Below are 56,207 nucleotides of genomic sequence, written 5' to 3'. Positions count from 1 at the left end.
GCACACGCAGCGCGGTCTTGCACGCATCCGTTTTAGCTGCTGCGATGATCCCTGCACTGTCGGCGCCAAGTCCGGCGAGAATTCCGGCCAGCACCGCTTCGTCGCCAACGTCGCGGTCGTCCGCGAAATTGGCCAGCATGACCTGTTCGCAGAAATCTTCAAGCCAGCACGTGCCTTCGCCCTGTAGTGCGATGCGCGCGGCAAGCAGCGCATTACGGGGGAATACGGAAGGGCGTTGCCAGCGCAAGCCGTATTTGACGCACTGGCGGCGCATGTCATGCCATACGTAATCGCCTTTCAGCGTCTGCAGCACGAATGGCGACGTCTCCCACCCGAGCGACTTGAAAATCGGGCCGAGCATAAACGGCTTCAGCTCGACACGCAGGTTGGCAGCGGCCGCTGCGCGGCGTATCCGCATCATGCTCAGGTAACTGTAGTTGCTGCCAAAATCGAACCAGAATTCGATGATGTTCATTTAGCGTGGATCCTGTCAGTCGAAGATGATGAGGCAATGGATCTCGATACTCTCACGGCTAACAAGATGCCTGTTTAAGGATGCCTGGTTGAACCTCTAAGAAGAGTTCGTGTCCAAATGTCAGACCTGACCCCGGCTATGCACCGGCTATGCAGGGCGCTTTCCAGCGGGCACTCATCGCACGAAACGTCCACACCAACTTTCTCCCGCAACCGGTGTAGACTGGTCCGCGCTTCAGATCCGAAGCGCTACCGGAGTGCATATGAAAGCAATATGGAATGGTGAAGTGCTGGCGCAATCGAATGATACGGTCGTTGTCGAGGGAAACCATTATTTTCCGCCCGCCTCGTTAAACCGGCAGTTTTTCAGCGATTCGAGTACCACAACCAACTGTCCCTGGAAGGGAACAGCGAGCTACTACAACGTCGAGGTCAACGGCAAGGTCAACAAGGATGCGGCCTGGCTGTATGCCACACCAAAATCCGCCGCGGCAAATATTACCGGCCACGTCGCGTTCTGGAAGGGCGTGGAAGTGACGCCATGAAGCGGTGAGCCTAAGCCCGCCTGACTGACTGACTGACTGCGGCATTCTCGAGACATGATCAGCGGGCCCGAAACGCGTCCCGCTTATCATGCTAGAGTTGGTGATCACATCGGACAACCAGCGCCATGCCCCATATTGCTGTCAACGTCAATAACGTGCGCATCACGACAATCAACCTGGCCTCAACGCGCCTCATGAATGTATCTGTGCATGGGGCGCTCGACAGGGCACTGAAAGCGGCCGTCGATGCGATGGGCGGTAATTATGACGAAGGCAGCTGCGGCCACCTGACCTGGCTGATGGACCATCCCCTACAGCCGGGAGACATCGTGCACGTCCACCTGAACCAGGATGACGCAGAGGGCGATGCCGGCAAGACGTTCGAGGAACTGTTCCCTGACGAGCCGCCATCGACCCAGACCGATTTTTCGATCTCCGACACGATGGCGGCTGAAATTCGCGCCAGGCCACGCCTCCACGCGGCATTCGAGGTGCAGGCATCGACATCGGCCGGGCAACAGGCGACTGCCACCAGCGACGAACGCAATACCGACTTCAGGTTCAGCGTGCTGTGGGATCACTTCCAGCCGGACCAGGCCCGCGTCCACCTCGCAACCTACTGCCTCGATCATGTGCTGGCCCGCATGGCGGGAACGACGCATCTGCAAACGACGATCCGCGCTGGCGAGCGTGCGACGTTCTCACTCGTGGCGTGACAGGCACTGCGCCGTTATCTGGTCCGCGTCCAACCCAGTTTTTTTCGCACGAACGCGGTCAGCAAGTCCGCATTGGCCTGATGCTGTTTGACGCGCGGATGCTGGCCGTAGCCGGTGAACGGGAAGAACAGCGTATCGATGCGCGCGTCGCCTGATCTGCGCAAATTCGCCACCGCCGACCTGACGTAGCCCGGCCACACGGAGCCAAGCCGGGTCGCGTCCATGCTCCCCAGCGCGCAGACGATATACGCTTTCGGATACAGCGCGCGCACGCGGGCAACGAAGGCCTGGTAGGCCGCGATCCGCTGCGCATCCGTCGGCTCCGGCTGCAGCTTGTGATCGCGCCCGATCAGCCAGCTGTCGTTCTGCATCAGGTTGACGACGACGACATCGGGCGTCCAGCGCTTGAAGTCCCAGCGGCTGTCGTTGTCGCCGACGGCATTCAGCTGATCGTAAAAATCCGGCATCGTAAACGGAAACCAGCTGATCATCACGCCGATGCCGCTTTGCGACGTGATGTGCGCTTCGGCGCCGAGCTGCCGCGCGGCGATCGACGCATACGATTGGTAGTTGTTCTTGTCCTTGCCCAGATCGTCCCGCCCGTTGTCGGGCGCTTCATTGCCCATGCCGCTTGTGATCGAATCGCCGAAGAACTCGATCCTGCGCGTCGGCCGTGGGGCCGGCAGCGCCAGCGTCGCCTTGTCATCCAGTTCGATGCCCTTGAAGATGGTGGCGCCCTCCTCGCCTTCGGTGCGTTTGGTCAGCAGAAACCGGTGCGCGCCCGGTGCCAGGCCATTGGCGACCAGATAGGTTTTGCTACCTTTATCGAGCTGCAGGATGACCGGCCGCGCGGTGTCGCCATCGACGAACACATTGAAATAGTTCTTGCCGTGCTGGTCGTCGAGCACGATCGCCAGCGAGGTGCCCGTGAAGTTGCCGGCAATGGCCGTGCCGGGCCAGCTCAGGACCGGCGCCTTCGCATCGGTCATGTCGACACGGCCTGTGTAGGCCAGATTTGGATGATCCGCCGCGATCTGGTTGGCAGCGCCAGCTGGCGCCAGGTGCAGCAAGGCGGCCAGGGCGAGTGAATACGCGAGATTTTTCATGGAAGTCAGTACGAAAAAAGCCGGGCGCGCTGGCACCCGGCTGTTGGTAAGCGCCTTAGTGATTAGTGATTACAGCTTGATGGTCACCGGCTTGCCCTCATAGACCACGGTCTTGTCGGCCGCGTCCAGGTTCTGGGCCGTCGACACGCCCGGCTTGATGACGCGCACCTTGAACTCGCGCTTCATCGGCATGCCCTTGTACTGGCCGGCGCGTTCGCCGATCTGCACGACACCCGTCTTGTCGTCGTAAGCGATGCGGATGCGGCTGGCTTCTCCACGCTCGTAGGCATTGGTCACGCCATCGTCTTCATACAGCGTGGCTTCGCCATTGGCGCCTGCATACACGAACAGCGTGACCGGCGCATCCGGCTTCTCGTCCACGTACTGTGTCACCGGGCCCGCCGTGATGACCGAGCCGGCCTTGACGAACAGCGGCATGCGCTCGCGCGGCGCCTGCACGGTGCGCGTGGCGCCGCCCTTGAAGCGCTCGCCCGTATGGAAGTCATACCAGTCCGCGCCAGCCGGCAGGTACACCTGGCGCGACGTGGCCTTGTACTCGTACACCGGCGCCACCAGGAACGATGGACCGAACATGTACTGGTCCTTGATGTTCTTGACCTTCTCGTCGTGCGGGAAGTCCATCACCAGGCCACGCATCATCGTGCCCGAACCGTAGTGCGTGTCGGCCGCCATCGTGTAAATGTACGGCATCAGGCGATAGCGCAGCTTCAGGTACCACACCATATTGTCACGCATGGTGTCGTCGCCGTTGGCGATATTGTAGATCTCGCGCTTGACCACTTCACCGTGCGAGCGGAACAGCGGCGAGAAGGCGCCAAACTGGAACCAGCGCTGGTTCAGCTCACGCCATTCCTTCATGTCTTCCGGATTCGCTTCGGCGCGCGAGGTGACGCGGTTTTCCTGGGCCGAGCCCACGTCGCCGGTCTGGTAGCGCACTTCCTGCGCATAGCCGCCGATATCGTGGGTCCAGTTCGGGATGCCCGACATCGACATGTTCGTGCCCGATGCGATCTGGTCGAACAGGTTGTTCCAGCGGCCGACCGTATCGCCACTCCATACCGCCACCGAATTGCGCTGGATGCCGGCAAAGCCCGACCGCGACAGGATGAACTGGCGCTTGTCCGGCTGGTCGCGCGCCAGGCCATCGGCCATCGCGCCCGTGCTCACCAGGCTGTACGGATTGAACGTGATTTCGCCGGCGCCATAGACGGTCGGGCCGATCAGCTCCTTGAAGTCTTCCAGGCGGCTGTTGGACAGCACATCGGGTTCGGTATTGTCCATCCACCACGCGTCGAAGCCCAGGTCGACCAGTTTCGTTTTCAGCTGGCGGTAATAGATGTCGCGCGCTTCCTTCGTGTACGGATCGTAGTGGCTGTTCAGGTAACCCTTGCCGACCCAGTCGCGCGAGCCATTCTCGACGTTCTTGGTCCACATATAGCCCTTGGACTCGAGCTCCTTGTAGTTGTCGGTATTGGCGTAGAACTTGCCCCACACCGACAGCATGATGCGTGCGTTCTGCTTGTGCACCGCGTCGACCATGCCTTTCGGGTCCGGGAAGCGCTTCTGGTCGAAGTCGTGCGAACCCCAGCCGTCCTCGGGCCAGTAGAACCAGTCCTGCACGATGTTATCGAGCGGCCAGCCGCGCTTGCGGTACTCGGTGACCGTGTCGAGCAGCTGCTGCTGCGTCTCGTAGCGCTGGCGCGATTGCCAGAAGCCGTACGACCACTTCGGCATCATCGGCTGCTGGCCGGTCAGGTGGCGGTAACCCGCAATCGCGCGGTCCATGTTCTCGCCGCTGATGACGTAGTAGTTGATCGCTTCGGCGATCTCGGACGACAGCGTCAGCGAATGGCGCTCCGGTGCCGGCAACGGATTGTTGTGGGTGATCGCGACCATGCCGCCCGACGGCTTCCACTCCAGGTGCAGCTTGACCGGCTTGTTCTTGGCGAACTTGACTTCAAAGTTGTGGTACCACGGGTTCCAGCCCATGCGCCAGACGTCCATGACCTGCTTGCCGTCGACGGTCAGCGTTGCGTAGTCCGACGAATACAGCTGCATCTTGTGCACGCCCGGCTTGTCGCTGCTCATCGTGCCTTCCCAGACCACGCGCACGTCCTTCAGGTCCTTGTGCGGGCCGAGCTCTTTCGGCCAGTTCTCGTCGAGGTCCTTCAGGTACTGGTAATCGATGTCTTTCTCCTGGCGCGTGAGCGCCAGCTTGCCGCCGATGTAGTAGCGGGCCGTCAGGCCTTCGCTCTTGCCATCGGCACCGCGCAGCACCAGGTCGCGCGACATCAGGTCGTACGGCGTCTGGTCGCCGAAGCGCGAAATCGAGTTGTTGTCCCACAGGACGCCATAGCCCTTGTCGGACACCACGAACGGCACTGCGGCGATCATATTGTGCTGCTGGAGCAGCACGTCTTCGCCGTTGTAGTTCATCTGGTTGTTCTGGTGCTGGCCCAGGCCGTAATACGCATCCTTCGTGCCGTGGTTGAAGCCCTGCTTGATCGCCAGGAACGGCTTGCCGCCTACGTTCACGGGCTGCATCGATTCGGATGCCTGCGCCAGGAAGCGCTTGCCGTTCGCGTCGAAGAAGTCGACCTGGCCATCCTTGAGCGAGACGGTGGCGGCAATCTTGCCGGCCTTGAGCTGGACCGAGTCTTTCCCGGGCGTGACGGTGAAGGCGCAGCTGCTGGCGCATGGCTTGGCGACGGTCATCAGGGATGGCGTGAGCGTCTTGTCGGCCTGGTCGAGCTTGACCACCTGAACGATGTTGTCGCTCATGAGGTTCAGCCGCACCACCTTGGCGCCGCTGTCGGGACGCACTTCGATACCGGTCGCGGTCTGTTGGAAGGTGCCTGCATCGGCCCCGGTTGCCGCCAGCATCACTACTGCGGCCGCCACTTGTGTCATACGCATTTGTCGATCTCCTGTTGTGTACTTGTTATGCTTCGTACTTGTTATGCTTATTACTTGTCATGCTTACTCGGTGTAGGTGCCCAGCCGGACCTTGAGGACGGTCGGCGTGGCCGGCAGGTTCAGGCCGTAATCGGTCTGGTCGCCATTCCAGTTGCGCTCCATGATCCATTTGCCATTCGCGTCGAAGCGCCCTTCTTCGACCCGCGCCAGCATCGACGGCTTGCCGTCGTTGGTGCCACTGCCGGAGAGCTTCACGCGCGCCTGCTGCCCGATGATGACGAATTCGTTGTCACCGATCTGCGCGAAGGCGACGCCGCCACCCGGCTGCTCGGTGCCCGACTGGTACTCGTTCTTGTCCTTCAGGTACTGGCGCTCGCCGAACTGGAATTCGCGGAACGACACGTTCGCCGTCCAGCCCTTCATGGCCACTGTCTGCGCGGCGCGGTCGTCGCCCTCGGCCACGCCGTAGGTACGGCCTTCGAACGCCCAGCGCGCCCACTGGCGCGTCATCGGTGCAAACACGCCATACACTTTGGCGAATGGCTCTACCATTCGCTTGTCGGTGTGCTTCGCGCCCAGCGGATAATTGCTGTAGTCGGCGTAATCCAGGCCGAACGGCGCCACGCCGATCGCGCCCATGCCCAGCGCCTGGTACACATAGCGCGCGTAGCCTGGCGCATTGCCCATCTCCGGGATCATCAGCGCATTGTCGGGCCGCTGGAATGACTTGAGGATCGCGGTGACTTTTTTCGATTCCGGCATGTAGATGTCGGGCGCGGCGAAATCGATGTGCGGTGCTGCCGCTTTATAGATATCGAGCACGTCGTAGGTCGGGCCGCCACTGGCGAAACCGCCGCCATCCTTCCACAGTGCCGCCGGTTTGCCGTCCAGCGCCGGTTCGCGCAGTGCGTTGTTGACGAACATCGGCAAGTCGTAGACCGCGCGGCCGGCCTTGGCGATCGACTCGATGTAGCTGGCAATCGCCCAGGAATGGAAGTACTGGGCGGCGTAGTCGCCATAGACCTGGGTCCAGGTCCCGCTTGTGACGCCCTGGACTTTCGGCGTCTGGCGCGCCACGACGGCGGCCGGCACCGGCTGCGCAAACGCGGCCTGCGCACGCGCGCCGAAGTCGCGCTCGAAGCCGTAGGTGCCCACCTCGTTCTCTACCTGCACCATGATCACTGTGCGGTGTGCGCTGTCGATCTTCTTGATGTGTTCCATCATGCGCACGAAAGCGCGGCGATCCAGCGCCAGCGTCTCTTCGCCGAACGGCGAATGGCTGTAGACGGTCTTGCCGTCCTTGTCCTTCATGCGCGGAAAGCGCGCGTTGTCGAACTTGACCCACTCGGGCAGGTAGCCGGGCCCCGTGTTCTTCCAGGTGCCGAACCAGACGATCACGAGCCGGATCTTGTGTTCGCGCGCCTGTTTGACCAGCGTGTCGAGGAAGCTGAAGTCGAAGCTGCCCTCTTTCGGTTCGATCTGTTCCCACGCGATCGGCATCTCGAGCGTGTTGGCACGCGCGTCCTTCAGCGCGGCCCAGACCTTCGGCAAGGCAGCCGGGTAGTTGCTCGAATTGTGGGCCTGGCCCGCCAGCATCGTGAATGGCGCGCCGTCGACGATCAGCGCGTGGCGGCCGTCCTTGCTCTCGAGGCGCGGCAGCTCGGGCGCGGCCAGTGCGCCGTGCGCCGTCAAGGCCAGGTAAAGCGGTGCGAGATGCGTCAGGCGGCGGGCGATCTGGTTCAGCTTCATGCGGGTTGTCTCCTTCGTGGTGTCGTTTTTTATTTGAACAGCGAGGCAGACACGGTGCGGCTCTGCCCTTGTTTGAGCTCGACTTCGGTCACCCAGGCGCCATAGCGCAGCTTGACCTTGCCGTCGTTCGACGGCGCGCGCACGGTGACGTGCTTGAGCAGCCCCTTGCGCCAGACGATGTCGACCTCGAAGCCGCCGCGCGCGCGCAGGCCCTTCACCGAGCCGGTGGCCCACGCCTTGGGCAGCCCCGGCAAGACCTGGATTTCGCCCGCGTGAGATTGCACGAGCATTTCGGCCATCGCGGCAGTGGCGCCGAAATTGCCGTCAATCTGAAATGGCGGGTGCGCATCGAGCAGGTTCGGATAGGTGCCGCCCGCATTGTTATGTTCGGAGAAGGTGCCGCCCTGCTCGGCAGCGCGGGCGCCCGGCGCAGCCAGCACCCCGCGCAGCATGCGGTGGGCGCGCTCGCCATCGTGCAGCCGGGCCCAGAACGCCATCTTCCATGCCATTGACCAGCCGGTGCCGGCGTCGCCGCGCGCTTCGAGCGTGCGCTTGGCGGCAGCGGCCAGCTCCGGCGTTTTCACGGGACCGATCTGGCGGCCCGGGAACAGCGCGAACAGGTGCGATACGTGGCGGTGCGTGTCATGCGGCGTATCGAGCACGGGGTCGTGTTTCTCATCCAGCCATTCGAGCAGCTGGCCCCAGCTGCCGATGCGGGGGCCTGCCAGGCGGTCGCGCATGTTTGTCAGCTCGGCGCGCAGCTCGGGATCGATGTCCAGGATGCCGGCCGCTTCGACCGTGTTATTAAAAATGTCCCAGACGATCTGCTGGTCGTAAGCGACGCCGTCTTCGACCGGCCCGTGCTCGGGCGACCAGCCTTGCGGCGCCACCAGGCGGCCGTCCGGGAGCACCTTCAGGTAATCCTGCCAGAACGCGGCGGCCTCCTTCATCACCGGATAGGCGGTCTCGCGCAGGAAGCGCTCGTCGCGCGTGAATGCGTAATGTTCCCAGAAGTGCTGGGCGTACCAGGCGTTGCCCGTCTTGTTCCACAGGTAGCCCATCGCGCCGAACGGGTTCGACTCGGTGCGCAGCGTCCAGCCGCGTATTGGCGCGCCATCCTTGCCCTTGAATTCCTGCGCCGTCTGCTGACGCCAGACGGGTGCCAGGCCGTTCACGAAACCGAAGAACGGTTCGGCCAGTTCGGAGAGGTTGGTCACCTCGGCCGGCCAGTAATTCATCTGGACGTTGATGTTGGTGTGGTAGTCAGCGTTCCATGGCGGCGCATAGCTGTTGTTCCACAGACCCTGCAGATTGGCCGGCAGCGAGCCGCGCGAACTGGCGGTGAGCAGGTAGCGCCCATACTGGAAATACTGCGCTTCGAGTTCCGGGTCGCCGCCGTCGCGCGTGTAGGCCAGCAGGCGCGCATCGGTCGGCAGCGCGCGGCGCTCGGCAAGCGTGGGGCCCAGATCGAGGTCAACCCGCTTGAGCAGGCTGCCCAGATCGCGCTCGTGCTCGACGCGCAGTTCGTCGACGGGGCGCGCGGCGGCCGTGCTGACCTGCTGCGTCACGCGCGCCAGTGGGTGGCCGCCTTCGAAGCGGCGCGCCGGATCCATCACGAAGCTGGTGCCGGCGCCCAGCACCAGCGTCACCGAATTCGCATTCGCAAAGCCGACCCGCTGGCCGTCGACGGCCAGCTTGCCGCCGTCATTGAGCACCTGCACCTGGCTTGCATACGACATCACATTCGTGCTCGGCGCCTGGTCCGGCAGCACGAAGCCGGCCAGTGAACCGGCCGCGTACAGGCGATTGCCATTGACCGCCAGGTGGGCGCCGTGGCGGTCGGTCAGCGCAACGCTGCCCGTGTAGCGGCCCGGCTTGTCGGCGGACAGGCGCAGCACGATCACCTGGGCCGGATAACTGGCCCACGCTTCGCGCTTGTAGTTCACGCCATCGTGCGTGTAGGTAACCGTGTGCACGCCGCGCACCAGGTCGAGCGTGCGGCGGTAGTTCGTCACGCCCGTCGCATGGGCCGGCAGGTCGACCAGCACGTCGCCAAATGGCTGGAACGCGCCCATCGTCTTGTCGTCGCCGGTCCAGAGCGTGATGTCGTTGAACTGCAGATGCTCGCGGCCAGGCTGGCCGAACACCATGGCGCCGATGCGGCCATTGCCGATCGGGAGGGCTTCCTTCTCCCAGCCGGTGTCGTTGTCCTGCGCCGGCGCGTCATAGCGCAATACCAGGTCAGGGGCAGCCAGCGCAGCGCCGGCGAAGGTCAGGCCGAGGCCAAGGCTGGTGGCGGCAAGCGCCATGCGCAGCGTGTGATGCAGAGTCATTGGGTAACAGGCTTTCCGTGCACGATGCCGCGTCCGGCAGTGCTCATGTAGACGACGCCGAAGCGGTTCATGTCACCGACGATGAAGTGGCCGTCGCCAGGGCCGCCATACTGGTGCGCGTCATCGTTGATGCGCTGCCAGGTGGCGCCGGTGTCGAGCGAGCGGTAGATGCCGCGCACGCCCTTCACGCTGCCCCAGATGAACACCGTCGGATACGTTTTGCCCGGTGCAGCCTTGCCGAAGCCGACCGCGCCGCAATAGTCGATGTCGAACACCGGCTTGAAGTTGGCGCCACCGTCGATCGAGCGCGCCAGGCCCCCTTGCTTGAGCGGGGCCCACAAATCGCCTTCACGTTCGGGGGCAGCGCGGATCAGGCGCGCGCCGCCCGCCGGCAGGCTGGCGCGCGCCGTGAACGTCGCGCCGCTGTCGCTGCTGGCAACCAGGGCCTTGTCATCATACGCGTAGAACACGTTCGCGCGCACCGGATCGGCCACGGCGCGCATCCGGTTGCCGACCAGGCCAGCCACCGGCGTCCAGGTGGCGCCCGTGTCACCGGAGCGGAACGAGGTCGTCGAGTCCTGCGGCGTGTGCACGAGCGTCGCACCGTCGGCCGAGATCGCAATCTGGCCACGCTTGCCCTGCATCGTCGGCGTCTTTTTCCAGCTGGCGCCGCCGTCGCGCGTGACCAGCATCGCGTCGCCGACGCGCACCAGCGTGCCGGGTCGGCGCGCGGCGGCGTCCAGGCCCGTGGTGGTGCCGATTTCGGGCTTGTGGATACGGCCATGGCGCGCCGGGTCGTCGTGCACGAAGCCGTCGTAGTCGCCGATCGCGGACACCAGCGGCGCGCCCGGCATGCTCACCAGGCCAAGCGGCACCGTCTCTTCCAGGCCCTTGACCGTGAAGGTCCAAGTGGCCGGCACGGCGTCGATGTTCGCGGTCCGGAAGATCCCATTGCCGGACGTGACCCAGACCGCGCGCGGATCGCGCGGATCGAATTCGACCGAGCCGGCCCAGTGGATCGCGTGCCCCTCGAGCCACGGGACGCCGGCGGCGTCGCGCCGGAAGCCGCGCGCGATGACGTCGGTCCAGGTGGCGCCGGCGTCGTTCGATACCAGGATGCGGTCACCTTTGGCGTCGCCCTGGCGGATGAATGTGTTGATGGTCGAGACGACCAGCCGGCGCGGGTTGGTCGGGTCGACGCTGATGCCGGCAAACGGGCGCGTCCAGCCGGCTGGCGTGACGTTCGTCCAGGCGCCGCCCTCCACTGCATAGCGCCAGACCTGGCCGCGTTGCATTGGCTCGAGGCCATGCTGGTCCGGATGCGGGCCGGCGCCGTCGGCGTACGCGATGTACAGGTTGCCGGCGCCATCGAGCGCGGCGCGCTGCGGCATCAGGTCCACCGGTGCGCCGGGAACGGGCTGAAAGCTCGCGCCGGCATCGTCGCTGCGGTACAGGTTGGGACCGATGCTGCCAAAGCGCGAGACGCCGACAAACACGCGGCGCGCGTGACCGTCCTTCACGCTGGCGGGATCGGGCAGCACGATATTCAGGCCGACGTCGTTCGGCGTCGTCATGACTGGCAGCGCGTCGTTTTTCTGCCAGGTGTTGCCCGCGTCGTTGCTGGTGAACAGGCCGTTGCGGCGCGAGCCAAGGTACAGGCGTGTGCGTGGTGCCTGCGTTGATGACTGCATTGATCCTTGCGTCGATCCCGGATCGACAGCGAGCCGTTCGCCGTTTTGCCGGCCGAAGCCATTGCCGTGGGTCTTGAACTGGGTCGTGACATCGACCACATCGAACGTCTTGCCGTAGTCGGTCGAGCGCAGGATGGCGGTGCGGCCGCCGTTCAGGTAAGCGATGCCGGCCAGCAGCCAGATATGACCGGCGTTGTGCGGGTCGACTGCGAGTGCATCGATGCCCAGGAAACCCGTCTGGTCTTCGCCGACCCAGTCGAGCAGCGGATACCAGCGCCCTTGTTCGGCGCTCCAGCGGTAGGCGCCGCCAACGTCGGTACGCGCATAGGCAACATCCGGCTCGCTGCGGCTTGGTACGACGGCGGTCACGAAACCGCCGCCACCGATCGCGACGCTGTCCCACACGTAGGCGGCGGGTGCGGTCGCGGGCACGGCGGCGCCGGACAATGGCGTCGCGGTTCCCGCGTTGGTCGCTGTGGCCGTGGCCGTGGCAGCGGCACCGACGACGATGGCCGCAACCGCGCCCACGAACACGCCAAGCTGGCGCGCGTACGTGGATGGCATGGTGTCTCCTGATTGTTCTTATGTGCCGCCTGTGGGTGACGGCTATTAGCTTGCTGCAAACCATGCTAAACAATACAGACGACGCTGGCAAGCAGAATGTTCGCGCTAACAAATAAATTTCAGGATAAGGATGGCGAAGCCGACCAAGTTCTCCGCACAGGCATGATTGCGTATAACATTGGCGACCTACACGAATTCAACACAGGAGATTGCATGAACATCAGCGGAGAAATGATCATTGGCGGGCGCATCGTGCACGGCGCAGCCGGCAGCGTGCGCGCCTTCAACCCGGGCACGAAGCAGGAATTCGACCCCGCGTTCGGCCTTGCCACGCCGGACGACCTGGCCACTGCCTGCCTGCTTGCCGACGCGGCCGTCGAGCCGTACCAGGCCTTGCCCCTCGAGCAGCGCGCCACGTTTCTCGAAACGATCGCGCAGCGCATCCTCGACCTGGGCCCGGCACTGATCGAGCGCGCCAGCCAGGAAAGCGGCTTGCCGACGGCGCGCCTCGAAGGCGAGCGTGGCCGCACCGTCGGTCAGCTGCGCCTGTTTGCCAGGGTCGTGCGCGACGGTCTGTTCCTGGAGGCGACGCTCGACTCGGCCCTGCCCGAGCGTACTCCGCCACGCGCCGACCTGCGCATGCGCAAAATTCCCGTGGGCCCGGTCGCCGTGTTCGGCGCCAGTAATTTTCCGCTCGCGTTTTCCGTCGCCGGTGGCGACACCGCCTCGGCGCTTGCCGCCGGCTGCCCGGTTGTCGTCAAGGCGCACAATGCGCACCTGGGCACGTCCGAACTGGTTGGCAAGGCGGTCCTGCAGGCGGCGCTCGAGTGCGGCATGCCCGATGGCGTGTTCTCGCTGCTGATCGGTGAAGGCAATGCGATCGGCGGCGACCTCGTGAGCCATACCGCGATCCGCGCCGTTGGCTTTACCGGCTCGCGCGCAGGCGGGCTGGCGCTCGCGCAGATCGCCAGCCGCCGCAAGGAACCGATTCCCGTGTACGCCGAGATGAGCAGCATCAATCCGGTCTACCTGCTGCCGGGCGCCCTGGCCAGTGGCGGCGCCGTGCTGGCAGGCGCGTTCGTCGATTCGCTGACGATGGGCGTGGGCCAGTTCTGCACCAACCCGGGCCTGGTGATCGGCATTGCCGGGCCGCAGCTCGACGCGTTCCGGGCTGCAGCAACGGCAGCGCTGCAGCTGAAGCCGGCGGGCACGATGCTCACGGCGGGCATCCATGCCGCCTATACGGACGCGGTCGGCATCCGCGCCGGCATCGCGGGCGTCACGCTCGTCGCGCACGGCAGCAGCGAAGGCGCGGGCTGCGCGGCGAAAGCGGCGCTGTACGAATGCGACGCCGCCACCTTCCTGGCCAATCCGGCGCTGGAAGAAGAAATCTTCGGCCCGGTTTCGCTATTGATCGCCTGTCGTAACGAGGACGAACTGCTGGCCGTCACGCGCCACCTGGAAGGCCAGCTGACGGCCACCGTGCACGCAGTCGCGAGCGACCATGCGCTGGCTGGCGCCCTGCTGCCGCTGCTGGAACGCAAGGTCGGCCGCATCCTGTTCAACGGTTTCCCGACCGGTGTCGAGGTCGCGCATGCGATGGTGCATGGCGGCCCGTTCCCGGCCACCACCGATCCACGCAGTACCTCGGTGGGCGCGACGGCCATCGAGCGCTTCCTGCGCCCCGTGTGCTACCAGGACGTACCAGCCGACCTGTTGCCCGATGCACTGAAGGACGGCAATCCGCTGCGGCTCGCCCGCCTGGTCAATGGCGAGCTGACGCTGCCTGCGTAAGCACCACGGACGCAGACCAGCGCTGCAGACCAAGACCGCGAACCAACACCGCGGGCCTGGTCTGCTTCGCGCTACAGATGCTGCCGTTCGATATCCTCGGCATCCCCTGACAACCTATGCGCATCGTCCGGGGCGAATGCGAGTTCAACCCGGATCTCGCTGACCAGAATGGCCTTCCCGGTCGGCGGCCGATCGCCATCGACACGCACCCAGGACAATGCGAGCTCGGCGAAATTGACGCGCTCTTGCCGGGCCAGCAGGGATGACACATCGAATTCGATCCGTGGCTTGCCGTGGTGCGCCGCAGCGGCAATCTGGAATGCGCCCAGTGTGCCGATGAGCGACGCCTCACGCTGCGCGTGCGACTCGAACACGGCAGGCATGTCGAGGTACAGCGCATAGAAAAACCCGCCTTTCTTCGCGGCCGCGCCGATGGACAAGTTGTCAAACACCAGCTTGATCATCCCCGGCATCGGGTTTGCATCGGAACGGGAATCCAGCTCACCTCCATCACGGCACAGCGCAACGACCCGTCCGAGTTCGGCCGCGTCGCTTTTCCCCAGCCGCAGCAGGACCGACACCGACTGCTCGTCGAAAGGCACTTGCGCCACGCCACTCACCGACCGCCGTGTACTCGACAGGCGGCGCCCTGCCACCGTCCTGAACGACTGGAACGGCGGCCGCTCCGGTAGCGCAGCACGGGCTGCAGCAGCGGCAGGTACCGGCGGCAGTGTCGTCGGCACTGCGTTGGACGCATAGGTCGTGCCCAGCCAGGCGGGGATTCTGGTCTTGTAGCGCTCGATGCTCAGACCGGTCGCATACACATGGTTGCCCGCCCAGTAGACATCGCTGTTGGTCGACGAATACGGATTCGCTGACTTGGGCATGGTCCGGCCTGCAAGCAGGGACCATGCATGGGTCAAGCGGTCCACACTGGCGTGATGCAGGAAGAAGATGGGGTCGAGCGGCGACTGCATCGTGCTTATGACCCCGCCAATCAGGTCATGGACAGGATTATGGACATCCTCAATGCTCGGCTCGAATGCGTTGCTTTTGCCGCGCTGGAAATTGCGCACAGTTGACGCGAATGGCGCCATGCTCAGTGCACCGTACACGCTCGAACTCTGCCTGGGCACGTACAGCGGATTGCCGGGCGCGGGATCGGTGAACTCCGCTGGCAGCGTCGCGTAGGAATAATAATCCCAATACGGCAGCATCAGACCGGGGTTGCCGGACACACTGCGCAACTGCTGCTCGAAATGATACAGATAGCCGCGGTGCCATGAAATGAAATACGGCACCCCGTGCGGGCAGGTGTTGACATGCACATTGGCCCAGTAGGACAGCGAGCCGGGACTGGCCTGATTGGCGTTGCTGCGCATCGTCGCGATGGCATTGACGAAGGCAGGATACTGATTGGTGGTCTTGAACTGCTTCCATTCGAGCCGGGGACCACTGCTGGCCTGCGCTGCCGCCAGCTCGGGAAAACACTGTGCAACCGTGATCCCGATACCTGTTTTTAAAAACATTCTTCTGGCACCACTGTGGGCTTTCATCGCATCCCCCGACTGAACAAAAAGCTGTACATGTTCAGTCGAGTGTAGGAAAAGACCCGGCCAATGGCACCCGCACGATTGCCCGATTTAACAGCGATCAAAAACGCGCCAAAGCGCGTGGCTCACATCGGACAATTGGTGTGCTGGCAGCGATGAATCCGATGAAGCTTAGCGCGTGTTGCCACGCGTTGCGACATCCAGCCACACGGCCAGCGTCAGGATCAGCCCCTTGACGATCATTTGCCAGTACGCATCCACATCCAGCATCGACATGCCGTTGTCCAGGCTCGCCATCACCAGGGCGCCCACCAGCGCGCCGTGCACGGTGCCCGCGCCGCCGCGCATCGACGTGCCGCCGATGAAGCAGGCGGCGATCACGTCCAGCTCGGCCGACACGCCGGCCGACGGCGAACCGGCCGCCAGGCGCGCCGTGTTGATCAGGCCAGCCAGCGCGCACATCAGGCCCATCAGGCCGAAGATCCACAGCTTCACCTTGCGCACGTCGATGCCGGACAGGCGCGTCGCTTCCATATTGCTGCCCACCGCATAGATGCGACGGCCGAACACGGTCTGGCGCGCAATGTAGCTGAACACGCCCAGCAGCACCAGCAGGATCAGCACCGGCAGCGGAATGCCTTCGTAGCTGTTGAAGGTGGAGATCAGGCCGGCCAGCACGGCACCGGCAATCACCACGCGCAGCGCCGAGCGCCACATCGGGATCACCGGCAGCTTGTGGCGCGCCTGGCTCGCGCGCTGGCGCCAGACCAGCACACAGGTCACCACGAACAAGGCAACGCCCAGGATGCTGCCCCACAATGGCGGCAGGTAGGCCTGGCCCAGCTGTTCCATGCCTGGCGAGACGGGCGCCACGGTGGCGCCGCCGGTCAGCCCCAGCACGACCCCACGGTACGCCAGCATCCCGCCCAGGCCGACAATGAAAGACGGTATGCCCGCGTACGCTGTCAGATAGCCGTTGAGGAACCCGCACAACAGGCCCGCGCCGAGCACGATGAGGATCGACAGCGGCAGCGGCAAGCCGTGCGTGACATCGAGCACGGCGGCCATCCCGCCCAGAAGACCCAGCAGCGAGCCGATGGACAGGTCGATTTCGCCGGCAATGATGACGAACACCATGCCGCAGGCGAGAATGCCGGTCACCGACATCTGGCGCATCAGGTTCGACAGGTTGCGCGCCGAGGTGAAGCCACCATCCGTCTTCCAGCTGAAGAAGGCCCAGATCAGCGCGATTGCCACCAGCAGCGCCAGAATCTTGTACTGCGTGAAAATCCGTTTGAACGTCATCGTGGTCATTGTGTGATTGTGGTTGTCATGCGTGATGGGGAATCGACGGCGCCGCCGCAGCCTGGCCCAGCGCGGCGGCCAGCACCGTTTCCTGGTTCAGGTCCTGGTTGACGAAGTCGCCGTTCAGGCGCCCTTCCTTCATCACCAGCACACGGTCGGACACGCCCAGGACTTCGGCCAGTTCGGACGAGACCATGATGATCGCGATCCCCTGCGCCGCCAGTTCCAGCATCAGTTTGTAGATTTCGAACTTGGCGCCGACGTCCACGCCGCGCGTCGGCTCGTCCAGGATCAGCACTTTCGGGCCGGTCAGCAGCATCTTGGCCAGCACCGCCTTTTGCTGGTTGCCGCCCGAGAGCGACGTGATGGCCAGGGCCGGGGTGGCGGTCTTGAGCGCCAGCCGGCTGATCTGCTCACTGACGGCGCCCGCTTCTTCGTGGTCGTCGATGCGACTGGCGTGCGAAAAGCGCGACAGGACCGACAGCGTGATGTTCTCGCCCACCGACAGGTCGCGCACGATGCCGTGGTGCTTGCGGTCTTCGGGCACCAGCGCGAAGCCGGCGCGGATGGCTTTCAGGGGTTCGGACGTATCGACCTTGCGGCCCTCGAGCCAGACTTCGCCTTCGTGCTTGCCCGGGTACGCGCCAAAGATGGCCGTGACGAGCTCCGTGCGCCCGGCCCCGACGATTCCCGCGATGCCGAGAATTTCGCCGCGCCGTACCTGGAACGACACGTCGTCGACCTTCTTGCGGCCCGGCTGCTCCGGGTCGTAGCAGGTGATGTGGCGCGCCTCCATGACCACCTCGCCCACCGGATGCGGCAGCGACGGATACATCTGGCTCATCTCGCGGCCGCACATCTGGTTGATGATGCGCTCGACGCTCATCGCTTCCATCGGCGTGGTGGCGATGTGCTTGCCGTCGCGGATGACGACGACCGTGTCGCAGATGGCCGCGACTTCTTCGAGCTTGTGCGAGATGTAGACGCAGGCCACGCCCCGGCTTTTCAGGTCGCGGATGATGTCCAGCAGGACCGCGATTTCCGACGCCGTCAGGGACGCCGACGGCTCGTCGAGGATCAACAGGCGCGCATTCTTGTTCAGGGCCTTGCCGATTTCGATCAGCTGCTGGTGCCCGCCGCCGTAATGCTTCACCGGCAGCACCACGTTCACGTCGGGCAGCTTCAGGCCGCGCAGGATGTCCGCCGCCTTCGCGTTCATGGCCGGATAATCCATGCGCCCGCCCGGCAGCGTGATTTCGTTACCGAGAAAGATGTTCTCGGCCACGCTCAGTTCGGGCACGAGCATCAGTTCCTGGTGGATGATGATGATGCCGGCATCCTCGGTCTCGCGCACCGAGCGCGCCCGCAATGGCTGGCCATCGAGCACGATCTCGCCCTCCCAGGTCCCGTGCGGATAGACGGCCGACAGCACCTTCATCAGCGTCGATTTGCCGGCGCCGTTCTCGCCGCACAGGCCGATGCACTCGCCCGGGCGGATCGCCAGGTCGATGCCATCGAGTGCGGGCACCCCGTTGAATCGCTTGGCGATTCCCTTCATTTCAAGCAGATAGCCAGACATCGAAAGACTCGTTTCAAGACGTTGGACCACCGGCCGGCGAGGCTCGCCAGCCGGTGCGCCCGCAGGCGCGGGCGCTGTAGCAGCGTGACGCCGGTTTATTTGCCGGCCAGCTGGCCCTGCGTGTAGAAGCCGTCCTTGACCAGCATGTCGACGTTGGCCTTGTTCAGCAGGATCGGCTTGAGCAGGATGGTGTTGACGGGCTTGAAGCCGTTATTCAGCTGCGCGTTATAGGCCGGCTTTTCGTTGCGCACCAGTTGCACGGCCAGCGTCGCGGCGCTGGTGGCGATATTGCGCAGCGGCTTGTAGACCGTCATCGACTGCGTGCCGGCGATCACGCGGCGCACGGCGGCCAGGTCGGCGTCCTGGCCCGAGACCGGGACCTTGCCGGCCAGCTTCTGCGAGGCCAGCGCCTGGATCGCGCCGCCGGCGGTGGCGTCGTTCGAGGCCACGACGGCGTCGATCTTGTTGCCGTTGGCGGTCAGCGCATTTTCGATGATGGCCATCGCCTCGGACGGGCTCCAGTCCTTGACCCACTGGCGGCCAACGACCTTGATGTCGCCCTTGTCGATCAGCGGCTGCAGCACCTTCATCTGGCCCTCGCGCAGAATCTTGGCGTTGTTGTCGGTCGGCGCGCCGCCCAGCAGGTAATAGCTGCCCTTCGGTTTGAGCGCAACGATCGACTGCGCCTGCAGTTCGCCGACAGCCTTGTTGTCGAACGAGATGTAGGCGTCAACGTCGGCATTGAGGATCAGGCGGTCGTACGACAGCACCTTGATCTTGGCTTTCTTGGCTTCGCGGATCGCGTTGTTCAGCACCGTCGCGTTGTACGGCACAATGACCAGGACGTCCACGCCGCGCGAGATCAGGTTCTCGATCTGGGCGATCTGGCGCTGTTCGCTGGCGTCGGCCGACTGCACATACACCTTCGCGCCCAGCTTTTCGGCCGCGCCGATGAAGTAGTCGCGGTCACGGGTCCAGCGCTCGAGGCGCAGGTCGTCGATCGAAAAGCCGATCTTCGGATTCTTGGCGTCGGCCATGGCGGGCGCGGATGCGAACAGCATTGCGCAACCGATGCCGACTGCCGTGATGAGTTTTTTCATGCTTGTCTCCAGTGTATTTTCGACGCCCGGACGGTAGAGTCCGGGCGAAGTTCCGACATTCTGCTCAAGAATGGCTATTCATGCCACTTTTAGTCATCGTACAAACTGCGGTTTAGTGGTTATGCCGTGGCATCGCACCGGCCACGGCCCGGTACGGCAAGGCCAGTTCCATGCAGGCGCCCGTGTGCAGCTGGCCCACCGTGGCGCGGTAGATCTCTTGCCACGGCGTCTGGCTTGGCGGGATCGCCGGCGGCGTGTCGAGCTTGCGCGCTTCGAGTTCGGCGTCCGACAGCAGCACATCGCAGCGGCCGTGCACCAGGTCGACGCGCACGATGTCGCCCGTGTGCAGCAGTGCCAGGTTGCCGCCGGCCGCGCTTTCGGGTGACGCATTCAGGATCGACGGGCTGTCCGAGGTGCCTGACTGGCGGCCATCGCCCAGCGTCGGCAGGTTGTTGATGCCGCGCTTGATCAGCGCATCGGGCGGCTGCATGTTGACGACTTCGGCCGAACCGGGCCAGCCGATCGGGCCGGCGCCGCGAATCACCAGCATCGTGTGCTCGTCGATGCCCAGCTCCGGGTCGTTGATGCGCGCGTGATAATCGTCCGAGCCGTCGAACACGACGACCTTGCACTCGAAGCAGTTCTCGGCGCCGGGCGTTGCCAGGTAGCGTTCACGGAAGCTTGGCGAAATCACGCTCGTCTTCATGATCGCGAAATCGAACAGGTTGCCCTTCAGGACCAGGAAGCCCGCATTTTCCTTGAGCGGATCGGCGAACGGGCGGATCATCTCGCGGTCCATCGTCTGGTGCATGTCGATGTTCTGGGCCAGCGTTTTGCCCGTCACCGTCAGGCGATCCGAGCGCAACAGGCCCGCCTGGTCGAGTTCCCACATCACGGCGGGCACGCCGCCGGCGCGGTGGAAGCGCTCGCCCAGGTATTTGCCGGCCGGCTGCATGTTCAGCAGCAGCGGCACTTCGTAACCGTAGGTCATCCAGTCCTCGGTGGTGATCTCCACGCCCGCATGGCGCGCCATGGCCATGATGTGCGGCTGCGCGTTGCTCGAGCCGCCGATGGCCGCGTTGACAACGATCGCATCGAGGAACGCGTCGCGCGTCAGGATGTTCGACGGGCGCACGTCTTCCATCGCCAGGCCGACGATGCGCCGGCCCGTTTCGTACGCCATCTGGCCGCGCTCGCGGTACGGCGCGGGAATCGCGGCGCAACCGGTCAGCGACATGCCCAGCGCTTCGGCCACGGCGTTCATTGTCGACGCCGTGCCCATCGTATTGCAATGGCCGGCCGACGGCGCCGAGGCGGTGGCGATGTTCATGAATTTCTGTTCGTCGATCGAACCGGCCGCCAGCTGGCGGCGCGCCTTCCAGATCGCCGCGCCCGAACCCACCAGCTCACCGTCGAACCAGCCGTCGAGCATCGGGCCGCCCGACAGCACGATGGCCGGCATGTCAACGGTCGACACGGCCATCAGCTGGGCCGGCGTGGTCTTGTCGCAGCCGGTGGTCAGCACCACAGCATCGATCGGATAACCGTGCAGGATCTCGACCAGTCCCAGGTACGCCAGGTTGCGGTCCAGCGCCGCAGTCGGGCGGCGGCAGTTCTCGAAAATCGGGTGCAGCGGGAATTCCATCGGGATGCCGCCGGCGTCGCGGATGCCGTCGCGCACGCGCTTGACGAGTTCCAGGTGAATGCGGTTGCACGGCGTGATGTCGCTGCCGCTCTGGGCGATGCCGATGATCGGTTTGCCCGAGCGCAGTTCGTCGGGCGTGATCCCGTAGTTCATGAAGCGCTCGAGGTACAGCGCCGTCATGTCGATCCGCTCCGGATTGTCGAACCAGTCCTGCGAGCGGAAACGGAAGGTGGATTGCTTGGTCATGCGGTGATTCTCCAATGCGCGTTACAGGTGCAACGCATGTTGCGGCAGGCCCGGCGTCGCAGCGCGGAACGTGAACAGGCCACCGGCCAGCGGTTGCGCCAGCAGGTCGGCCTCGCTCAGGCCCTTGCGCGCGGTGGTGGCATACACGGTGCGCAGATCGTCGCCGCCAAAAGCCGGCTTGGTGATGTTCGCGCACGGGAAGCGCACTTCGTCGATCTTGCGTCCTTGCGGGTCGTAACGGTCGATGCGCCAGCCGCCAAAGACAGCCACCCAAACACAACCTTCTGCATCCACTGCCATGCCGTCCGGATGGCCGCTGCCTTCGTGCGTGACGAACAGGCGCTTGCCCTTGATCGCGCCGTCCTGGCCCAGGTCGAAGGCGTAGATGGTGCGGGCCAGCGTGTCGGTGTGGTACAGCGTGCCCGCGTCCGGGCTGATGGCCGGGCCGTTGGTGATGATGTAGCCGGCGTCCATCGCGCGCGCCGGCTGGCCAGCGCCGTCGAAGCGGTACAGCGTGCCGGTGGCCTCGCTCTCGCCATTGTCCATCGAACCGAACCACAGGCGCCCGGCGGCATCGACGTGGCCATCGTTGAAGCGGTTGCCCGGCAGGTCGGCTTCGACGCGGGCCAGCGCGATGAACGCGCCGTCGCTCTCGACGAAGCGGTACAGGCCATCTTCGAGCCCGCACACCATGCCGCCATCGTCGCTCGGCGCGAGAAAACCGATCTGCGATGGTGCATCCCAGCTCTGGCGCGCGCCGCCGTCTTCGTTGCAGCAGTGGATGCGGCGGCCCTTGATGTCGACGAACCAGATCTTGCGCCGGACTGCATCCCACAAGGCGCCCTCGCCCAGCGTGGCCTTGACGTCCCACAGGCAGTGCACGGCGCCGCTCATGCGCCGTACCAGCCAGCATCGACGAAGTATTCGCGGCCACTGCAGCGGCGCGCGTTGTTCGAGGCCAGGAACAGCGACAGCGCCGCCACGTCCTGCATCTCGACGCGCTGCGGCAGGCACTGGCCAGCCAGGATGCGCGCTTCTTCTTCCGGCGTGTGCCACAGCGCCTGCTGGCGCGGCGTGCGCACGGCGCCGGGAATCACGGTATTGACGCGGATGTTCTCGGCCCCGAGGTCGCGCGCCAGGCCGCGGCTCATCGCCTCGATCGCCGCCTTGGCCATCATGTACAGCGACAGCTGGTTCGACGCCAGGTACCACGAGATCGAACCGAAATTCAGGATCACGCCACTGCCCTGGCGGCGCATCATCGCCACTGCTGCCTGGCTGCAGAAATAGGTGTGGCGCAGATTGACGGCCATCCGGCTTTCCCAGTAGTCGGGCGTCACGTCGTCGATGCCGTGGCGGTCGTCGTTGGCCGCGTTATTCAGCAGGATGTCGATGCCACCTGCCTCGGCTTCGATGGCGGCAAACGTCGCGGCCAGCGCATCGAGGTCGGTCAGGTCGCACTGCAGGAAGCGCGGCTGGTGCGCGGAGCCGGCCAGCGCGTCGGCCAGCGCGGTCGACGCTTCCCTGGCGATGTCGAGGAACCAGACCTGCGCGCCCTGGCCGGCAAATGCCGTCACCAGTTCGCTGCCGATGCCGGTGCCGCCACCGGTGATGACGACGCGCTTGTCGCGCAGGTCGGGATAGGTCGCGTAGACCAGCGCGGCGGGGGTGGAATCTGGTGTTGAATCGTGCATCGTGAACTCGTGGTTATCTTGAAGCGGATCGAGGGGCAAATCGTGGAGCGCGCCGTCGGGTGGTGTCATGCTGGACGGCCTGCCAGCAGGCCGCGCCGGGCCAGGTTCTGGTACAGCGCGCGCACGCCGAAGGTCCAGGGCGCGATGGTGTCGCTGCGGCCGACCGTGTTGACCAGGGCGCCCAGCGCCGGGGTCGAGATGGTGACCTTGTCGCCCGGGTGGTGCGTGAAGCCGCCACCGGCCGCGCCACGGTCCTTGATCGGCGAGAACATCGTCCCCAGAAACAGCATGAAGCCGTCCGGGTACTGGTGGTGCGCGCCGCAGGTCTGGGCCACCAGGTCGATCGGGTCGCGGCTGATCTCGCGCATGCGGCTCGAACCTGCCAGCGTGAAGCCGTCGTCCGCGCCTTCGATCAGCATGCCCACTTCACAGCCACGGATCGTGTCGAGCGTGAAGTCGCCGTCGAAGATGCGCACGAACGGGCCGATGGCGCATGAGCCGTTGTTGTCCTTGGCCTTGCCCAGCAGGAGCGCGCTGCGCCCTTCGATGTCGCGCAGGTTGACGTCGTTGCCCAGTGCGGCGCCGACGATCCCGGCGCGGCTGTTCACGGCCAGCACGATCTCCGGCTCCGGGTTGTTCCAGTGCGACGACGGGTGCAGGCCGACGACCGCGCCATGGCCCAGCGACGACATCGGCTGCGATTTGGTGAAGACCTCGGCGTCGGGGCCGATGCCCACTTCCATGTATTGCGACCAGAGGCCGCGCGCGCTCAGCTCCGTTTTCAGGCGCATCGCGGCGCTGGAACCCGGCACCATCTCGGCCAGGTTGGTGCCGATGGTGGCCTGCAGTTCCGTGCGCAATGCAGAGGCGCGGGCAGGATCGCCCTTGGCCTGTTCTTCGATGACGCGTTCGAGCAGGCTGACGGCAAACGTCACGCCGGCGGCCTTGATGGCCTGCAGGTCGCACGGCGCAAGCAGCACGAGGCCGCCCTCGCCCATGCCGCCGTCGATTGCAGCCTGCAGCAGGCTGGCAGCGTCGCCCAGATCCTCGCCTTCGGCGCTCCTGACGATCGCCAGCATGTCGGCGGCGTCGCGCTCGAACAGGTCGGCAACGGTGGCTGCATGGTGCGTGATGTCGATCAGGCGGCCGGCGCGCACGGCGACGACGGCCGGGCCATCGACCGGCGCCGGGCGCCAGACGCGGCCAACCAGCAGGGCCGACGCGATGTCATCGGGTAGCGAAGATGCGATCATGTTCTCTCTCGTTCGTGGTGACGGGTCCTGGCGGGCGCGCTGCCGCCAGCGAGGCGGCGCGGCGCGTGGGGCCGGGACAAACCGGTAATCAGGAGGTGTGACGGGAATGTGCGCGGCGCAGCGTGGCTGCGGCCACGCCGGCGGGCGGCCGGGTGTACGGGTCTGGCATGGTCGTCTCCTGATGCTTTTTGATTATTTTTATGTGCGTCACAACAATCTTTTAACAGAATTGTTAGCGCAACCATTGCAGTCTAAACTTCTGCTCGGACGGTTGTCAACGAATTATTGGAATGCTGGCGGAAAGGCGGGATTGGCGACGAAACTGGCGCTTGCCGCCGTACCAGAAGCTGGTCCCGGCCCAAGACAGAACCAGGACCGGCGCCGGGACGATACCTTGATCAGAGGGTTCGTGCAGCGGCAGGCAGGCGCGCTGGCGGGCGCACGCGCGGCGCGGCATCGGACTGGCGCCGTACCAGCACAAAATCCATGCGCGTCTGCTCGGGCTCGGCCGGTTCTTCTTCGCGCATGGCGCGCACGCGCCGCACCAGGGCCTGCACCGCTTCGCGCGCCATCTCGGCAATCGGCTGGCGCACGGTGGTCAGTTCGGGCCAGATGGTCGTAGCCAGTGCCGTATCGTCGAACCCGGTCACGGTGAGGTCGCCCGGCACGTCCAGCGCCAGGCGATGGGCGACGGCGACCGTGGCGGCAGCCATGTCGTCGTTGCTGGCGAAAATGGCCGTCGGCCGCTCGGCCAGCGCCAGCAACTGCTCGGCCGCGTCCAGGCCCGAACGGTAGGTGAACATCCCCTGCACCACCAGCTCGTCGGCCGCGTCCGCGTTCATTTCGGCGATCGCAGCGCGGTAGCCATCGAGCCGGCGCGCGCTGGCGCTCTGGTTCGGGTGGCCGACGATGAAGCCGATGCGCTGGTGGCCGAGGGCGATCAGGTGGCGCGTCATGTAGTGGGCCGCATCGTAATCGTCGATGCTGACCGCGCCCAGGCCTGGCGCCGGCGAACCGCAGGCAACGACGACGGCCGGAATGCCGGCGCGCGCCACGCAACCCAGCACGGCTTCGCTGTCGCACAGCGGCGGCGGCAGGATAACGCCATCGAGGCCATTGTCGATCAGGCGCTGCGTGTGCTCGGTTTCGTGGTTGCCCGCCTCGCACTTCTCGACAAAGAGCTGGACATTGTTCAGGCCCGACTGGTTCAGCAGGCCGACGAGAAATTCGCTCAGGTAGGCGGCACTCGGGTTGCTGTACAAGAAACCGACGCGGATCGGCTTGGAGCCGGCCAGATTGCGCGCTTCCTGGTTCGGCGTATAGTTCAGGGCAGCGACCGCATCGGCGACCTTGCGCCGGGTGCTTTCACGGACCAGTGTTTTCCCGTTCATGACGCGCGAAACCGTCATGGCAGAGACGCCGGCCAGTTTCGCGACGTCCACCATGGTTGGTTTGCCGTGCTCCATGGCTTCACGGATGGTGTCGAGCGTCACTTTACTCATGGGGGGAATGTTTTCGAGGCCGGGGAAATGGGGTCGATGTTAGCACAACAGAGGGTCGGATTGCGCTAACATCGGCCGCCAGGATTGGCGCCGCAACGCTCGCGCCACATGACGGCAGCGCCCCGACTGGCTATAATCCCGGACTTCGCATCGAAGGATTCACCATGTCATTGCTAGCCCACGAGCTTGAACTGCTGTCGCCCGCCAAAACCGCCGAAATCGGGCGCGAGGCGATCCTGCACGGCGCCGATGCCGTCTACATCGGCGGCCCGGCGTTCGGCGCGCGGCACAATGCCAGCAACCCGCTTGAGGATATTGCCGGACTGGTGCAGTTCGCGCACGCCTACCGGGCGCGTATCTTCGTCACCATGAACACGATCATGCACGACAGCGAACTCGAGCTGGCGCGCAAGCAGATCTGGCAGCTGTACGAGGCCGGCGTCGATGCGCTGATCATCCAGGACATGGGTTTGCTCGAGCTCGACCTGCCCCCGATCCAGCTGCATGCCAGTACCCAGTGCGACATCCGTGGGCCAGAGAAAGCGAAATTCCTCGCCGACGTCGGTTTTTCGCAACTGGTGCTGGCCCGCGAACTGACCGTCGAGCAGATCCGCAAGATCCATCAGGTCACCGACACGCCGCTCGAATACTTCGTGCACGGCGCGCTGTGCGTGGCGTACTCGGGCCAGTGCTATATCTCGCACGCCGACAACGGCCGCTCGGCCAACCGGGGCGACTGCTCGCAGAATTGCCGCCTGCCCTACACGCTCAGCGATGGCCAGGGCCGCGTGGTTGCGTTCGACAAGCACCTGCTGTCGATGAAAGACAACGACCAGAGCCGCAACCTGGGTGCACTCGTCGATGCCGGCATCCGCTCGTTCAAGATCGAAGGCCGCTACAAGGACATGGGGTACGTGAAGAACATCACGGCCCACTACCGCCTGCTGCTCGACGAACTGCTGGACCAGCGACCGGAATTCGTGCGCGCCTCGAGCGGTCGCACGCGCGTCATGTTCACGCCGGACGTCGACAAGAACTTTCACCGTGGCCATACCGAGTACTTTGCGCAGGGCCGCCTGACTGATATCGGTGCCTTCGATTCGCCGAAGTACGTGGGCGTGGAGCTGGGCATCGTGGCGCGCCTGAACGGCGACAGCTTCGATGTCGTCACCAGCGCGCCGATGGCCAACGGCGACGGCCTGAACTATATGTACAAGCGCGACACGGTCGGCATCCAGGCCAACAAGGCCGAAAAGCTGGACGACGAGGCCGATGGCCAGCGCTGGCGCGTGTATCCGAACGAGCCGATGCAGACGCTGGCGGGCCTGAAGGTCGGCACCGTCATCCACCGCAACCGTGACCACGGCTGGGAAGCGACGCTCAACAAGAAATCGTCCGAACGCAAGATTGCGCTGGAACTGGTTCTAAGCGAGCAGGCCGATGGATTGCGCCTGGATATCATCGACGAGGACGGCATTGCATCGCATGCGGCAGCGGCGATTGCCCTGCAGCCGGCGACGCAGGCCGCGCAGGCGGATGCGGGACTGCGCTCGAGCGTTGCCAAACTCGGCAACACGATGTTCGAAGCGGGCCATGTCGAGCTCAAGCTGAGCCAGCCGTGGTTCGTGCCGAGCGCGGCGATCAATGCACTGCGCCGCGACGCCATTGCGGCGCATGAAGCAGCGCGGCTGGCAGCCTGGCAGCGTCCCGAGCGCAAGGCGGCAACGACGCCGCCGCCGGTGTATCCGGACGTGCAGCTGAGCTATCTGGCCAATGTCTACAACGACAAGGCGCGCGCGTTCTACCAGAAGCATGGCGTGCAACTGATCGACGCCGCGTACGAGTCGCACGAAGAAGCGGGCGAAGTCTCGTTGATGATCACCAAGCACTGCCTGCGCTTCTCGTTCAACCTGTGCCCGAAACAGGCCAAGGGCGTGCAAGGCGTGCAGGGTCAGGTGAAGGCCGAGCCGATGACGCTGGTGAGTGGCGAAGACCGCTACACGCTGCGCTTCGATTGCAAGCCGTGCGAGATGCACGTGGTGGGCGCGATGCGCTCGAACATCCTCAAGCAGCCGCCACCGTCAGCCGTGTCGTACACGCCGTTGACGTTCCATCGCCAGCGGCCACGGGCCTGACCGGTTGATCCGGCTATTGTTGTCAATCAAACGGCGCCTGCGGGCGCCGTTGTTCATTTCCGGAGGATCGTGCAATCGATGCCGAGGTTTCGGCATGGGCAACGCCACGCCTGATGCCCATACTTGCGGCACTGTCAACACACCAGGGAGCACAGCATGGAACACGCATCGAAAGTCATCCTCATCACGGGCGCCAGCAGCGGCATCGGTGAAGCCACCGCCCGTTTTCTTGCCGCGCAAGGGCACCGCGTCGTGCTCGGCGCGCGGCGCGTCGAGCAGCTGGTGGCGCTGGCAGGCACCATCCGCGCTGCTGGCGGCACTGCCGACGTCGCCCGGCTCGACGTGACGAGCATGGAGAGCATGACCGCGTTCGCCGACTTCGCGCTCGACTGCCATGACCGCATCGATGTCCTCGTCAATAACGCGGGCGTCATGCCGCTGTCAAAGCTCGATGCCTTGAAGATCGACGAATGGAATCAGATGATCGACGTGAACATCCGCGGCGTGCTGCACGGGATTGCCGCCGTGCTGCCAGGTATGCAGGCGCGCGGGAGCGGTCAGATCATCAATATAGCGTCGATCGGGGCGTATGCGGTCAGTCCGACAGCGGCCGTATATTGCGCCACCAAGTTTGCGGTGGCGGCGATCACGGAGGGATTGCGGCAGGAAGTCGGCGGCGCGATCCGCGTCACGCTGGTGTCGCCCGGCGTCGTGGAGTCGGACCTGGCGGAATCGATTTCGGATCCCGGTGCGCGCGCGGCGATGCGCGACTTTCGCAAGGTGGCGATCAAGCCGGAGGCCATTGCGCGCGCGATCGGGTTCGCGATCGATCAGCCGGCCGACGTGGATGTAAGCGAGCTGATCGTGCGACCGACGGCCAGTCCTTACTGAGGCACGTTCCCCGTCTCGTTCAGGCCGGGATCTTGAGGCCTTTTTGCACGGAAGGACGCGCCAGGAATTGCGTAAGCGCGGCCGCTACGTGCGGGAAGTCCTTGATGCCGACCAGGTCCCCTGCTTCGTAAAAATTCAGCAGCCCATTGATCCACGGGAAGACAGCGATATCGGCGATGGTGAATTCGTCGCCAGCGATCCAGGCGTGCTGCGCGAGCTGGCCATTGATGACACCAAGCAGGCGGCGTGACTCGTCGGCGTAGCGCTCACGCGGACGCTTGTCCTCGAAATCCTTGCCAGCGAACTTGTGGAAGAAGCCCAGCTGGCCAAACATCGGCCCCACGCTGCCGATCTGGAACATCACCCACTGCATCACCTGGTAGCGCGCAGCCGGGTCTTGCGGCATGAGCTTGCCGCTCTTGTCGGCGAGGTAGATCAGGATGGCGCCCGACTCGAACAGCGGCAGCGGCTGGCCGCCAGGGCCATCCGGATCGATGATCGCCGGGATCTTGTTGTTCGGGCTGAGGGACAGGAACGCCGGCGAGTGCTGGTCGTTCTCGGCGAAGTCGACCTTGTGCACTTCGTACGGCAAGCCGATCTCTTCCAGCATGATCGGAATCTTGACGCCATTGGGCGTCGGCATCGAGTACAACTGCAGCCGGTCCGGATACTGCGCCGGCCACTGCTGCGTGATGGGGAATGCGGAGAGATCGGTCATGGTGATGGCGCCCGCGCGATCAGCCGAACAGCTTGGCGGCGGTCTCGGCGATCAGCTTGCCCTGGTGGCGCGCGCCGCCCAGATCGATCTCGCTCGGCTGACGTTCACCCTTGCCACCGGCAATCGTCGTCGCGCCATACGGGCTGCCGCCGGCGACTTCATCGAGCGTCATCTGTTGCTGGTAGCTGTAAGGCAGGCCAACGATGGTCAGGCCGAGGTTCATCAGATTCGTGATGATCGAGAACAGCGTGGTTTCCTGGCCGCCGTGCTGGGTGGCGGTCGACGTGAAGGCGCCGCCGACTTTGCCGTTCAGGGCGCCGCGTGCCCACAGGCTGCCGGTCTGATCCAGGAACGCTGCCATCTGGCTGGGCATGCGGCCATAACGTGTGGGCGCGCCGATGATGATCGCGTCGTAGTGCTCCAGCTCATCCACCTTGGCGATGGGCGCGGACTGCTCCAGCTTGAAGTGGCCATTCTTGGCGATGTCTTCGGGGACGGTTTCAGGGACGCGCTTCACGTCGACCGTTGCACCGGCGCCGCGCGCGCCTTCGGCCATTGCGTTGGCCATCGTTTCAATGTGACCGTAGGTCGAGTAATACAGAACGAGTACTTTTGCCATGGACTTCTCCAATAGGTGAAAACAGAAAAGCCATTGTAGCGAGATCGGCAAAGATGCCGTTTTCGCTACAATGGCTTGTCGTGTCGTCGACCGTTCGGCAGAGTTCTGGGCGATCAGATCCAGTAGATGAATGCGGCCAGTGCGATGACCAGCGCCACGCGCGTGATGTTGTAGGCGGTCTTGTTCCACGCCTTGAAGCGGCGGCGGTACTGGCCCATGTAGAACGAAATACGGAACAGCTTGCTGACCAGGCCGACCTGGTCGCCCGTTTCATTGGGCGATGCGGCAGCCGTCATCAGGTTGCGGCCGAGCCAGCGGTTCACGCTCTGCATCCAGCGATAGCGCATCGGGCGCTCGACGTCGCAGAACAGGATGATGCGATCGCTCTCGCTGCCGTTGATCGCCCAGTGGATATAGGTTTCGTCAAACACGACGCCCTGGCCATCGCGCCAGCTGTGGCGCTCGCCATCGACTTCGATGAAGCAGCGATCGTCGTTTGGCGTGGCCAGGCCCAGGTGATAGCGCATGGAGCCGGCGAACGGATCGCGGTGCGGGTTCAGCTTGCCACCGGGTGGCAGCTCGGCGAACATTGCGGCCTTGACCGAAGGAATCGACTGCAGCAGCGCATAGGTCTGCGGGCACAGGCGCTCGGCCGATGGGTGGCTGGCGTCGTACCACTTCAGGTAAAAGCGCTTCCAGCCATTCTTGAAGAACGAGTTGAAACCGGCATCATCGTTCTGTTCGGCAGCCTTGATTTTCTTGAGCGCAAGCATGCTCTCGGCTTCGGCGCGGATAATGGGCCAATTTTCTTGCAGACGGGCCAGTTCGGGGAATTCGGACAGCGGCGTAAACGGCGTGTTTGGCACACGCGAGAACTTGTGCATGAAGATATTGATCGGCGCCATGAACGACGAGTGATCGAAAATCTGACGACGGAAAGGTAGACGGACGCGGCCCCGGAAGTGGATGTGCAGGATCGATAACACGTAAAAACCGACGACAACCCACTTCATACCATCCTCCGTCCCAGCCCATTGCGTGACTGGCTTGCTTAATCGAGGACGCAGAATACCACAACGGCTATGGGGCCGTTGCGGGCAGGCCGGGTTCTCGGAGAGAGACGCCGGCACATCGGCGAGGTGCGCGTCAAGCGCATGCCGATGTGGTGGAACTGGCGGACCAGCGGGCCCGCCGGGGAAATCTTAGTGCGTCACCGACGTGATCGCGTAGCCTTTTTCGGCGATCTGGTCGCTCAGGTGTTCGATGTCGAAATCCTTGATGCCGTCGGCGTTGTCTTCCACCTCGTAGGCCTGGGCTTCGATTTCCCAGTCGGTGTTGGTGGCTTCTTCAGGAATGCTCTTCGATTCCGGCACGGCCAGGTAAGAGAACTTGCCATCGTGTTCAGCTCGGCGATAGATATCCAGGCGCATATTATTTCCTCTATTTAATGTTTGCTTTCGAATGAAAGCGAGCATCTTCACAGTAGAAGATCGCGCACGGATCGTCTGTTAATTGCCCAACACTCAGTCGTGGCATGACGTCATCAACGGCCTGGCTGCTGCCCCAGCACCCGCGCGGGCAGCATGACGATGGCCTTGAGCAGGTTGAACACGGCATCGACCCCGATCCCCAGCAGCCTGAATGGCAGCAGCACCAGCCAGACGACCGGATAGATCAGCAGCGCGACCAACGCAATCGGCCAGCACACCATCAATAGCAGCACCCAGACGAGAAAACTCAGCATATTGCCTCCACATTGAACATAGACGCACTCTACCTGCCACCGTCTTCAGAAGGCCATCCCCATCCGACGCGGGGTCATTTTCGCGGCACGAACGGTCACGCACCGCGATAAACGGCGGCGAGCAATTTCCACGAACCCAAATCCAAACAATGAGGGTCAGCGTCGAATTATCGAGCAACTGATTCACTGCAATTGGCAAACAATTCGACTCTGACCCTAGTTATCCATCGAGCAATGACCCATCAATTAGGGTCAGAGTCGAATTATTGGGTAATTGATTAACTGAAGTTGTCAAACAATTCGACTCTGACCCTATTTGTGGGGGTGCGTTAGGCGTATTCGGCGATTTGTTCGGTGACGGTCTGGGTGACGACGTCGGCCTGGATCGAGGCTTGCAGCGACGGGATCGAGCCGCCGGCGCGGTAGGCGAAGGACAGGCGCAGCAGGTCGCCGGCTTTGACGGTGATGGGCGTGTACAGCGGCAGCGTCATGTAGTGGTTCAGCCAGTCGATCGTCGTGGCTTGCTCCTGCACGATGGCCAGGACGTTTTTCGTCACGAAGCGCATCGCGTTCAGGGTGCCGGACTGTTCGATCAGGACCGAGCCTTCCCAGGCGATCAGGCTGTCGACCGGTTGGCCGAAGTCGATGATGCTGTAGACGGCGGGCTGCGACAGCTCGATCGTGCCGGGCTGGACGACGCCGGTTTCCTGGAACTGGACGATCGGGGCGTAGAAGCCGTCGAAGTCGTATTCCTGCTGGAGCGGCTGGACGGCCATGATGACGGCTTCCGGCATGAACAGCGGCAGCGGGCCGCCGAATTTGGCCAGGTAGCGGCGCTTGAATGATTCGATCACCTCGACCTGTTTTTCACGCAACATGCCGACGTGGATCATTTCGCAGATGACGACATCGACCGGCTCCGGCGGCAGGTAGTCGAATGCGTCGGCGTGGACGACTTCGACCTTGTGGCCGTTCGGATTCATGGCCAGGAAGCGGCGCGCTTCACGCACCATGTCCGGGTTGTATTCGACGCAGTAGACTTTCGACGCTTTCTGCGCCGCGAAGAACGACAGCACGCCCGTGCCGCCACCCAGTTCCAGCACCTTGGCGCCGGGGAAAACCGAGTAGTGGATGGCGGACTTGAAGCTGTGCATCCGGTTCTGGTCCATCAGCATATTGTGATGGTAGTGGACTGGAATGAACTGCCCCAGGTAGCAGCTTTCGATTTCGCGTTCGTTCAGCATGATTATCCTCGTCGTCCTGTGTTGTGGGACCGTAGGACTATTATTGATACTATTTCCTGCGCGCAATCTGTCGAGGTGAGGGGCAAATAACGTCCAATTCAATCCGGACGCGGTTCGTCGCTCTTTACCGGCCGGACAACAGCCCGGCCAGTTTGTCGTGACCAGCCTGCTTTGCCAGCTGGGCAGCGGTGAAGCCTTCGGTGTTCTTCAGGGCCGCGTTCGCGCCCTTGGCCAGCAACAGGCGCACGATCCCGTCCTGCCCCTCGCGTGCCGCCATCATCAACGGCGTCACGGCGCCGGACGGGCGCGGCGACAGCGCATTGACCTGCGCGCCACGCTCGATCAGCAGCTGCGCAATCGCGGCGTCGCCACTGGCGGCTGCATAATGCAACGCCGTCCAGCCGGGCTGGTTGACCTTGGCGCCCTTGTCGAGCAGCGCGCGCACGGTGTCGCCATCGCGCTTGAACGCCGCCATCATCAGCGCCGTGTTGCCGTTGACCGCCTTGCGTTCCAGGTCCGTGCCCGGATGTGCCAGCAAATCCTGCACGACGGCCGTCGAGCCTTCGCGGATCGCCAGCACCAGCGCCGGCTCACCGCCCAGCGGATTGAGTTCGTTGGCATTGACGACCGTCCCGACCATCTTGCGCACGGTACTTGCATCGTCCATCTGCACGGCGCGGAAGAACGACGACACCTGCTTTTCATTGGGCGCCTGGGCAGCGTTGGCACCGACGGCCACCACGCCCAGTACACCGGCCGCGCACAGGCGCGCCATCAAACGAACGATTCGCATGCGTCAGCTCCTGGCTGTCTGGAACAGGTTGAAGAAGTTCTCGCTCGTCTGCGCCGCGACGTCGCGCAGCGACACGCCTTTGAGCGTGGCGATGTACTCGGCCACGTGCGCCACATACCCCGGTTCGTTCATGCGCCCGCGGAATGGTACCGGCGCCAGATACGGCGAATCGGTCTCGATCAACATACGCTCGAGCGGCACGGCCAGTGCGACCGCCTGCAAGTCCTTGGCGCTCTTGAAGGTGACGATGCCCGAGAACGAAATATAGAAGCCCTGCGCCATCGCCGCCTGCGCCACCTCGAGCGACTCGGTAAAGCAATGCATCACGCCTGCCACGCCACCGGCGTCGGTGCCGGCGCCCTCTTCCTGCATCAGGCGGATCGTGTCTTCGCTGGCGGCGCGCGTATGGATGATCAAGGGTTTGCGCGTCTCGCGCGAGGCGCGGATGTGCACGCGAAAACGCTCGCGCTGCCAGTCGAGGTCACCCTTGAGGCGGAAGTAATCCAGGCCCGTCTCGCCGATGGCGACGATCTTCGGGTGGTCGGCCAGGTCGACCAGCTGTTGCACGGTCGGCTCAGGGGTTTCCTCGTAGTCGGGATGCACGCCGACCGAGGCAAAGATATGCGGATATTGCTCGGCCAGCGCGAGCACTTGCGGAAAGTCCGGCAGGTCGACCGACACGCACAAGGCATGCGTGACCTGGTTCTCGGCCATCTTGGCCAGCACCTCGGGCATGCGGGCGGCCAGTTCCGGAAAATTGATGTGGCAGTGGGAATCGATAAACATCCCGCCATTGTACGCGAGGCGCCCTGCCACAGCACGGGCGCAAGCCGCGCACGACGGTCACGTTCAGGCCACGCGCTTGCCCAGAATGATCAGATCACGCTCGATGCCATCGAGGTTCGCCACGCGCGGGAAGTTGGCCCAGGTCTCGAAGCCGTATTTACCGAACAGCGCCAGGCTCGGCGCATTGTGGCCGAAGATGAAGCCCAGCAGCGTGTGCACCTTGACCTCGGGTGCGAACGCGATCGCCAGTTCCAGGCAATAGCGTCCCAGGCCCCGGGCACGCGCGCTTTCGGCGATATAGATCGAGACTTCGGCCGTGCCCGAATACGCCGGCCGGCCATAGAAGTTCGAATACGACAGCCAGCCGATGACCGCCGGCTGTTCGCTCGTGTCGTGCGCATCGTGGATCACCCACAGCGGGCGCCGGTCGGGCGTGTGCTCGTTGAACCAGGCTTCGCGCGATTGCACCGACACCGGCTCGGTATCGGCCGTCACGTCGCGTGAGGCGATGGTGGAATTATAGATATCGACGATGACCGGCAGGTCGTCGCGTCGGGCCAGGCGATGGACGTAGGAAGGCATGCAGCAGAGATGGGTTAGTTACAAAGTATGAGTGGCGCGCGAAGACCGCAATGCAGCGCCGAGGATTTCTTCGATGCGCTGGCGGGCGCGCTGACCCGATTCGTCGGCCGGGAAATGCACGCCGATGCCTTGCGCCTTGTTGTTGTTGGCGCCCGCCGGCGTGATCCAGGCCACGGTGCCGGCGATCGGGTATTTGTTCGGATCGTCCATCAGCGCCAGGATCAGGTAGATCTCGTCGCCGATCTGGTAAGGCTTGGTGGTCGGGACGAACATGCCGCCATTACGCAGGAATGGCATGTAGGCCGCGTAGAGCGCCGCCTTTTCCTTGATCGCCAGCGACAGCACGGACGGCCGCGGGGCCTGGGCTGCGGTGGCATCGGGCGGATTGGCGCTCATCGTGGTCCTCTCATGTACAGCAGCCAGTGTACTCAAGCAACATGTCCTCGACAAATAATTTTGCCGACAACGGATGATCGGCCACCGCGCGCCGCTCGTTCATGGCCTTGATCGCGCGCAGCAGGTTGCCTGTCTGCGCCCGGCCAGCCAGCGCCGCCAGCTCTTTCTGGTAGCGCGGGTAGTAGCGGATCCTGCCCGACAATTTAACTGAAAACACATCGTACAGCCAGCGCTGGGTCCAGGCGACCAGGGCCGGCAACTCCGCCTTGGCCAGCTTGTCGGCTGCGCGCAGCGCCGCATCCGGCGCCGGGCGCGCGAGAAAATTGAGCAGCACGTCGAGTTCTTCGCGGCTGCCGTGCGCCGAGGCGGCCAGCGCTGCCAGCGGCGCGCCGCCCTGCTCGCGCAGCCAGCTGTCCGCATCCGGCACGCTTTGCGCGTTCAGCCACGCCAGCGCGTCGTCATGCGACGGCATCGGCAGCGCGAACTTGCGGCAGCGTGACAGGATCGTCGGCAGGAGCCGATCCAGGCTATTGGACGACAGCAGGAACACGGTGCCTGGCGGCGGTTCTTCCAGCGTCTTGAGCAGCGCGTTCGATGCCGGCGTATTCAGAGCCTCGGCCGGATACAGGACCACGACGCGCAAGCCCTGGCGGTGCGTCGAGATATTCATGAAATCGGCCAGCGCCCGGATCTGCTCGATCTTGATCTCTTTCGACGGTGCCTTGGTCGACTTCGATTTGCGATCGCCGTCGCCTTCGTCGTCGCCGGCACCCGGTTCGTCTTCGAGCGCTTCGGGCCGCACGCGGCGGTAATCGGGATGGTTATGCTGAGCGAACCAGCCGCATGATGCGCAGACGCCGCAGGCATGGCCGTCAGGCCGGGCGTTCTCGCACAACAGCGCCTGGGCAAACGCTTCGATGAAATCAGCCTTGCCGGTGCCGGCCGGGCCGTGGAACAGGATCGCGTGCGGCATGCGCGCGCGCAGCGCCTGCAGTTGGGTCCATGCGGCGCCCTGCCACGGATACATCGTCACAACAGGCGCTCCAGGACATCCGCGAGTTCACGCTGGATCGCCTCGATGCTGCGCGTCGAATCGACCACCACGAAACGCTGTGGGAACTGCGCCGCGCGGCGCAGGTACTCGGCGCGGCACCGGGCAAAGAACTCGGCCTGCTCGCGCTCGAACTTGTCGAGCGTGCGCGAGGCCGCAAGCCGTTCGCGCGCCACCTCGAGCGGCACGTCGAACAGCAGCGTCAGGTCAGGCTGCAGCGCCGGATGCACCCACGCCTCGAGCGCTTCCATCTTCTCGCGCGACAGCCCACGGCCACCGCTCTGGTACGCGAAACTGGCATCGGTAAACCGGTCCGACAGCACCCAGTGGCCCTGCGCCAGCTGCGGCGCAATGACCTGCGCAATGTGCTCGCGCCGGCTGGCAAACATCAGCAGTGCCTCGGTCTCCAGGTGCATCGTTTCGTGCAGCAGCACGTCGCGCAGCTTTTCGCCCAGCGGCGTGCCGCCCGGCTCGCGCGACGCGACCACGGTCTTGCCGCGGCCCGCCAGAAAATCGGTGACGAAACCGATATGGGTCGATTTTCCGGCGCCGTCGATGCCTTCGAACGTGATGAACTTGCCCTGCATGGAACAACCTTCTGTCATTGGGTGGTGATCCCGCGCTGGTAGCGATTCACGGCGCGGTTATGGTCCGGCAGATTGCTGGAGAACTGGCTGGTGCCGTCACCGCGCGAGACGAAATACAGCGCCGGCGTCTCGGCCGGCGCGAGCGCCGCCTGCAGCGATTGCAGGCCGGGCAGCGAAATCGGCGTCGGCGGCAAACCGCCGCGCGTATAGGTATTGTACGGCGTGTCGGTCAACAGGTCCTTCTTGGCGATCTTGCCGACGAACGCATCACCCATGCCGTAGATGACGGTCGGATCGGTCTGCAGCAGCATGCCGGTGCGCAGGCGGTTGACGAACACGCCGGCAATCATCGTGCGCTCGCTCTTCTGCCCCGTTTCCTTCTCGACGATCGAGGCCATGATCAACGCTTCGTACGGCGTTTTGTATGGCAGTGCCTTGTTGCGCTTTTCCCAGGCCTCGTTCAGGTGGTCCAGCATGGCCTGGTGTGCACGGCGGTAGATCTCGATCTCGGACGAGCCCTTCGCGAACAGATAGGTATCGGGGAAGAACAGGCCTTCCGGATTCTTGTACTCCGTCGAGATCTTCGCCATCAGTTCGGCGTCGGTCAGCTTGACGGTATCGTGCTTCAGGCGCGTGTGGCTGCTGATCGCCTGACGCATCTGCCTGAAGCTCCAGCCTTCGATGATCGTCACGGCCTCTTGCGCGAATTCACCACGCACCAGTTGCGAGAGCAGACGGCGCGGCGTCGTGTTCGGCTTCAGTTCATAGCTGCCGGCCTTGATGCGGCCCGCATCGCCCGTCAGGCGCGCCAGCAGCACGAACAGCGTCGGGTTGACGGGTACGCCGGCGGCGGCCATCTGCTGCGCACTGGCGGCCACGCCGCTGCCGGGATTGATCGAAAATTCGATGGGGGCGCCGGGGACGGGCAAGACCTGCTTGGTCCACCAGGCGAAGCCGCTGGCGGCAGCGACGGAAACGATGACGCCGGTAACGAGTAATTTTTTTATCAGTGCCATGTGTTTGCGCGGTCAACGTGCGAAATGGACCGCGCCCGGCGCGATTTTCCACACAACTCTATAATGAGGCCGTAATGATAAAGCCTAATTGCCTAAATATAAGCGGATTTTGATGACGACCCAGACAGACATCCAGAACACGCCTTCGCCAGCATCCGGCCACGACCAGCTTGCGCCCGCCGCGCAGGCCATCGAGACTGGCCCGCAGCTCACGCTCGACGACGTTAACGCCGGCTTCATCGCGACGGTACGCGACCAGGGCCTGATCGCCGTGAACGGTGACGACGCTGCCAAATTCCTGCACACGCAACTGACCAACGACGTTGAGCACCTGACGGCGACGGACGTGCGCTTCGCGGGCTTCTGCACGCCGAAGGGCCGCCTGCAGGCGAGCTTCCTGATGTGGCGCGACCTTGAGGCCGTCTACCTGCAACTGCCGCGCGCCATCCAGGCGCCGCTGCAGAAGCGGCTGTCGATGTTCGTCATGCGCTCGAAGGCCAAGCTCGTCGACGCGACCGATGCGGCGCCATTCGCCACGGTGCTGGGGCTGGGCGGCGCGCGTGCGCAAGCGGCGCTCGGCCAGATCGTACCGACGCTGCCGGCCACGCCAATGACGAAAACCGATGGCGCGTTCGGTACCGTGCTGCGCCTGAACGACGCGTTCGACGCGCCGCGCTACCTGTGGCTGACGTCCGCCGAGACGGCAGATGCGGCGCTGTCGGCGCTGGGCACGCAGCTAGCTGTCGGCGGCGACCAGGCCTGGCAACTGGCGACGATTCACGCGGCCGAGCCGCAGGTCGGCCCCGCCACGCAGGAACAGTTCGTCCCGCAGATGATCAATCTCGAGCTGCTGGGCGGCGTCAATTTCAAGAAGGGCTGCTATCCGGGCCAGGAAATCGTCGCGCGTACCAAGTACCTCGGCAAGGTCAAGCGCCGCGCTGCGCTGGCACGTATTGACGACGCGGGTGCCCGCCCCGGCGATGAGGTGTTTTCGCTGCTCGACCCGAGCCAGCCCTGCGGCATGGTCGTGAACGTCGCGGCCAACGGCATGGGCGGCGCCGACGCGCTGGTTGAAATCAAGCTGGCTCAGCTGACTGAAGACGTGCGCCTGGGTTCGGCCACCGGCGCGCGTGTGCAGTTCCTGCCAATGCCGTACAGCCTCGATGCGATCGACGACTGACGATGGCCGATCTGTCCGTCTCTGACCTGTACGTGTATTACAAGGTGCGCGACGCTGACACCGCGCAACTGGCCCCGCTGGTGCGCGCGATGCAGGCGGCCCTCGCCGCCAGCGAAGGCGTGAGCGTGCAGCTCAAGCGCCGGCCAGGCAATCACGATGGCCTGCAAACCTGGATGGAAGTCTACCCGTCCGTTCCTGCCGGTTTTGACGCAGCGCTCGCGCGCGCCGTCGAGCATGCCGGATTCGAATCCCTGCTCGCCGGCCCGCGCCGTGCCGAAGTCTTTACGGAGTTGCCGCCATGTGCCTGATCGTTTTTGCCTGGCACGTCGTCCCCGGCGTGCCTGTCATCGCCGCCGCCAACCGCGACGAATTCTATGACCGCCCCGCCCTGCCCGCCGCGCCGTGGCCCGAGCATCCGCACGTGATCGCCGGGCGCGACCTGCAGGGTGGCGGCAGCTGGATGGGTGTCTCGCTGACGGGCGCCAACGGCCCGCGCTTTGCCGCGCTGACCAATATCCGCAGCCCGGGTGAACGCCAGCCCGATGCGCCGACGCGTGGCGCGCTGGTGGCCGACTATCTGGCCGGCGACATGGATGCGGGTGCCTACGTCGCGCAACTCGCCGCGCAGCCGGATCACTACAACGGCTACAACCTGGTGCTGGGCGATAGCGAGGCGCTGTACTGGTACTCGAACCGCGGGCAGCAAGATCCGCGCAATGGCCAGCCGCTCGAACGCGGCCGGATCTACGGCATCTCGAATGGTTTGCTCGATGCGCCGTGGCCGAAGGTGCTGCGCACGAAAGCGCAGTTTGCGAGCCTGCTGTGCCAGGGCGCGCCGGAAGACGCATACTTTGAAATGCTGGCCGACACGACCCGCGCACCCGATCTGCGCTTGCCGGAAACCGGCGTGCCGCTCGAAATGGAGCGGATGCTGTCATCGGTGTGCATCGAGTCCGAGGAATACGGCACGCGCACGTCGACGGTCGTCAAGCTGTACGTCAACGGCGCGCCCGACCTGCACGAGCGCGTCGTGGTGCCGGGCGAGCAGGTTACGGCCTGACGCAGTGAGGTCTGGCCGCTTAACGGCGGCCCTTCAGGCCCACCTTCAGGATGTCGCGCAAGTGCGGCGTGGCCGCATACGGATCGGGGGGCTGCCGCCCGGCCACGAGCGCAGCAGCGTGATCCGCCACCGACCCCAGTGCCTGCGGGTGCGAAAACACATAGAAGCGCTCGGCGCGGATGGCATCGAACGTCAGCTGCGCGACCTGCGCCGCGGACACCTTGCCCGAACCGACGGCTTTCTCGGTCAGGGCTTGCGCCGCCATCTGGCTGGCCGTCATGATCTCGTCGGTGCGCAGTTCGTCCGGCCGGTGCCGGTGCGATTGCGCGATCTGCGTCGGGATGAAGTACGGGCACAACACCGAAGTGCCGATCGGCGCATCGACCAGCTTGAGGTCGTGATACAGCGTTTCGGTCAGCGCCACCACCGCATGCTTGGACACGTTGTACAGGCCGAGCGCCGGTGAATTGATCAGCCCGGCCATCGATGCCGTATTGACGACATAGCCGCGGTAGGCCGGGTCCTTGGCCGCGCATTCGAGCATCACGGGGATGAACGCGCGCACGCCGTTGACGACGCCGTACAGGTTCACGCCCAGCACCCACTCCCAGTCTTCCTCCGAATTTTCCCAGATCAGGCCGCCGGCGCCGACACCCGCATTGTTGAATACGAGGTGCACCGCGCCATAGCGCGCCATCGCCGAATCGGCCAGCTCCTGCACGTGCGCGCTCTTGCGGACATCGCACACCATCGCGATGACGTCCGCGCCGCCATCCTTCAGTTCTTCGGCAGCTTTCTCGAGCGCCTTGCGCTGCACGTCGCCCAGCACCAGCTTCATGCCAAGACTGGCCGCCATGGTGGCGAACTCGCGGCCCATGCCACTGGCCGCGCCCGTGATGACTGCGACCTTGCCCTTAAAATCATCCATCGTCTTGTCCTTTGACCGTGCGCTCAGACAGCGGTGACGCCGCCATCGACCGCCAGTATCTGTCCCGTGATGTGCTTGCCGGCGTCGGAGGCGAACAGCACCACCGCGCCTTTCAGGTCTTCGTCGTCGCCCAATCGCCCCAGCGGCGCCGCGGCGGCGAGGCTGTCGGCGCCGTACGCAGCCAGCACCCCTTTGGTCATCTTCGATGGGAAGAAGCCCGGCGCGATCGCATTGACCGTGATGCCATGGCGGCCCCATTCGCCGGCCAGCGTGCGCGTGAAGTTGATGACCGCGCCCTTGGACGTGTTGTACGCAATGGTCTGCATCGCATCCGGCGGATTGCCCGACAGGCCGGCGATCGACGCGATATTGACGATGCGCCCGTACCGCCGCGGGATCATCGACAGCTTGCCGACTGCCTGCGCAACGAGGAACACCGAGCGCACGTTCAGGTTCATGACCTTGTCCCAGGCCTCGAGCGGATAATCCTCGGCCGGCGCGCCCCAGGTGGCGCCGGCATTGTTGATCAGGATATCGACGTGACCCAGGCGCGCAAGCGCCGTCTCGACCAGGCCTGTTGCGTGCGCCGGGTCGGACAAATCGCCCGCGAAGCAGCTTGCGTCGATGCCCAGGTCGTGCAGGCGGGCGACGGCGGCGTCGAGTTCTTCCTGCTTGCGTGACGTGAGGATCAGGCGCGCGCCCTGCTCACCCAGCGCCTGCGCCATCTGCAGCCCGAGCCCGCGTGAGCCGCCGGTGACAATGGCGGTCTTGCCTTCCAGTGAAAACAGTTGCTGCGTGGTGCGCATACGGCCTCCGGTCAGAACGGCGTGGTCAGACTTCGTAATCCATGCACTGGCGGCCTTCGCGGATCGCGCCGATGAAGGGCACCACCGCCTGATGCACCGGGTGCGCGATGTACGCGGCCAGCGCTGCGCGGTCGGCAAACTCGGAATACAGCACGATGTCGTAGGTGGCTTCGAGGTCGGGCTGGGCCAACGTGACCTCGAACGTGACGATGCCGGGGACAATCGCGGCGCACTCGTCGAGACGGCGCTTCATGTCGCGTGCATTGGTGGCGCGGTCTGCGCCCTCGGCCTGTTCCTTCAGTTTCCACATGACGATGTGCTTGATCATTTGCGCTCCTGTTGTATGCATTGCGGGCAGCGTTGCCTGCCCTTCGTAATCAGTATAGCGACCGCACGACCGTTCGCCAAAACGGTACAAAAAACATATTTACAGTGCGGAGCCTGGCCTACCCATTTTGCAAGATTCGCGTAAGTTTCGAGGCGCACATTTGCTTGGCTGACCAACAATCAGCATTTCCGCTTAAACACAAAACAATGAACGGAGACCACCCATGGCCATCACACCCGGCAACACTGTCGGCGCCGTACCACCTACCACCACCGCCGGCCTGACCAAGGAAGAGCGCAAGGTCATTGCCGCTTCCTCGCTCGGCACCGTGTTCGAATGGTACGATTTCTACCTGTACGGTTCGCTTGCCACCATCATCGCCAAGCAGTTCTTCATCGGCGACCCCAATACCACCTTCATCTTCGCGCTGCTGGCCTTTGCCGCCGGCTTCATCGTGCGGCCATTCGGCGCGCTCGTGTTTGGGCGCCTGGGTGACATGATCGGCCGCAAGTACACGTTCCTGATCACGATCCTGCTGATGGGCGCGTCGACCTTCCTGGTGGGTATCCTGCCCAGTTACGCGCAGATCGGCATCGCCGCGCCCATCATCCTGGTCACGCTGCGCATCCTGCAGGGCCTGGCGCTGGGTGGGGAGTACGGCGGCGCGGCAACGTATGTGGCCGAGCATGCGCCGCACGGCAAGCGCGGGCTCTTCACGGCGTTCATCCAGACCACGGCGACGATCGGCCTGTTCCTGTCGCTGCTGGTCATTCTCGGCACCCGCACGCTGATCGGCGAGGAAGAATTCCAGGCCTGGGGCTGGCGCATTCCGTTCCTGATCTCGGTCGTGCTGCTGGGGATTTCGGTCTGGATCCGGCTGTCGATGAACGAGTCGCCGGCATTTGCCAAGATGAAGGCGGAAGGCAAGACGTCGAAAGCGCCGCTGTCGGAAGCCTTCCTGAAACCGAAGAACGCCAAGATCGCCCTGCTGGCGCTGCTCGGCCTCACGATGGGCCAGGCCGTGGTCTGGTACACGGGCCAGTTCTACGCGCTGTTCTTCCTGACCAAGACGCTCAAGATTGCCGACCCGACGGCCAACATCCTGATCGCGATCGCCCTGCTGCTGGCCACGCCGTTCTTCATCATCTTTGGCGCGCTGTCGGACAAGATCGGCCGCAAGTGGATCATCCTGGGCGGCTGCGCGATTGCGGCGGCGACCTACTTCCCGATCTTCAAGGCCATCACGCACTACGGTAATCCGGCACTGGAAACGGCGCTGCGCACCGCGCCCGTGTTCGTCGTGGCCGATCCGGCCACCTGCAGCTTCCAGATCGACGCAACGGGCACCCGCAAGTTCCCGTCATCGTGCGACATCGCCACGCGCATGCTGACAGCGGCCTCGGTCAGCTACAACCGCATCGATGCACCAGCCGGCACCGTCGCCACGATCAAGATCGGCACGACCGAGTTCAAGTCGTTCAACGCCGTCATGACGCCGGATAACCTGAACTTCGACGATGCCTCGAAGGCCAGCGAAGCGGCGCTCAAGAAAGAGGTCAACGGGGCATTGGCCAGCGCAGGCTATCCGGAAAAAGCCGATCCGGTTGCGATCAACAAGCCGATGCTGGTCGTGCTGCTGTTCATCCTCGTGCTGTACGTGACGATGGTGTATGGCCCGATCGCGGCGATGCTGGTCGAGATGTTCCCGACCCGGATCCGCTACACGTCGATGTCGCTGCCGTATCACATCGGCAATGGCTGGTTCGGCGGGCTGCTGCCGACGACGGCCTTCGCGCTGGTGGCGTTCAAGGGTGATATCTATTACGGCCTGTGGTACCCGATCATCATCGCCATGACCACATTCGTGATCGGTGCGCTGTTCGTGCGGGAGACCAAGGACAACAATATCTACGCGAACGACTAGTTGCTGTGAGGTGTGCGTGAAGCGTGGAAGGCAGCGCCCTCCACGCTTCACGCTGTTGTAACGTCAGGCGTTGAACGCGCCACCTGCCGCCGCCAGCTGCACCAGCAGCGGCGCCGGCGTCCAGGCCTCGCCATTGCGCCCTTGGGCAAAACCTTCGATTGCCGCCAGCACGGCCGGCAATCCGACCATATCGGCGTACAGCATCGGCCCGCCACGGTGCAGCGGGAAGCCATAGCCGCTCAGGTACACCATGTCGATATCCGACGCCCGCAGCGCGATGCCTTCTTCGACGATCTTCGCGCCCTCGTTGACCAGTGCGTACACGAGCCGTTCGACGATTTCGGCGTCAGGGATGGCGCGGCGCGCAACACCGATCCCGTTCGAATACTGTTCCACCATCGCGTCGACGGTGCTGGAGGGCGTGGCCGTACGGGCGCCCGCCTGATAGTCATACCAGCCGGCGCCCGTCTTTTGCCCGAAGCGGCCTTGTTCGCACAGGCGGTCCGGCAGCTTCGAATAGGCAAAGCCAGGTGCCTCGATTGCACGCCGCTTGCGGATATGCCAGCCGATGTCGTTGCCGGCCAGGTCGCTCATGCGGAACGGGCCCATCGCGAAGCCGAACGCCTCGATTGCGCGGTCGACCTGTTCAGGCAGCGCGCCCTCTTCCAGCAGGAAGTACGCCTGGCGCAGATACTGCTCGAGCATGCGATTGCCGATAAAGCCATCGCAGACGCCAGAGACCACGCCGGTCTTCCTGAGCTTTTTCGCCAGCGCCAGCGCCGTGAGCAGGACGTCGGGGGCAGTCTGCGCGCCGCGTACGATCTCCAGCAGCTTCATCACATGTGCGGGGCTGAAGAAATGCAGGCCGATCACGTCCTGCGGCCGGCCCGTGAACGCGGCGATGCGATTCACGTCGAGCGATGAGGTGTTGGTAGCCAGGATCGCGCCCGGCTTCATCAGCTTGTCGAGTTCGCGGAACACGAGCTCCTTGACGCCCATGTCCTCGAATACCGCTTCGACGACAATGTCGGCCTGTGCCAGCGCGTCATACGACAGCGTGCCGGTGACCAGCGCCATGCGCTGCGCCAGCTTGTCGGCCGTGAGCTTGCCCTTGGCAACGCTGCGTTCGTACACGGTGCGGATGCCGGCCAGCCCCTTGTCGAGCGCTTCCTGCTTCATCTCGAGGATGGTGACCGGAATGCCGGCATTCGCGAAGTTCATCGCGATGCCGGCGCCCATCGTGCCGGCGCCCACCACGGCTGCGCTGGCAATCGGGCGTGGCTGCGTGTCGGGCGGCACGCCGGGCACCTTGCCGGCGGCGCGCTCGGCAAAGAATGCATGGCGCAGCGCCTGCGATTCAGGCGTCGTGGTCAGGTACATGAAGCGTTCGCGCTCGAAGCGCAAACCGGCTTCAAACGAGTCGGCGGTGACCGATGCGGCCACCGTCTCGACGCACTCGCGCGGCGCCGGGAACGGGCCGGCCATCGCATCGACGCGGGCACGGGCTTGCGCCAGGAAGCCGGCGGCGTCCGGGTGCGCGACCGCGCGATCGCGCACTTTGGGCAGCGGTCGTACGGTGGCGATGGATTCGGCGAACGCGATGGCGGCCTGCAGCAGATCGACGCCGGCATCGAACACGCGGTCGAACAGCGGCGTGCCCGCCAGCTTGTCGGACAGGACCGGCGCACCGGTGAGAATCATGTCGAGGGCTTGTTCGAGGCCCAGCACGCGCGGCAGGCGCTGCGTGCCGCCGGCGCCAGGCAACAGGCCCAGCTTGACTTCGGGCAGCGCGATCTGCGCGCCGGGCGCCGCGACGCGGTAGTGGCAGCCGAGCGCCAACTCCAGACCGCCGCCCATGCAGACGCTGTGGATCGCGGCAACGACCGGCTTGGCTGCGCCTTCGGCGGTTGCGATCAGGGTATGCAGCGACGGCTCGGTGAGCGCCTTCGGCGAATTGAATTCACGGATGTCGGCACCGCCCGAGAATGCCTTGCCGGCGCCGGTGATCACGATGGCCGTGACGGCCGGGTCGGCTTCGGCCTGGCGGATACCGGCAACGGCGGCGGTGCGGGTGGCCAGGCCGAGGCCGTTGACGGGGGGATTGTTCAGCGTGATGACGGCAACGCTGCCGTGCACCTGGTAGTCGGCGCTCATGTCGAATTCGTCTCCTGAAAGTGGGAATGACTGAGCCGCAAACTATACCGCAAATAAACGAACGAACGTGTTATTCGGGCAAGTCAGGATAGTGATTACCCATGCAGAATGGCGCAGTCAGCGTTAAATAGAGAACTGCTTTGAACTGATGAGCGGCCCAATGGTCCAACCCCTGTCCCTCAGGATCAGGAGCCGATCATGAAAGCGCCACGTTTCAGGAACTGGTTCGCACGGTTGTCATCGCTGAACCAGCCGCAGCGCCGGCAAGTACTCGACGCCCTGCATCCCGCAGCCGGCCTCGACAAGGTGGTCGCATTGATCGACCAAGCCAGGGCGCCAGGGCGCTGCTGTCCCGGCTGTGGTGGCGAACGCTGCCACCGGCACGGATTCGCCAACGACCTGCAGCGCTTTCGCTGCTGCACCTGTGGCCGGACCTTCAACGATCTGAGCGGCACACCACTGGCGCGGCTCAGGCACAAGGCCAAATGGCTCGCGTATTCGCAGGTGCTGCTCGATTCGCTGACCGTGCGCAAGGGGGCGGACCGGGTCGGCGTCCACCGCAATACTGCCTTCCGATGGCGCCACCGCTTCCTTGATTGGGTCAAATTCGATCGCCCGGCATCGCTGAATGGCATCGTCGAGGCCGATGAGACGTTCCTGCTTGAATCGCAAAAAGGCTCGCGCACGCTCGACCGACCGCCACGCCGCCGGGGTGGCCGGGCTAGCAAACCCGGGATTTCACGGCAACTCGATTGCATTTTGGTGGCACGCGACCGCAACGGGCAGACCATCGATGCCGTCACTGGCCGCGGTGCATTGACCGCGACCCAACTCGAACGCGATCTGCTGCCCAGGCTTGATCCGCAGGCACTGCTGGTCAGTGACAGCCACGCCGCTTATCGGGCATTTGCACGCAAGCACAACATTGCGCACGAAATGGTGAATCTGCGCGCCGGGGTACGCGTCCGGCATGCCGGTAGCCGTGCCATCCACATACAGAACGTGAATGCGTACCACGGGCGCTTCAAGGCATGGCTACTGGGCTTTCGCGGCGTGGCATCGCGCTACCTGCCCAATTACCTGGGTTGGCGCTGGGCTCTGGATGGCGAGCGAGTGAGTTATGCAGAACAATTGTTTTGCATCGCAATCGGCGTCATCAACAGGCAACGTTGACTGCGCCTTCAGAACTGACCGCGCTGGCTCGCTTCGGCGATCTTCTTGTCCGTCTTGTACTGGCTCAGTGCATACACCGCCCAGATCGTGGCAGGCAGCCAGCCGACCAGCGTGATTTGCAGGATCAGGCAGATGACGCCGGCAATCGGGCGACCGATCGTGAAGAACGTCAGCCAGGGAAAGATGAGGGCGATAAGCAGGCGCATGAGATTTCCTGTGAGTAGAAGATTGTTAAAAGTGACACAACTCTACCTCCCCGCCCCGAAATGCGTCGCACAGTTATTTTTCGGCAACCTGCCCCGATGGCAACCGATGCTGCGCATACGTCTCGCGCAACCGGTTCTTCTGGATCTTGCCCGTGCCACCGACCGGCAGGCTGTCCGCAAACACCACATCGTCCGGCGTCCACCAGCGCGCCACCTTGCCGTCAAACCAGTTGATCAACGCGTCACGCGTGACATCCATGCCGGGCCGGCGCACGACCACCAGCAGCGGGCGCTCATCCCATTTCGGGTGCGCGACGCCGATGCAGGCCGCCTGCAGCACGGCCGGGTGGGCCATGGCCACGTTTTCCAGGTCAATGGTGCCGATCCACTCGCCGCCGGACTTGATCACATCCTTGCTGCGGTCGGTGATCGCCAGGTAGCCGTCGGCGTCGATCGTCGCGACGTCGCCCGTCGGGAACCAGCCATCGTCCAGCACATCGCCACCCTCCCCGCGGAAGTACCCGGAAACGACCCACGGCCCCTTCACGAACAGGTGCCCAAACGTGACGCCATCCCAAGCCAGTTCAGTGCCAGCATCGTCGACAATCTTCATGTCGACACCATAGATCGCGTGCCCCTGCTTGCGCAGCACCGCGCGCTGCGCCTCTGGTGACAGCGCCTGGTGCGTGCTGTTCAGCGTGCAGGCCGTGCCCAATGGCGACATTTCGGTCATGCCCCACGCATGCACCACCTCGATCCCGAACCGGTCCATCAGCGTGTCCATCAACGCCGGCGGGCAGGCCGAACCGCCGATCACGGTGCGGCGGAACGTGGTGAATGCAAGATCGTGTTCGATCGCATGATTGACGAGACCCAGCCAGACGGTGGGCACGCCCGCCGAAAACGTCACGCCTTCCCCTTCGAACAGGTCGTACAGCGACCGTCCGTCAAGCGCCGGCCCCGGGAACACGAGCTTGGCGCCCGACAGCGGCACCGAGTACGGCAAGCCCCACGCGTTCACGTGGAACATGGGCACCACCGGCAGCACGACGTCGCGCGCCGACACATTGAGCGCGTTCGGCATGGCCGATGCATACGCATGCAGGACTGTCGAGCGGTGCGAATACAGCGCGCCTTTCGGGTTGCCGGTCGTGCCGGACGTGTAGCACAGGCTGGCGGCGGACCGTTCGTCGAACTGCGGCCACACGTAATCATCACCATGCGCGCCGATCAGGTCTTCGTAGCACAGCAGCGTGTCGATACCAGAGTCGCGCGGCATCGACGCGCTGTCGCACAGCGCCACCCAGGCCTTGACGCCCGTGCACCTGCGGGCCAGCGCAGCGATGACCGGCAGGAACGTCAGGTCGAAGAACAGCACCTGGTCGTCGGCATGGTCGACGATGTAGGCGATCTGGTCCGGGTGCAGGCGTGGATTGATCGTGTGCAGCACGGCCCCGGAGCCCGAGACGCCATAGTACAGCTCAAGGTGCCGGTAGCCGTTCCAGGCCAGCGTGGCCACCCGGTCGCCCATGGCGATGCCCAGACTGCCCAGCGCATTGGCCAGCTGGCGTGCACGAGCGGCCGCATCGCGCCAGGTGTAGCGGTGCAGGTCGCCCTCGACGCGGCGCGAGACGATCTCGCCATCACCGTAATGGCGCGCCGCGAATTCGATGATGCCGGAGATCAGCAGCGGTGTATCCATCATCTGCCCTTGCAGGGGACTCATCGGGTATTCAGGCATGCGGACTCCGGGATTTGAAAGAAGTTAATCTCAGCAGCAACGTGGAAAGTGTCGTGTGCGATGGCGCGCGGCGTCAACGCAATTCGATGATGCAGTGCGTCATCCTTGAGGCCCGTGCTGACCCGCTGCCTTTACAGGATGTAACGCGCACAGACTGGTGTGCCCGATCACGCATACCATCGCGGTCGGGTAAAATCGTTCCATGCCGACTACGTCAACGAGGACTACCATCACTGCCGACGAACTTGCACTGAACAATTCGTTCGCCGAATTGCCGCCAGCGTTTTACACGCGCCTGATGCCCACGCCGTTGCCTGCGCCGCATTTCATAGCAGCCAGCAAACCTGCGGCCGCCCTGATCGGGCTGACCGTCGAAGATCTTGCGCGCCCCGATTTCGTCGATGTCTTTACCGGCAACAAGGTCGCGCCACGTTCGCAACCGATTGCCGCCGTGTATTCCGGTCACCAGTTCGGTGTCTGGGCCGGCCAGCTGGGCGACGGTCGCGCGATCACGCTGGGCGACATCGCCACGCCGGCCGGCCCGATGGAAATCCAGCTCAAGGGCGCCGGGCGCACGCCGTATTCCCGCATGGGCGACGGCCGCGCCGTCCTGCGTTCGTCGATCCGCGAATTCCTGTGCTCCGAAGCCATGGCCGCGCTGGGCATCCCCACCACGCGCGCGCTGTCCCTGACCGGCTCGCCGCAAGGGATTGCCCGTGAAACGCTCGAGACGGCCGCCGTCGTGGCGCGCATGGCGCCCACGTTTGTCCGCTTCGGCTCGTTCGAGCACTGGGCATCGCACGACCGTCAGGACGAGCTGCGCACGCTGGCCGATTACGTGATCCACCAGTTCTACCCGGAGCTCGCTGGCGAGGCCAATCCCTACGCAGCGCTGCTGGCTGAAGTCACGCGCCGCACCGCGCGCATGATTGCGCACTGGCAGGCCGTGGGCTTCATGCACGGTGTGATGAACACCGACAATATGTCGATCCTGGGCCTGACGCTCGATTACGGCCCGTTCGGCTTCATGGAAGCGTTCGATGCCCGCCACATCTGCAACCACACGGACCAGGGCGGGCGCTATTCGTACGCCAACCAGGTGCCGGTCGGCCACTGGAACTGCTATGCATTGGGCAATGCCCTGCTGCCGCTGATCGGCGAACCCGAGGTGGCCGAAGAAGCGTTGAGCGTCTACCGGCCCGAGTTCGGCCGCCAGATGGACATCCTCATGCACGGCAAGCTTGGCCTGCAGGACAGCCAGGACGGCGACGCCAAGCTGTTCGAGGACACGATCGAGCTGCTGCAGGCCAACCACGCCGACTTCACGCTGTTCTTCCGCCTGCTGGGCGACCTGCAGGTCGACGCGCCCGGGCACGACGAACCGCTGCGCGACCTGTTCATCGACCGCGCCTCGTTCGACGCCTGGGCCGCGGTCTACCGCACCCGCCTGCGCAGCGAACAGAGCGTCGATGCCACCCGCCGCGCCGCGATGAACCTGGTCAATCCCAGGTACATTCTGCGCAACTACCTGGCCCAGGCGGCCATCGAACAGGCACAGAACGGCGACTTCAGCGGCGTGCACACGCTGCTGGCCGTGCTCGAGCGCCCGTTCGACGAACAACCCGAACATGCTGCCTATGCCGAGCTGCCGCCCGATTGGGCCGCGCATCTCGAAGTGAGCTGCTCTTCATAAACACATCAACGAGACACGAGGAAACCACATCATGACCGACAAAGTCACCAAGACCGACGCCGAGTGGCGTAACCAGCTCGATCCAATGGAATACGAAGTCACGCGCCATGCGGCCACCGAACGCGCTTTTACCGGCAAATTCTGGGACCACCACGAGCATGGCATTTACAGCTGCGTCTGCTGCAACACGCCGCTGTTCGAGTCGGACACCAAGTTCGACTCCGGCTGCGGCTGGCCCAGCTACTTCCGCGCGCTCGATCCGGCGAATGTGATCGAGAAGACCGACCGCACCCACGGAATGGTGCGCACTGAAGTCATCTGCGGCGTCTGCGACGCGCACCTCGGCCACGTGTTCCCGGACGGCCCGCCGCCAACCGGCCTGCGTTATTGCATCAATTCCGCCTCGATGCGGTTCGATCCCGCCTGAGAGTAAAGCACGATGAAATTCCTGTTCGACTTTTTCCCCGTCCTGCTGTTCTTCGGCGTCTATAAATACGGCGACAGCAACCAGGCCTGGGCGCATCGCATGGCCGTCGAGTTCCTCGGGCCCTTGATTGCCGGTGGCGGCGTGCCGCCGTCACAGTCGGCGATCCTGCTGGCCACCGCAGTGGCCATCATCGCCACCGCGTGCCAGGTGGGTTACCTGCTGGCGCGTGGTCGCAAGGTCGACAACGCGATGTGGCTGACGCTGGGCGTGATCGTCGTGGCAGGAGGCGCCACGATCTATTTCCACGACGACCTGTTCATCAAGTGGAAGCCAACGATCCTGTACTGGGCGTTCGCTGTGGGACTATTCATCGCGCAGGTGTTCTATCGCAAGAACCTGATCCGCTCCGTGATGGAGCCGAACATGAAGCTGCCCGAGCCGCTGTGGAACCGCATTGGCTATATCTGGATGGCGTTCTTCATCGGCATGGGTTTGCTGAACTTGCTGATGGCATTCGTGGTCTTCCATAACGATACCGGGGCCTGGGTCAGCTTCAAGCTGTTCGGCTTCACCGCCATATTCTTTGCCTTCATCATGATCCAGACGATGATGCTCTACAAATACATCAAGGAGGAAGACGCATGACCAACCTGAACGAACCAAACGCTGACAAAAGCGACCGTGAACCCCGCATGCGCGCCCAGCTCGAAGCCGGGCTGGCCCCTACGCTGCTCGAGATCAGCGACGACTCGCACCTGCACGCTGGCCATGCCGGCGCGGCCTCCGGCGGCAGCCATTATTCCGTCAAAATCGTGTCGTCGCGCTTCGAGGGTCTCAAGCTGGTCATGCGTCATCGTCTTGTGTATGATGCCGTGCACGATATGATCAACAAGGCGGAAATCCACGCTCTGGCCATCAATGCCATCGCGCCTTCCGAGCTGACCTGAAAGCGGGTTTTCAGGCAGTTTTAAGAAATTTGCCCGACAATCGAACAGATAAGTACACCACCTGCACTTCTCTTGCCCAGTTAAAACCCGTCACAGGAATACACATGACCTTTAAGCCTGCTCGCCTGCTGTTAGTCCTCGTTGCCATCGCATCGGCACCTGCCTTTGCCCAGAACATCGCAGTGGTCAACGGCAAGGCGATTCCTTCGGCACGCGCCGACGCCGTCGTCAAGCAGGTCGTTGCCCAGAACCAGGGCCAGGACACGCCACAGCTGCGCGAAGCCGTCAAGAACGACCTGATCGCCCGCGAAGTGCTGATGCAAGAAGCCGTCAAGCAAGGCTGGGACAAGAAGCCTGAAGTGCGCGAAGCCATGGACAGCGCCCGCCAGTCGATCGTCGTCAACGCACTGGCGCGCGACTACATCGCCAAAAACCCGGTGACCGATGCCGAGATCAAGGCTGCCTACGACAAGGTCAAGGCTGAAACGGGCGACAAGGAATACCACGTCCGCCACATCCTGATGAGCACGGAAGCAGATGCCAAGGCAGCGATTGCCAAGATCAAGGGCGGCGCCAAGTTCGAAGACGTCGCCAAGACCTCGAAGGACACCGGCACTGCCAACACCGGCGGCGATCTGGACTGGGTCACGCCGAACACGATGCCGCCAGAATTCGCGGCCGGCTTCACCAAGCTCGCCAAAGGCGCGATCACCGACGTGCCGGTCAAGACCAATGCCGGTTTCCACGTGATCAAGCTGGACGACACCCGCGCGACCAAGCTGCCACCAATGGACCAGGTCAAGCCACAGATCTCCGAGACGCTCGCGCAAGAGAAGCTGCGTACGTTCCAGGAGCAAATGGTCAAGAAGGCAAAGGTGCAGTAAGATGTATTGTCGCCGGCGCGCACACTGCGCACCGGCATTCGTCGCCTGCGGCGATACTTTTCGAGTTTATATAGGATCTCAACGATGATTTTGAAGCCAGCCAGCCTGTTGTTCGCCATGATTGCAGTCGTTGCCGTGCCTGCCCTCGCGCAGAACGCCGCTACCGTCAATGGCAAGGCAATCCCGCAAGCTCGGGTCGACCAGCTGGTCAAGCAGGTCGTGGCCCAGGGCCGCGCTGCGGACTCCCCTGACCTGCGCGAAGCGATCAAGAAAGACCTGATCAGCCGTGAAGTATTGATCCAGGAAGCCGACAAGCAGAACATCGGCGCCCGCGCCGACGTCAAGTCGGCCATCGACAACGCCCGTCAAAGCATCATCATCAACGCGATGCTGGCGGACTACGTCAAGAAGAACCCGGTCAAGGATGCCGACGTCAAAGCCGAGTACGACAAGCAGAAAGCGCTGATCGGCGACAAGGAATACCACGCACGTCACATCCTGGTCGATTCGGAAGCCGATGCCAAGGGCATCATCGCCAAACTGAAAGCGGGCGGCAAGTTCGACGAACTGGCCAAGCAGTCGAAAGACGGCAGCGCGCAGAATGGCGGCGACCTGGGCTGGGCCAGCGCGGCCACCTACGTGCCTGAGTTCTCGAAAGCCATGGTCGCCCTGCAAAAAGGCGCGATCACCGAAACGCCTGTAAAATCGCAGTTCGGTTACCACGTCATCAAGCTGGAAGACGTGCGCGCAGCGAAGGTGCCGGCGCTGGAAGAAGTCAAGCAGCAAGTTACCGAAGGCCTGCAACAGCGTCAGCTGGCAGCCTATCGCGAGACCCTGGTCAAGAAAGCCAAAGTGCAGTAATCCACCGCATGGCTTGACCGCAAAGAGCGCACCCTCGGGTGCGCTCTTTTCATTTCGAGGCTGGCATTTATGCATCCCGTATTTCGTGAAGCGGCGTACAACGATATACCGCACATGACCCGCATCCGCCTGGCAGTGACCGAAAACGTCCTGCGCGACCCGACGCGGATCACGCCGCAGATGTATGCCGACTTTCTGGAGAAAGATGGGCGCGGCTGGGTGGCACTGGTGGACGGCGAGATCGTCGCGTTCAGCTATGCCAACAAGATCGACGGGTCGATATGGGCCCTGTTCGTCGATCCGCGCTGCGAAGGGCAAGGGCTGGGCAAGCAACTGCTATCGCTGGCAACGGCATGGCTGTTCTCGCTGGGTGTCACGCAAGTGACGCTGGGCACCGGGACCCGCACCAGAGCCGCACAATTCTATAAGCGCCTCGGCTGGCGGCTTGCATCATCAGACGGCGACGACGCCATCTTCGTTCTCGACCAATCGATTTGAACGCGTTGCGCGGCAACATTCAAAAGCCGGGGTCAGGTCTGACATTCGGACACGATCTCGACAGTCAGGCAGTCGAGCAGGCAACAGTATCTCGTGCCGGACCATGCCCTTACCGAGCAACACACGTTTGGACGCGGCTAACGCTGAGATCGTGTCTGAATGTCAGACCTGACCCCGGCTTTTCTCACCATTGAACGCCCACAAAGCTGAGGTCGTGTCCGAATGTCAGACCTGACCCCGGCTTTGACGGCGCAAAGCTGAGGTCGTGTCCGAATGTCAGACCTGACCCCGGCTTTGACGGCGTAAAAAAACGCCTCCGATGAGGCGTTTTTCACGTTAGTCGGCCGATCAGCCGACCCACTTGCGCGCGTTGCGGAACATTCGCATCCACGGCGATGCATCATTCCACGACTCTGGGGCCCACGAATGGACGGCGCCGCGGAAGACGCGTTCGGCGTGTGGCATCAGGACCGTGAAGCGGCCGTCGGCCGTCGTGACCGACGTCAGACCGCCCGGCGAGCCGTTCGGGTTGAACGGGTACGTTTCGGTGGCCTGGCCGCGGTTGTCGACAAAGCGCATGGCCTTGATCGATGCGTCGTAGTCGCCTGTCAGCGAGAAGTCGGCGAAGCCTTCGCCGTGCGCGATGGCGATCGGTGCGTGCGTGCCAGCCATGCCCTGGAAGAAGATCGATGGCGAGTCCAGCACTTCGACCATGCCGAAGCGCGCTTCAAACTGCTCCGACTTGTTACGCGTGAACTTCGGCCATGCCTGCGCGCCCGGGATGATCGACTTCAGGTTGCTCATCATCTGGCAGCCGTTGCAGACGCCCAGGCCGAACGTGTCCTGGCGCGCGAAGAAGCGGGCGAACTGGTCCGACAGCTGCGGGTTGAACAGGATGGTCTTGGCCCAGCCTTCGCCAGCGCCCAGCACGTCACCGTACGAGAAGCCGCCCACGGCGATCACGCCATGGAAGTCGTCAAGCTTGGCGCGGCCGGCGATCAGGTCGCTCATGTGCACGTCGATGGCGGCGAAGCCCGCCTGGTGCATGA

The 56,207-nt window shown here is 64.0% G+C and carries 52 protein-coding genes (2 of these 52 only partly in view); 17 read left to right on the top strand and 35 right to left on the bottom strand.

Annotation, left to right across the window (positions count from 1 at the left end; all coding sequences use genetic code 11):
- Positions 1 to 475, bottom strand: partial view of a 2-hydroxychromene-2-carboxylate isomerase gene (locus tag AC56LN_RS11765; protein WP_499571880.1) — the 5' portion only. 113 nt of this gene lie to the left of the window's left edge; only the first 475 of its 588 coding nucleotides appear in the window; it begins with the start codon at positions 473 to 475; its stop codon lies beyond the left edge, outside the window.
- Between the two features lie 262 nt (positions 476 to 737).
- Between AC56LN_RS11765 and AC56LN_RS11760 the strand changes: the two genes are divergently transcribed.
- A complete protein-coding gene (locus AC56LN_RS11760) occupies positions 738 to 1,019 on the top strand; it encodes a DUF427 domain-containing protein (protein WP_499571878.1) in 282 nt (93 codons plus the stop codon).
- 125 nt (positions 1,020 to 1,144) lie between these two features.
- Positions 1,145 to 1,735, top strand: a complete 591-nt coding sequence (locus AC56LN_RS11755; RefSeq protein WP_499571877.1) for a hypothetical protein — start codon at positions 1,145 to 1,147, stop codon at positions 1,733 to 1,735.
- Between the two features lie 14 nt (positions 1,736 to 1,749).
- On the opposite strand, the gene AC56LN_RS11750 is transcribed toward AC56LN_RS11755, so the two are convergent.
- From AC56LN_RS11750 to AC56LN_RS11730, 5 genes are all read right to left on the bottom strand, one after another.
- Positions 1,750 to 2,841, bottom strand: coding sequence for an SGNH/GDSL hydrolase family protein (locus tag AC56LN_RS11750; protein ID WP_499571876.1), 1,092 nt, complete (start codon positions 2,839 to 2,841; stop codon positions 1,750 to 1,752).
- A gap of 69 nt (positions 2,842 to 2,910) precedes the next feature.
- Positions 2,911 to 5,778, bottom strand: a complete 2,868-nt coding sequence (locus AC56LN_RS11745) for a glycoside hydrolase family 31 protein (RefSeq protein WP_499571875.1) — start codon at positions 5,776 to 5,778, stop codon at positions 2,911 to 2,913.
- A gap of 63 nt (positions 5,779 to 5,841) precedes the next feature.
- Positions 5,842 to 7,527, bottom strand: a complete 1,686-nt coding sequence (locus AC56LN_RS11740) for a GH35 family beta-galactosidase (RefSeq protein ID WP_499571874.1) — start codon at positions 7,525 to 7,527, stop codon at positions 5,842 to 5,844.
- Between the two features lie 29 nt (positions 7,528 to 7,556).
- The gene (locus AC56LN_RS11735; RefSeq protein ID WP_499571872.1) at positions 7,557 to 9,860 is read right to left on the bottom strand and encodes a glycoside hydrolase family 95 protein; all 2,304 of its coding nucleotides are present in this window, start codon (positions 9,858 to 9,860) and stop codon (positions 7,557 to 7,559) included.
- The gene (locus AC56LN_RS11730) at positions 9,857 to 12,115 is read right to left on the bottom strand and encodes an exo-alpha-sialidase (protein WP_499571871.1); all 2,259 of its coding nucleotides are present in this window, start codon (positions 12,113 to 12,115) and stop codon (positions 9,857 to 9,859) included. The genes AC56LN_RS11735 and AC56LN_RS11730 overlap by 4 nt, the downstream gene beginning before the upstream one ends.
- Before the next feature lie 213 nt (positions 12,116 to 12,328).
- Between AC56LN_RS11730 and AC56LN_RS11725 the strand changes: the two genes are divergently transcribed.
- Positions 12,329 to 13,909 (top strand): aldehyde dehydrogenase (NADP(+)), encoded by a 1,581-nt coding sequence (locus AC56LN_RS11725; protein ID WP_499571869.1) that lies wholly within the window; start codon positions 12,329 to 12,331, stop codon positions 13,907 to 13,909.
- Between the two features lie 71 nt (positions 13,910 to 13,980).
- Here the strand turns inward: AC56LN_RS11725 and AC56LN_RS11720 are convergent, their stop codons facing one another.
- The 9 genes from AC56LN_RS11720 to AC56LN_RS11680 form a co-directional block, all read right to left on the bottom strand.
- On the bottom strand, positions 13,981 to 15,465 hold the full coding sequence (locus AC56LN_RS11720; RefSeq protein ID WP_499571867.1) for a tyrosinase family protein: 1,485 nt from the start codon (positions 15,463 to 15,465) through the stop codon (positions 13,981 to 13,983).
- A 168-nt stretch (positions 15,466 to 15,633) separates the two neighbouring features.
- Entirely contained in the window at positions 15,634 to 16,776 is a 1,143-nt protein-coding gene (locus tag AC56LN_RS11715; RefSeq protein WP_499571865.1) for a sugar ABC transporter permease, read from the bottom strand.
- 16 nt (positions 16,777 to 16,792) lie between these two features.
- Complete coding sequence (gene xylG, locus AC56LN_RS11710) at positions 16,793 to 18,346, bottom strand: D-xylose ABC transporter ATP-binding protein (RefSeq protein ID WP_499571863.1); 1,554 nt, start codon at positions 18,344 to 18,346, stop codon at positions 16,793 to 16,795.
- A 95-nt stretch (positions 18,347 to 18,441) separates the two neighbouring features.
- On the bottom strand, positions 18,442 to 19,446 hold the full coding sequence (xylF, locus tag AC56LN_RS11705; protein ID WP_499571862.1) for a D-xylose ABC transporter substrate-binding protein: 1,005 nt from the start codon (positions 19,444 to 19,446) through the stop codon (positions 18,442 to 18,444).
- A gap of 112 nt (positions 19,447 to 19,558) precedes the next feature.
- Positions 19,559 to 21,337, bottom strand: a complete 1,779-nt coding sequence (locus AC56LN_RS11700) for an IlvD/Edd family dehydratase (RefSeq protein WP_332532123.1) — start codon at positions 21,335 to 21,337, stop codon at positions 19,559 to 19,561.
- Positions 21,338 to 21,358: 21 nt separating this feature from the next.
- The gene (locus AC56LN_RS11695) at positions 21,359 to 22,231 is read right to left on the bottom strand and encodes an SMP-30/gluconolactonase/LRE family protein (protein ID WP_499571860.1); all 873 of its coding nucleotides are present in this window, start codon (positions 22,229 to 22,231) and stop codon (positions 21,359 to 21,361) included.
- Positions 22,228 to 23,031 (bottom strand): D-xylose 1-dehydrogenase, encoded by an 804-nt coding sequence (gene xylB, locus AC56LN_RS11690; RefSeq protein ID WP_499572488.1) that lies wholly within the window; start codon positions 23,029 to 23,031, stop codon positions 22,228 to 22,230. The genes AC56LN_RS11695 and xylB overlap by 4 nt, the downstream gene beginning before the upstream one ends.
- Positions 23,032 to 23,096: 65 nt before the next feature.
- A complete protein-coding gene (locus tag AC56LN_RS11685; RefSeq protein WP_499571859.1) occupies positions 23,097 to 24,284 on the bottom strand; it encodes a fumarylacetoacetate hydrolase family protein in 1,188 nt (395 codons plus the stop codon).
- A gap of 398 nt (positions 24,285 to 24,682) precedes the next feature.
- A complete protein-coding gene (locus tag AC56LN_RS11680; protein WP_499571857.1) occupies positions 24,683 to 25,786 on the bottom strand; it encodes a LacI family DNA-binding transcriptional regulator in 1,104 nt (367 codons plus the stop codon).
- A gap of 164 nt (positions 25,787 to 25,950) precedes the next feature.
- Here AC56LN_RS11680 and AC56LN_RS11675 point away from each other — a divergent pair, with 164 nt between their 5' ends.
- Together AC56LN_RS11675 and AC56LN_RS11670 are read left to right on the top strand one after the other, a co-directional pair.
- Entirely contained in the window at positions 25,951 to 27,921 is a 1,971-nt protein-coding gene (locus tag AC56LN_RS11675; protein ID WP_499571855.1) for a peptidase U32 family protein, read from the top strand.
- Positions 27,922 to 28,077: 156 nt separating this feature from the next.
- A complete protein-coding gene (locus tag AC56LN_RS11670; RefSeq protein WP_499571853.1) occupies positions 28,078 to 28,812 on the top strand; it encodes an SDR family oxidoreductase in 735 nt (244 codons plus the stop codon).
- A gap of 19 nt (positions 28,813 to 28,831) precedes the next feature.
- Here AC56LN_RS11670 and AC56LN_RS11665 read toward each other — a convergent pair whose 3' ends face one another.
- From AC56LN_RS11665 to mltG, 13 genes are all read right to left on the bottom strand, one after another.
- On the bottom strand, positions 28,832 to 29,530 hold the full coding sequence (locus tag AC56LN_RS11665; protein ID WP_499571852.1) for a glutathione binding-like protein: 699 nt from the start codon (positions 29,528 to 29,530) through the stop codon (positions 28,832 to 28,834).
- Positions 29,531 to 29,549: 19 nt separating this feature from the next.
- A complete protein-coding gene (gene wrbA / locus AC56LN_RS11660) occupies positions 29,550 to 30,149 on the bottom strand; it encodes an NAD(P)H:quinone oxidoreductase (RefSeq protein WP_499571851.1) in 600 nt (199 codons plus the stop codon).
- 113 nt (positions 30,150 to 30,262) lie between these two features.
- Positions 30,263 to 31,162 carry a lipid A hydroxylase LpxO gene (gene lpxO / locus AC56LN_RS11655; protein ID WP_482898715.1) on the bottom strand — a complete coding sequence of 300 codons (900 nt, stop codon included), beginning with the start codon at positions 31,160 to 31,162 and terminating at the stop codon, positions 30,263 to 30,265.
- A gap of 189 nt (positions 31,163 to 31,351) precedes the next feature.
- Positions 31,352 to 31,579 (bottom strand): DUF6139 family protein, encoded by a 228-nt coding sequence (locus tag AC56LN_RS11650; protein WP_482898714.1) that lies wholly within the window; start codon positions 31,577 to 31,579, stop codon positions 31,352 to 31,354.
- 113 nt (positions 31,580 to 31,692) lie between these two features.
- A complete protein-coding gene (locus tag AC56LN_RS11645) occupies positions 31,693 to 31,893 on the bottom strand; it encodes a hypothetical protein (RefSeq protein WP_499571848.1) in 201 nt (66 codons plus the stop codon).
- A 329-nt stretch (positions 31,894 to 32,222) separates the two neighbouring features.
- Positions 32,223 to 33,137, bottom strand: coding sequence for a class I SAM-dependent methyltransferase (locus tag AC56LN_RS11640; RefSeq protein ID WP_499571847.1), 915 nt, complete (start codon positions 33,135 to 33,137; stop codon positions 32,223 to 32,225).
- Positions 33,138 to 33,261: 124 nt separating this feature from the next.
- Positions 33,262 to 33,930 (bottom strand): ankyrin repeat domain-containing protein, encoded by a 669-nt coding sequence (locus AC56LN_RS11635; RefSeq protein ID WP_499571845.1) that lies wholly within the window; start codon positions 33,928 to 33,930, stop codon positions 33,262 to 33,264.
- A 3-nt stretch (positions 33,931 to 33,933) separates the two neighbouring features.
- Entirely contained in the window at positions 33,934 to 34,716 is a 783-nt protein-coding gene (locus tag AC56LN_RS11630; RefSeq protein WP_499571844.1) for a TatD family hydrolase, read from the bottom strand.
- Positions 34,717 to 34,779: 63 nt separating this feature from the next.
- A complete protein-coding gene (locus AC56LN_RS11625; RefSeq protein WP_499571842.1) occupies positions 34,780 to 35,298 on the bottom strand; it encodes a GNAT family N-acetyltransferase in 519 nt (172 codons plus the stop codon).
- An 18-nt stretch (positions 35,299 to 35,316) separates the two neighbouring features.
- Positions 35,317 to 35,694: a PilZ domain-containing protein gene (locus AC56LN_RS11620; protein ID WP_332532138.1), complete on the bottom strand. Its 378-nt coding sequence runs from the start codon at positions 35,692 to 35,694 to the stop codon at positions 35,317 to 35,319.
- 10 nt (positions 35,695 to 35,704) lie between these two features.
- Positions 35,705 to 36,721, bottom strand: a complete 1,017-nt coding sequence (locus AC56LN_RS11615) for a DNA polymerase III subunit delta' (protein WP_499572486.1) — start codon at positions 36,719 to 36,721, stop codon at positions 35,705 to 35,707.
- Between the two features lie 2 nt (positions 36,722 to 36,723).
- Entirely contained in the window at positions 36,724 to 37,332 is a 609-nt protein-coding gene (gene tmk, locus AC56LN_RS11610) for a dTMP kinase (RefSeq protein WP_499571840.1), read from the bottom strand.
- 14 nt (positions 37,333 to 37,346) lie between these two features.
- Complete coding sequence (gene mltG, locus AC56LN_RS11605) at positions 37,347 to 38,348, bottom strand: endolytic transglycosylase MltG (RefSeq protein WP_499571838.1); 1,002 nt, start codon at positions 38,346 to 38,348, stop codon at positions 37,347 to 37,349.
- A 112-nt stretch (positions 38,349 to 38,460) separates the two neighbouring features.
- On the opposite strand from mltG, the gene ygfZ reads away from it, so the two are divergent.
- Genes ygfZ through AC56LN_RS11590 form a run of 3 tightly spaced genes read left to right on the top strand, consistent with a single transcriptional unit; the run spans position 38,461 to position 40,588 of the window.
- Positions 38,461 to 39,528: a CAF17-like 4Fe-4S cluster assembly/insertion protein YgfZ gene (ygfZ, locus tag AC56LN_RS11600; protein ID WP_499571837.1), complete on the top strand. Its 1,068-nt coding sequence runs from the start codon at positions 38,461 to 38,463 to the stop codon at positions 39,526 to 39,528.
- Positions 39,529 to 39,530: 2 nt separating this feature from the next.
- Positions 39,531 to 39,836: a DUF4936 family protein gene (locus tag AC56LN_RS11595; RefSeq protein ID WP_499571836.1), complete on the top strand. Its 306-nt coding sequence runs from the start codon at positions 39,531 to 39,533 to the stop codon at positions 39,834 to 39,836.
- Entirely contained in the window at positions 39,827 to 40,588 is a 762-nt protein-coding gene (locus AC56LN_RS11590; RefSeq protein WP_499571834.1) for an NRDE family protein, read from the top strand. The genes AC56LN_RS11595 and AC56LN_RS11590 overlap by 10 nt, the downstream gene beginning before the upstream one ends.
- 19 nt (positions 40,589 to 40,607) lie before the next feature.
- On the opposite strand, the gene AC56LN_RS11585 is transcribed toward AC56LN_RS11590, so the two are convergent.
- The 3 genes from AC56LN_RS11585 to AC56LN_RS11575 are packed head-to-tail and all read right to left on the bottom strand — an operon-like array spanning position 40,608 to position 42,650.
- Positions 40,608 to 41,516: an SDR family oxidoreductase gene (locus AC56LN_RS11585; RefSeq protein ID WP_499571832.1), complete on the bottom strand. Its 909-nt coding sequence runs from the start codon at positions 41,514 to 41,516 to the stop codon at positions 40,608 to 40,610.
- A 23-nt stretch (positions 41,517 to 41,539) separates the two neighbouring features.
- Positions 41,540 to 42,322 carry an SDR family oxidoreductase gene (locus AC56LN_RS11580; RefSeq protein ID WP_499571830.1) on the bottom strand — a complete coding sequence of 261 codons (783 nt, stop codon included), beginning with the start codon at positions 42,320 to 42,322 and terminating at the stop codon, positions 41,540 to 41,542.
- Between the two features lie 25 nt (positions 42,323 to 42,347).
- Positions 42,348 to 42,650: a Dabb family protein gene (locus tag AC56LN_RS11575; protein ID WP_482898701.1), complete on the bottom strand. Its 303-nt coding sequence runs from the start codon at positions 42,648 to 42,650 to the stop codon at positions 42,348 to 42,350.
- Positions 42,651 to 42,873: 223 nt separating this feature from the next.
- On the opposite strand from AC56LN_RS11575, the gene AC56LN_RS11570 reads away from it, so the two are divergent.
- Complete coding sequence (locus tag AC56LN_RS11570) at positions 42,874 to 44,574, top strand: MFS transporter (protein ID WP_499571829.1); 1,701 nt, start codon at positions 42,874 to 42,876, stop codon at positions 44,572 to 44,574.
- 63 nt (positions 44,575 to 44,637) lie between these two features.
- On the opposite strand, the gene AC56LN_RS11565 is transcribed toward AC56LN_RS11570, so the two are convergent.
- The gene (locus AC56LN_RS11565) at positions 44,638 to 46,728 is read right to left on the bottom strand and encodes a 3-hydroxyacyl-CoA dehydrogenase NAD-binding domain-containing protein (protein WP_499571827.1); all 2,091 of its coding nucleotides are present in this window, start codon (positions 46,726 to 46,728) and stop codon (positions 44,638 to 44,640) included.
- A 198-nt stretch (positions 46,729 to 46,926) separates the two neighbouring features.
- Here AC56LN_RS11565 and AC56LN_RS11560 point away from each other — a divergent pair, with 198 nt between their 5' ends.
- On the top strand, positions 46,927 to 47,901 hold the full coding sequence (locus AC56LN_RS11560) for an IS1595 family transposase (protein WP_499571826.1): 975 nt from the start codon (positions 46,927 to 46,929) through the stop codon (positions 47,899 to 47,901).
- 8 nt (positions 47,902 to 47,909) lie between these two features.
- Here AC56LN_RS11560 and AC56LN_RS11555 read toward each other — a convergent pair whose 3' ends face one another.
- Positions 47,910 to 48,107 (bottom strand): YqaE/Pmp3 family membrane protein, encoded by a 198-nt coding sequence (locus AC56LN_RS11555; RefSeq protein WP_343028176.1) that lies wholly within the window; start codon positions 48,105 to 48,107, stop codon positions 47,910 to 47,912.
- A 73-nt stretch (positions 48,108 to 48,180) separates the two neighbouring features.
- Entirely contained in the window at positions 48,181 to 49,848 is a 1,668-nt protein-coding gene (locus AC56LN_RS11550; RefSeq protein ID WP_499571824.1) for a 3-(methylthio)propionyl-CoA ligase, read from the bottom strand.
- 202 nt (positions 49,849 to 50,050) lie between these two features.
- Here AC56LN_RS11550 and AC56LN_RS11545 point away from each other — a divergent pair, with 202 nt between their 5' ends.
- The 7 genes from AC56LN_RS11545 to AC56LN_RS11515 all read left to right on the top strand — a co-directional run bounded on the left by AC56LN_RS11545 (position 50,051) and on the right by AC56LN_RS11515 (position 55,158).
- Positions 50,051 to 51,541, top strand: a complete 1,491-nt coding sequence (locus AC56LN_RS11545) for a protein adenylyltransferase SelO (protein ID WP_499571823.1) — start codon at positions 50,051 to 50,053, stop codon at positions 51,539 to 51,541.
- 31 nt (positions 51,542 to 51,572) lie between these two features.
- The gene (gene msrB / locus AC56LN_RS11540; protein WP_183552199.1) at positions 51,573 to 51,968 is read left to right on the top strand and encodes a peptide-methionine (R)-S-oxide reductase MsrB; all 396 of its coding nucleotides are present in this window, start codon (positions 51,573 to 51,575) and stop codon (positions 51,966 to 51,968) included.
- Between the two features lie 12 nt (positions 51,969 to 51,980).
- Positions 51,981 to 52,613, top strand: coding sequence for a septation protein A (locus tag AC56LN_RS11535; RefSeq protein ID WP_499571822.1), 633 nt, complete (start codon positions 51,981 to 51,983; stop codon positions 52,611 to 52,613).
- Complete coding sequence (locus tag AC56LN_RS11530; protein ID WP_499571820.1) at positions 52,610 to 52,915, top strand: BolA family protein; 306 nt, start codon at positions 52,610 to 52,612, stop codon at positions 52,913 to 52,915. Before AC56LN_RS11535 ends, AC56LN_RS11530 begins: the two co-directional genes overlap by 4 nt.
- A gap of 104 nt (positions 52,916 to 53,019) precedes the next feature.
- Positions 53,020 to 53,799: a peptidylprolyl isomerase gene (locus AC56LN_RS11525; protein ID WP_499571818.1), complete on the top strand. Its 780-nt coding sequence runs from the start codon at positions 53,020 to 53,022 to the stop codon at positions 53,797 to 53,799.
- 84 nt (positions 53,800 to 53,883) lie between these two features.
- Positions 53,884 to 54,660 (top strand): peptidylprolyl isomerase, encoded by a 777-nt coding sequence (locus tag AC56LN_RS11520; RefSeq protein ID WP_183552185.1) that lies wholly within the window; start codon positions 53,884 to 53,886, stop codon positions 54,658 to 54,660.
- A 114-nt stretch (positions 54,661 to 54,774) separates the two neighbouring features.
- Positions 54,775 to 55,158, top strand: coding sequence for a GNAT family N-acetyltransferase (locus AC56LN_RS11515; protein WP_499571816.1), 384 nt, complete (start codon positions 54,775 to 54,777; stop codon positions 55,156 to 55,158).
- Between the two features lie 348 nt (positions 55,159 to 55,506).
- Here AC56LN_RS11515 and purL read toward each other — a convergent pair whose 3' ends face one another.
- On the bottom strand, positions 55,507 to 56,207 hold the 3' end of the coding sequence (gene purL, locus AC56LN_RS11510; RefSeq protein ID WP_499571814.1) for a phosphoribosylformylglycinamidine synthase. The gene runs 3,331 nt beyond the window's last position; 701 of the gene's 4,032 nt are visible here — the last part of the coding sequence; its start codon lies off the right edge, out of view; it ends in the stop codon at positions 55,507 to 55,509.

The organism is Telluria sp. ZT3P26, from assembly GCF_059686035.1.
The sequence above is the reverse complement of the archived record's forward strand: the minus strand, read 5'-3'. Positions and strand labels throughout refer to the sequence as shown.

Excerpts from the sequence above, each read along its gene's own strand:
- AC56LN_RS11760 (WP_499571878.1), top strand. The coding sequence starts at position 738 with ATGAAAGCAATATGGAATGGTGAAGTGCTGGCGCAATCGAATGATACG.
- AC56LN_RS11755 (WP_499571877.1), top strand. The coding sequence starts at position 1,145 with ATGCCCCATATTGCTGTCAACGTCAATAACGTGCGCATCACGACAATC.
- AC56LN_RS11750 (WP_499571876.1), bottom strand. The coding sequence starts at position 2,841 with ATGAAAAATCTCGCGTATTCACTCGCCCTGGCCGCCTTGCTGCACCTG.
- AC56LN_RS11745 (WP_499571875.1), bottom strand. The coding sequence starts at position 5,778 with ATGCGTATGACACAAGTGGCGGCCGCAGTAGTGATGCTGGCGGCAACC.
- AC56LN_RS11740 (WP_499571874.1), bottom strand. The coding sequence starts at position 7,527 with ATGAAGCTGAACCAGATCGCCCGCCGCCTGACGCATCTCGCACCGCTT.
- AC56LN_RS11735 (WP_499571872.1), bottom strand. The coding sequence starts at position 9,860 with ATGACTCTGCATCACACGCTGCGCATGGCGCTTGCCGCCACCAGCCTT.
- AC56LN_RS11730 (WP_499571871.1), bottom strand. The coding sequence starts at position 12,115 with ATGCCATCCACGTACGCGCGCCAGCTTGGCGTGTTCGTGGGCGCGGTT.
- AC56LN_RS11725 (WP_499571869.1), top strand. The coding sequence starts at position 12,329 with ATGAACATCAGCGGAGAAATGATCATTGGCGGGCGCATCGTGCACGGC.
- AC56LN_RS11720 (WP_499571867.1), bottom strand. The coding sequence starts at position 15,465 with ATGAAAGCCCACAGTGGTGCCAGAAGAATGTTTTTAAAAACAGGTATC.
- AC56LN_RS11715 (WP_499571865.1), bottom strand. The coding sequence starts at position 16,776 with ATGACCACGATGACGTTCAAACGGATTTTCACGCAGTACAAGATTCTG.
- xylG (WP_499571863.1), bottom strand. The coding sequence starts at position 18,346 with ATGTCTGGCTATCTGCTTGAAATGAAGGGAATCGCCAAGCGATTCAAC.
- xylF (WP_499571862.1), bottom strand. The coding sequence starts at position 19,446 with ATGAAAAAACTCATCACGGCAGTCGGCATCGGTTGCGCAATGCTGTTC.
- AC56LN_RS11700 (WP_332532123.1), bottom strand. The coding sequence starts at position 21,337 with ATGACCAAGCAATCCACCTTCCGTTTCCGCTCGCAGGACTGGTTCGAC.
- AC56LN_RS11695 (WP_499571860.1), bottom strand. The coding sequence starts at position 22,231 with ATGAGCGGCGCCGTGCACTGCCTGTGGGACGTCAAGGCCACGCTGGGC.
- xylB (WP_499572488.1), bottom strand. The coding sequence starts at position 23,031 with ATGCACGATTCAACACCAGATTCCACCCCCGCCGCGCTGGTCTACGCG.
- AC56LN_RS11685 (WP_499571859.1), bottom strand. The coding sequence starts at position 24,284 with ATGATCGCATCTTCGCTACCCGATGACATCGCGTCGGCCCTGCTGGTT.
- AC56LN_RS11680 (WP_499571857.1), bottom strand. The coding sequence starts at position 25,786 with ATGAGTAAAGTGACGCTCGACACCATCCGTGAAGCCATGGAGCACGGC.
- AC56LN_RS11675 (WP_499571855.1), top strand. The coding sequence starts at position 25,951 with ATGTCATTGCTAGCCCACGAGCTTGAACTGCTGTCGCCCGCCAAAACC.
- AC56LN_RS11670 (WP_499571853.1), top strand. The coding sequence starts at position 28,078 with ATGGAACACGCATCGAAAGTCATCCTCATCACGGGCGCCAGCAGCGGC.
- AC56LN_RS11665 (WP_499571852.1), bottom strand. The coding sequence starts at position 29,530 with ATGACCGATCTCTCCGCATTCCCCATCACGCAGCAGTGGCCGGCGCAG.
- wrbA (WP_499571851.1), bottom strand. The coding sequence starts at position 30,149 with ATGGCAAAAGTACTCGTTCTGTATTACTCGACCTACGGTCACATTGAA.
- lpxO (WP_482898715.1), bottom strand. The coding sequence starts at position 31,162 with ATGAAGTGGGTTGTCGTCGGTTTTTACGTGTTATCGATCCTGCACATC.
- AC56LN_RS11650 (WP_482898714.1), bottom strand. The coding sequence starts at position 31,579 with ATGCGCCTGGATATCTATCGCCGAGCTGAACACGATGGCAAGTTCTCT.
- AC56LN_RS11645 (WP_499571848.1), bottom strand. The coding sequence starts at position 31,893 with ATGCTGAGTTTTCTCGTCTGGGTGCTGCTATTGATGGTGTGCTGGCCG.
- AC56LN_RS11640 (WP_499571847.1), bottom strand. The coding sequence starts at position 33,137 with ATGCTGAACGAACGCGAAATCGAAAGCTGCTACCTGGGGCAGTTCATT.
- AC56LN_RS11635 (WP_499571845.1), bottom strand. The coding sequence starts at position 33,930 with ATGCGAATCGTTCGTTTGATGGCGCGCCTGTGCGCGGCCGGTGTACTG.
- AC56LN_RS11630 (WP_499571844.1), bottom strand. The coding sequence starts at position 34,716 with ATGTTTATCGATTCCCACTGCCACATCAATTTTCCGGAACTGGCCGCC.
- AC56LN_RS11625 (WP_499571842.1), bottom strand. The coding sequence starts at position 35,298 with ATGCCTTCCTACGTCCATCGCCTGGCCCGACGCGACGACCTGCCGGTC.
- AC56LN_RS11620 (WP_332532138.1), bottom strand. The coding sequence starts at position 35,694 with ATGAGCGCCAATCCGCCCGATGCCACCGCAGCCCAGGCCCCGCGGCCG.
- AC56LN_RS11615 (WP_499572486.1), bottom strand. The coding sequence starts at position 36,721 with ATGTATCCGTGGCAGGGCGCCGCATGGACCCAACTGCAGGCGCTGCGC.
- tmk (WP_499571840.1), bottom strand. The coding sequence starts at position 37,332 with ATGCAGGGCAAGTTCATCACGTTCGAAGGCATCGACGGCGCCGGAAAA.
- mltG (WP_499571838.1), bottom strand. The coding sequence starts at position 38,348 with ATGGCACTGATAAAAAAATTACTCGTTACCGGCGTCATCGTTTCCGTC.
- ygfZ (WP_499571837.1), top strand. The coding sequence starts at position 38,461 with ATGACGACCCAGACAGACATCCAGAACACGCCTTCGCCAGCATCCGGC.
- AC56LN_RS11595 (WP_499571836.1), top strand. The coding sequence starts at position 39,531 with ATGGCCGATCTGTCCGTCTCTGACCTGTACGTGTATTACAAGGTGCGC.
- AC56LN_RS11590 (WP_499571834.1), top strand. The coding sequence starts at position 39,827 with ATGTGCCTGATCGTTTTTGCCTGGCACGTCGTCCCCGGCGTGCCTGTC.
- AC56LN_RS11585 (WP_499571832.1), bottom strand. The coding sequence starts at position 41,516 with ATGGATGATTTTAAGGGCAAGGTCGCAGTCATCACGGGCGCGGCCAGT.
- AC56LN_RS11580 (WP_499571830.1), bottom strand. The coding sequence starts at position 42,322 with ATGCGCACCACGCAGCAACTGTTTTCACTGGAAGGCAAGACCGCCATT.
- AC56LN_RS11575 (WP_482898701.1), bottom strand. The coding sequence starts at position 42,650 with ATGATCAAGCACATCGTCATGTGGAAACTGAAGGAACAGGCCGAGGGC.
- AC56LN_RS11570 (WP_499571829.1), top strand. The coding sequence starts at position 42,874 with ATGGCCATCACACCCGGCAACACTGTCGGCGCCGTACCACCTACCACC.
- AC56LN_RS11565 (WP_499571827.1), bottom strand. The coding sequence starts at position 46,728 with ATGAGCGCCGACTACCAGGTGCACGGCAGCGTTGCCGTCATCACGCTG.
- AC56LN_RS11560 (WP_499571826.1), top strand. The coding sequence starts at position 46,927 with ATGAAAGCGCCACGTTTCAGGAACTGGTTCGCACGGTTGTCATCGCTG.
- AC56LN_RS11555 (WP_343028176.1), bottom strand. The coding sequence starts at position 48,107 with ATGCGCCTGCTTATCGCCCTCATCTTTCCCTGGCTGACGTTCTTCACG.
- AC56LN_RS11550 (WP_499571824.1), bottom strand. The coding sequence starts at position 49,848 with ATGCCTGAATACCCGATGAGTCCCCTGCAAGGGCAGATGATGGATACA.
- AC56LN_RS11545 (WP_499571823.1), top strand. The coding sequence starts at position 50,051 with ATGCCGACTACGTCAACGAGGACTACCATCACTGCCGACGAACTTGCA.
- msrB (WP_183552199.1), top strand. The coding sequence starts at position 51,573 with ATGACCGACAAAGTCACCAAGACCGACGCCGAGTGGCGTAACCAGCTC.
- AC56LN_RS11535 (WP_499571822.1), top strand. The coding sequence starts at position 51,981 with ATGAAATTCCTGTTCGACTTTTTCCCCGTCCTGCTGTTCTTCGGCGTC.
- AC56LN_RS11530 (WP_499571820.1), top strand. The coding sequence starts at position 52,610 with ATGACCAACCTGAACGAACCAAACGCTGACAAAAGCGACCGTGAACCC.
- AC56LN_RS11525 (WP_499571818.1), top strand. The coding sequence starts at position 53,020 with ATGACCTTTAAGCCTGCTCGCCTGCTGTTAGTCCTCGTTGCCATCGCA.
- AC56LN_RS11520 (WP_183552185.1), top strand. The coding sequence starts at position 53,884 with ATGATTTTGAAGCCAGCCAGCCTGTTGTTCGCCATGATTGCAGTCGTT.
- AC56LN_RS11515 (WP_499571816.1), top strand. The coding sequence starts at position 54,775 with ATGACCCGCATCCGCCTGGCAGTGACCGAAAACGTCCTGCGCGACCCG.